This is a genomic window from Peteryoungia wuzhouensis, assembly GCF_003205195.1.
Lineage (GTDB): Bacteria > Pseudomonadota > Alphaproteobacteria > Rhizobiales > Rhizobiaceae > Allorhizobium > Allorhizobium wuzhouense.
In genome coordinates this window covers 279,554-326,962 of the sequence record NZ_QJRY01000008.1, presented here as the reverse complement: position 1 = coordinate 326,962, position 47,409 = coordinate 279,554, and the positions used below count along the sequence as shown (strand labels likewise).

47 protein-coding genes and 1 pseudogene are annotated in these 47,409 nt (G+C 62.2%); 21 read left to right on the top strand and 27 right to left on the bottom strand.

Annotation, left to right across the window (positions count from 1 at the left end; genetic code table 11):
• Window positions 1-82: 82 nt before the first annotated feature.
• From DMY87_RS21030 to DMY87_RS21020, 3 genes are all read left to right on the top strand, one after another.
• Window positions 83-1,063 carry a S8 family serine peptidase gene (locus DMY87_RS21030; RefSeq protein ID WP_110793569.1) on the top strand — a complete coding sequence of 327 codons (981 nt, stop codon included), beginning with the start codon at window positions 83-85 and terminating at the stop codon, window positions 1,061-1,063.
• A 116-nt stretch (window positions 1,064-1,179) separates the two neighbouring features.
• Entirely contained in the window at window positions 1,180-1,656 is a 477-nt protein-coding gene (smpB, locus tag DMY87_RS21025; protein ID WP_110793568.1) for an SsrA-binding protein SmpB, read from the top strand.
• Between the two features lie 5 nt (window positions 1,657-1,661).
• The gene (locus DMY87_RS21020) at window positions 1,662-2,081 is read left to right on the top strand and encodes a DUF3830 family protein (protein ID WP_205908201.1); all 420 of its coding nucleotides are present in this window, start codon (window positions 1,662-1,664) and stop codon (window positions 2,079-2,081) included.
• A gap of 374 nt (window positions 2,082-2,455) precedes the next feature.
• Here the strand turns inward: DMY87_RS21020 and DMY87_RS21015 are convergent, their stop codons facing one another.
• The gene (locus DMY87_RS21015) at window positions 2,456-3,040 is read right to left on the bottom strand and encodes a LabA-like NYN domain-containing protein (RefSeq protein WP_110793600.1); all 585 of its coding nucleotides are present in this window, start codon (window positions 3,038-3,040) and stop codon (window positions 2,456-2,458) included.
• Window positions 3,041-3,337: 297 nt separating this feature from the next.
• Between DMY87_RS21015 and rpoZ the strand changes: the two genes are divergently transcribed.
• The 8 genes from rpoZ (at window position 3,338) to era (ending at window position 10,118) form a co-directional block, all read left to right on the top strand.
• Window positions 3,338-3,739 carry a DNA-directed RNA polymerase subunit omega gene (gene rpoZ / locus DMY87_RS21010; protein WP_062275086.1) on the top strand — a complete coding sequence of 134 codons (402 nt, stop codon included), beginning with the start codon at window positions 3,338-3,340 and terminating at the stop codon, window positions 3,737-3,739.
• A gap of 97 nt (window positions 3,740-3,836) precedes the next feature.
• Window positions 3,837-6,062, top strand: coding sequence for a RelA/SpoT family protein (locus tag DMY87_RS21005; RefSeq protein WP_110793567.1), 2,226 nt, complete (start codon window positions 3,837-3,839; stop codon window positions 6,060-6,062).
• A 216-nt stretch (window positions 6,063-6,278) separates the two neighbouring features.
• Window positions 6,279-6,431 carry a DUF3563 family protein gene (locus DMY87_RS21000; protein WP_110793566.1) on the top strand — a complete coding sequence of 51 codons (153 nt, stop codon included), beginning with the start codon at window positions 6,279-6,281 and terminating at the stop codon, window positions 6,429-6,431.
• A 173-nt stretch (window positions 6,432-6,604) separates the two neighbouring features.
• Complete coding sequence (locus DMY87_RS20995; protein ID WP_110793599.1) at window positions 6,605-7,186, top strand: DUF2062 domain-containing protein; 582 nt, start codon at window positions 6,605-6,607, stop codon at window positions 7,184-7,186.
• Between the two features lies 1 nt (window position 7,187).
• Entirely contained in the window at window positions 7,188-7,592 is a 405-nt protein-coding gene (gene acpS, locus DMY87_RS20990) for a holo-ACP synthase (RefSeq protein WP_110793565.1), read from the top strand.
• Between the two features lie 118 nt (window positions 7,593-7,710).
• On the top strand, window positions 7,711-8,448 hold the full coding sequence (gene lepB, locus DMY87_RS20985; RefSeq protein WP_110793564.1) for a signal peptidase I: 738 nt from the start codon (window positions 7,711-7,713) through the stop codon (window positions 8,446-8,448).
• A complete protein-coding gene (gene rnc, locus DMY87_RS20980) occupies window positions 8,445-9,167 on the top strand; it encodes a ribonuclease III (protein WP_110793563.1) in 723 nt (240 codons plus the stop codon). The genes lepB and rnc overlap by 4 nt, the downstream gene beginning before the upstream one ends.
• A 9-nt stretch (window positions 9,168-9,176) precedes the next feature.
• A complete protein-coding gene (gene era, locus DMY87_RS20975) occupies window positions 9,177-10,118 on the top strand; it encodes a GTPase Era (RefSeq protein ID WP_110793598.1) in 942 nt (313 codons plus the stop codon).
• 18 nt (window positions 10,119-10,136) lie between these two features.
• On the opposite strand, the gene DMY87_RS20970 is transcribed toward era, so the two are convergent.
• A complete protein-coding gene (locus DMY87_RS20970; protein WP_245408998.1) occupies window positions 10,137-11,204 on the bottom strand; it encodes an AbrB family transcriptional regulator in 1,068 nt (355 codons plus the stop codon).
• A gap of 208 nt (window positions 11,205-11,412) precedes the next feature.
• Here DMY87_RS20970 and DMY87_RS20965 point away from each other — a divergent pair, with 208 nt between their 5' ends.
• Window positions 11,413-12,084 carry a TetR/AcrR family transcriptional regulator gene (locus tag DMY87_RS20965; RefSeq protein WP_245408994.1) on the top strand — a complete coding sequence of 224 codons (672 nt, stop codon included), beginning with the start codon at window positions 11,413-11,415 and terminating at the stop codon, window positions 12,082-12,084.
• A gap of 54 nt (window positions 12,085-12,138) precedes the next feature.
• Window positions 12,139-12,912 carry a DNA repair protein RecO gene (gene recO / locus DMY87_RS20960; RefSeq protein ID WP_110793561.1) on the top strand — a complete coding sequence of 258 codons (774 nt, stop codon included), beginning with the start codon at window positions 12,139-12,141 and terminating at the stop codon, window positions 12,910-12,912.
• A gap of 2 nt (window positions 12,913-12,914) precedes the next feature.
• Here the strand turns inward: recO and DMY87_RS20955 are convergent.
• The 5 genes and pseudogenes from DMY87_RS20955 to DMY87_RS20935 form a co-directional block, all read right to left on the bottom strand.
• A pseudogene (locus tag DMY87_RS20955) lies at window positions 12,915-13,094 on the bottom strand (hypothetical protein); the annotation flags it as partial.
• A gap of 400 nt (window positions 13,095-13,494) precedes the next feature.
• Window positions 13,495-14,715, bottom strand: coding sequence for an MFS transporter (locus DMY87_RS20950; protein ID WP_110793559.1), 1,221 nt, complete (start codon window positions 14,713-14,715; stop codon window positions 13,495-13,497).
• Between the two features lie 311 nt (window positions 14,716-15,026).
• A complete protein-coding gene (locus DMY87_RS20945) occupies window positions 15,027-15,872 on the bottom strand; it encodes an MOSC domain-containing protein (RefSeq protein WP_110793558.1) in 846 nt (281 codons plus the stop codon).
• Window positions 15,873-15,882: 10 nt separating this feature from the next.
• A complete protein-coding gene (locus DMY87_RS20940; protein ID WP_245408993.1) occupies window positions 15,883-16,536 on the bottom strand; it encodes an HD domain-containing protein in 654 nt (217 codons plus the stop codon).
• A 79-nt stretch (window positions 16,537-16,615) separates the two neighbouring features.
• Window positions 16,616-20,293 (bottom strand): DUF2339 domain-containing protein, encoded by a 3,678-nt coding sequence (locus DMY87_RS20935; protein WP_165826384.1) that lies wholly within the window; start codon window positions 20,291-20,293, stop codon window positions 16,616-16,618.
• A gap of 228 nt (window positions 20,294-20,521) precedes the next feature.
• Between DMY87_RS20935 and nadA the strand changes: the two genes are divergently transcribed.
• From nadA to DMY87_RS20915, 4 genes are all read left to right on the top strand, one after another.
• Window positions 20,522-21,592 (top strand): quinolinate synthase NadA, encoded by a 1,071-nt coding sequence (nadA, locus tag DMY87_RS20930; protein ID WP_110793556.1) that lies wholly within the window; start codon window positions 20,522-20,524, stop codon window positions 21,590-21,592.
• Between the two features lie 28 nt (window positions 21,593-21,620).
• Entirely contained in the window at window positions 21,621-23,213 is a 1,593-nt protein-coding gene (locus tag DMY87_RS20925; RefSeq protein WP_165826382.1) for an L-aspartate oxidase, read from the top strand.
• Between the two features lie 29 nt (window positions 23,214-23,242).
• Window positions 23,243-24,148, top strand: a complete 906-nt coding sequence (nadC, locus tag DMY87_RS20920) for a carboxylating nicotinate-nucleotide diphosphorylase (RefSeq protein WP_110793555.1) — start codon at window positions 23,243-23,245, stop codon at window positions 24,146-24,148.
• A 235-nt stretch (window positions 24,149-24,383) separates the two neighbouring features.
• Window positions 24,384-24,947, top strand: coding sequence for an EF-hand domain-containing protein (locus DMY87_RS20915; protein ID WP_110793554.1), 564 nt, complete (start codon window positions 24,384-24,386; stop codon window positions 24,945-24,947).
• 129 nt (window positions 24,948-25,076) lie between these two features.
• Here the strand turns inward: DMY87_RS20915 and DMY87_RS20910 are convergent, their stop codons facing one another.
• The 9 genes from DMY87_RS20910 to DMY87_RS20870 form a co-directional block, all read right to left on the bottom strand.
• Window positions 25,077-25,892, bottom strand: a complete 816-nt coding sequence (locus tag DMY87_RS20910) for a mechanosensitive ion channel family protein (RefSeq protein ID WP_110793553.1) — start codon at window positions 25,890-25,892, stop codon at window positions 25,077-25,079.
• A 56-nt stretch (window positions 25,893-25,948) separates the two neighbouring features.
• On the bottom strand, window positions 25,949-26,929 hold the full coding sequence (locus tag DMY87_RS20905; RefSeq protein ID WP_110793552.1) for an NUDIX hydrolase: 981 nt from the start codon (window positions 26,927-26,929) through the stop codon (window positions 25,949-25,951).
• On the bottom strand, window positions 26,926-27,462 hold the full coding sequence (locus tag DMY87_RS20900) for a tyrosine phosphatase family protein (RefSeq protein ID WP_110793551.1): 537 nt from the start codon (window positions 27,460-27,462) through the stop codon (window positions 26,926-26,928). The genes DMY87_RS20905 and DMY87_RS20900 overlap by 4 nt, the downstream gene beginning before the upstream one ends.
• The gene (locus tag DMY87_RS20895; protein WP_110793550.1) at window positions 27,459-28,088 is read right to left on the bottom strand and encodes an HD domain-containing protein; all 630 of its coding nucleotides are present in this window, start codon (window positions 28,086-28,088) and stop codon (window positions 27,459-27,461) included. Before DMY87_RS20895 ends, DMY87_RS20900 begins: the two co-directional genes overlap by 4 nt.
• A gap of 3 nt (window positions 28,089-28,091) precedes the next feature.
• The gene (ygfZ, locus tag DMY87_RS20890; protein ID WP_110793549.1) at window positions 28,092-28,931 is read right to left on the bottom strand and encodes a CAF17-like 4Fe-4S cluster assembly/insertion protein YgfZ; all 840 of its coding nucleotides are present in this window, start codon (window positions 28,929-28,931) and stop codon (window positions 28,092-28,094) included.
• 107 nt (window positions 28,932-29,038) lie between these two features.
• Window positions 29,039-29,788, bottom strand: coding sequence for a hypothetical protein (locus tag DMY87_RS20885; RefSeq protein WP_110793548.1), 750 nt, complete (start codon window positions 29,786-29,788; stop codon window positions 29,039-29,041).
• Between the two features lie 22 nt (window positions 29,789-29,810).
• Window positions 29,811-30,068, bottom strand: a complete 258-nt coding sequence (locus DMY87_RS20880; RefSeq protein ID WP_162750548.1) for a hypothetical protein — start codon at window positions 30,066-30,068, stop codon at window positions 29,811-29,813.
• A 96-nt stretch (window positions 30,069-30,164) separates the two neighbouring features.
• Window positions 30,165-30,590, bottom strand: coding sequence for a TIGR02301 family protein (locus tag DMY87_RS20875; RefSeq protein WP_110793546.1), 426 nt, complete (start codon window positions 30,588-30,590; stop codon window positions 30,165-30,167).
• 1 nt (window position 30,591) lies between these two features.
• Window positions 30,592-31,017 (bottom strand): NUDIX hydrolase, encoded by a 426-nt coding sequence (locus DMY87_RS20870; RefSeq protein WP_110793545.1) that lies wholly within the window; start codon window positions 31,015-31,017, stop codon window positions 30,592-30,594.
• 131 nt (window positions 31,018-31,148) lie between these two features.
• On the opposite strand from DMY87_RS20870, the gene DMY87_RS20865 reads away from it, so the two are divergent.
• Window positions 31,149-31,913, top strand: a complete 765-nt coding sequence (locus tag DMY87_RS20865; RefSeq protein WP_110793544.1) for an SOS response-associated peptidase — start codon at window positions 31,149-31,151, stop codon at window positions 31,911-31,913.
• Between the two features lie 19 nt (window positions 31,914-31,932).
• Here the strand turns inward: DMY87_RS20865 and DMY87_RS24280 are convergent, their stop codons facing one another.
• The 3 genes from DMY87_RS24280 to DMY87_RS20855 form a co-directional block, all read right to left on the bottom strand.
• Entirely contained in the window at window positions 31,933-32,070 is a 138-nt protein-coding gene (locus tag DMY87_RS24280) for a hypothetical protein (RefSeq protein ID WP_165826357.1), read from the bottom strand.
• Window positions 32,071-32,266: 196 nt separating this feature from the next.
• Window positions 32,267-33,127, bottom strand: a complete 861-nt coding sequence (gene pssA, locus DMY87_RS20860; protein ID WP_110793543.1) for a CDP-diacylglycerol--serine O-phosphatidyltransferase — start codon at window positions 33,125-33,127, stop codon at window positions 32,267-32,269.
• A gap of 11 nt (window positions 33,128-33,138) precedes the next feature.
• Complete coding sequence (locus DMY87_RS20855) at window positions 33,139-33,837, bottom strand: phosphatidylserine decarboxylase (protein WP_110793542.1); 699 nt, start codon at window positions 33,835-33,837, stop codon at window positions 33,139-33,141.
• Between the two features lie 335 nt (window positions 33,838-34,172).
• On the opposite strand from DMY87_RS20855, the gene DMY87_RS20850 reads away from it, so the two are divergent.
• Window positions 34,173-35,351: a GGDEF domain-containing protein gene (locus DMY87_RS20850; protein WP_110793541.1), complete on the top strand. Its 1,179-nt coding sequence runs from the start codon at window positions 34,173-34,175 to the stop codon at window positions 35,349-35,351.
• A 16-nt stretch (window positions 35,352-35,367) separates the two neighbouring features.
• Here the strand turns inward: DMY87_RS20850 and DMY87_RS20845 are convergent, their stop codons facing one another.
• Window positions 35,368-37,257 carry an ABCB family ABC transporter ATP-binding protein/permease gene (locus DMY87_RS20845; protein ID WP_110793540.1) on the bottom strand — a complete coding sequence of 630 codons (1,890 nt, stop codon included), beginning with the start codon at window positions 37,255-37,257 and terminating at the stop codon, window positions 35,368-35,370.
• Between the two features lie 115 nt (window positions 37,258-37,372).
• Window positions 37,373-39,517 (bottom strand): LysM peptidoglycan-binding domain-containing protein, encoded by a 2,145-nt coding sequence (locus DMY87_RS20840; RefSeq protein WP_110793539.1) that lies wholly within the window; start codon window positions 39,515-39,517, stop codon window positions 37,373-37,375.
• Window positions 39,518-39,675: 158 nt separating this feature from the next.
• Between DMY87_RS20840 and DMY87_RS20835 the strand changes: the two genes are divergently transcribed.
• On the top strand, window positions 39,676-40,296 hold the full coding sequence (locus DMY87_RS20835) for an LOG family protein (RefSeq protein WP_110793538.1): 621 nt from the start codon (window positions 39,676-39,678) through the stop codon (window positions 40,294-40,296).
• 17 nt (window positions 40,297-40,313) lie between these two features.
• Here the strand turns inward: DMY87_RS20835 and rarD are convergent, their stop codons facing one another.
• Complete coding sequence (rarD, locus tag DMY87_RS20830; RefSeq protein WP_110793537.1) at window positions 40,314-41,210, bottom strand: EamA family transporter RarD; 897 nt, start codon at window positions 41,208-41,210, stop codon at window positions 40,314-40,316.
• Between the two features lie 186 nt (window positions 41,211-41,396).
• A complete protein-coding gene (locus DMY87_RS20825; protein WP_110793536.1) occupies window positions 41,397-42,302 on the bottom strand; it encodes a LysR family transcriptional regulator in 906 nt (301 codons plus the stop codon).
• 100 nt (window positions 42,303-42,402) lie between these two features.
• Here DMY87_RS20825 and DMY87_RS20820 point away from each other — a divergent pair, with 100 nt between their 5' ends.
• Complete coding sequence (locus DMY87_RS20820) at window positions 42,403-43,575, top strand: MFS transporter (RefSeq protein ID WP_110793535.1); 1,173 nt, start codon at window positions 42,403-42,405, stop codon at window positions 43,573-43,575.
• A gap of 147 nt (window positions 43,576-43,722) precedes the next feature.
• Here the strand turns inward: DMY87_RS20820 and cimA are convergent, their stop codons facing one another.
• From cimA to DMY87_RS20795, 4 genes are all read right to left on the bottom strand, one after another.
• A complete protein-coding gene (gene cimA, locus DMY87_RS20810) occupies window positions 43,723-45,339 on the bottom strand; it encodes a citramalate synthase (RefSeq protein ID WP_110793533.1) in 1,617 nt (538 codons plus the stop codon).
• Window positions 45,340-45,490: 151 nt separating this feature from the next.
• Window positions 45,491-46,450 carry a prolyl aminopeptidase gene (gene pip / locus DMY87_RS20805; RefSeq protein WP_110793532.1) on the bottom strand — a complete coding sequence of 320 codons (960 nt, stop codon included), beginning with the start codon at window positions 46,448-46,450 and terminating at the stop codon, window positions 45,491-45,493.
• A 1-nt stretch (window position 46,451) separates the two neighbouring features.
• Window positions 46,452-46,943, bottom strand: coding sequence for a GFA family protein (locus DMY87_RS20800; RefSeq protein ID WP_110793531.1), 492 nt, complete (start codon window positions 46,941-46,943; stop codon window positions 46,452-46,454).
• Window positions 46,940-47,407: a GFA family protein gene (locus DMY87_RS20795; RefSeq protein WP_110793530.1), complete on the bottom strand. Its 468-nt coding sequence runs from the start codon at window positions 47,405-47,407 to the stop codon at window positions 46,940-46,942. The genes DMY87_RS20800 and DMY87_RS20795 overlap by 4 nt, the downstream gene beginning before the upstream one ends.
• Window positions 47,408-47,409: the final 2 nt, after the last annotated feature.

Below are 47,409 nucleotides of genomic sequence, written 5' to 3'. Positions count from 1 at the left end.
GAAGGAATGCGCCAACTACTTCAAATCCTGCGGATATGACCCCGAGTAAAGTGGACGTGCTCTAGCTCATTCCAATGGCCTCATGCCGGGAGAAGAGGGTGACGCAGACATCGTGGCTTTGACAGCCACACATCATCCATCGCCCTTCAGCCGATGCGGACCTGGCTTTGGCAAGAGTATCAAACCTGACTTAGTCGAGTATGGTGGTACTGCCGTGTGGCGGGGAATTTCATCTCGGCTGTCGGCTGATCGCGACAGCTGCGGCGTTCTAACACTCAACCCCAACTATCTGCAAAGTCTGATGGTTTATCGCCATGGAACCTCTTTTGCGGCTCCCGTTGCTGCCTATAAGGCAGCTGCGCTCTTGGAGGAGTTTCCTAAAGCGAGCGCAAATTTCGTCAGGGCCCTGATGGCGTTGAGTGCGGATCACCCAGCAGATTTGAAAGAACGGGTTACCTCTGACGGCGGTCGCGAGCATTTCAGATACGCGGGATACGGCGTGGCAGATGTCAGTCTTGCCGAAGCTTCGGAAGACAATCGCGTGGTTATGGCTATAGAGGATAGCCTCCCGATCGATCGGTTTGCCGTCTACGAGGTGCCTATTCCAACCGATTTCCAAACGGTCAAGGGTGTTCGGCATATCAAGGTTTCGCTAGCCTTTGACCCGCCGGTGCGGAACAGCCGGAAGGAATATTTGGGCGTCAAAATGGGTTATCACTTGGTGCGGGGGAAGTCGGCCGAAGAGGTTTTTGCCCGGTTCCGAAAATGGGAGACCGAAGAAAAAGAAGAAAATGGGGGCGCTGCAGTTTTCGAGAACGGTTCCGCGATTTGCAAAATGACCCCTTTGGCCAGCATGCAGGAGGCTGGAAGCCTTCAAGTCGGAACGTTCGTCCGTAAGCGCGACATCTCCCACCACGGCGACAGCTACTATCTGGTTGTCCGGTGTGAGGGAAAATGGGCTGCCAACATGGTAGAGGAGCAGACATTCTCTGTGGCTGTCGAGTTGTGGCACGAAGCCGAGCTTGAGCTTTATCAGCAGATCGCAGTCGTTCTAAGCGCGTAAGGAGAACACCTTTATTTCCCCCCCATCCTCCATTACATACCTCCCATACTCGCCACGCCCCGCCCGCGTATGGCGAAGACGACCACAAAATCCCGGGCGAAACGGAAGATTTGATCATGGCCCCCAAAGGCTCGCAGCGCACCGTCAACAAGATCGTCGCGGAAAACCGCAAGGCGCGCTTCAATTATGAGATCGTCGACACCTACGAGGCGGGTCTGGTTTTGACCGGCACGGAGGTCAAGTCGCTGCGCGAGGGCAAGGCCAATATCGCCGAATCCTATGCTTCCGATGAGGGCGAGGAGATCTGGCTGATCAATTCGCATCTGCCGGAATATCTGCAGGCGAACCGCTTCAACCACGAGCCGCGCCGCCGCCGCAAGCTGCTTCTGTCCAAGCGCGAGATCAACCGCCTGCGCGTCTCGATCAACCGCGAGGGCATGACGCTGGTGCCGCTCAAGATCTATTTCAACGAGAAGGGCAGGGCGAAGCTGGAGCTGGCGCTCGCCAAGGGCAAGAAGCTGCATGACAAGCGCGAGACCGAGAAGGAACGCGACTGGAACCGCCAGAAGCAGCGCATCATGAAGACGGGCTGAGGCCGATGGCGCTGGAGTTTCTGAAGGTCACCGTCGGCCCCTTCGTCTTCGAGGCGCGGCTGGAGCGCGAAAAGGCGCCCGAGACCTGCCGCATCTTTGAAAGTTTTCTGCCCTTCCGCAACCAGGCGATCCATTCGCGCTGGTCGGGCGAGGCGGTCTGGGTGCCCTTGGGCGATTTCCAGTTCGGCGCGGGCTTCGAGAATCACACTTGCCATCCCTCACGCGGTGATATCCTGCTTTATCCCGGTGGTTTCAGCGAAACGGAGCTGCTGTTTGCCTATGGCTCGTCGCAGTTTGCGAGCAAGATGGGCATGCTTGCGGGCAATCACTTTCTGACGGTCGTGAAGGGGGCTGAGCAGCTGGAGGCTATGGGTAAGATGGTCTTGTGGCAAGGCGCGCAGGATATCGCTTTCGAGGCAATGTAAGGAAGTACTCTGCTTGGTCCTTCACCGACGGGCGGAGCAAGAAGACCCCCCTCTGTCACTTCGTGACATCTCCCCCACAAGGGGGGAGAGTGGGGGCCGGGGGCGGCGGGCTCCCTACCTCCCCCTTGAGGGGGAGGTCGCCGCAAAGCGGCGGGTGGGGGTGAACCCTACCGCGAGTTCGACGTTTCACGATCTTTCTCATCTTCCGGCCGTCACCCCACCCCGGAGCTTCGCTCCGACCCTCCCCCTCAAGGAGAGGGTGGCCCGCGTCTTAGCTGCGAGCCGCTCTCCCCCCTTGTGGGGGAGATGCCCGGCAGGGCAGAGGGGGGTGCTTTCAACCGCAAAGCTTGTCGGGGGCGGGAGCCCCCAATCCCTCAATGCTCTTCTTCGTGGCTCGATACCGGCTCGGCGACACGCGGCGCGCCGCGCTCGGAGGGGTCGCGGCCGATTTCGGCTTTGAGCGTCATCAGGTCGATGAAATGGTCCGACTGGCGGCGGAGATCATCGGCGATCATCGGCGGTTGCGTCGCCATGGTCGAGACGACGGAGACCTTGCGGCCCTTCCGCTGCAGGGCTTCGACCAGCGTGGTGAAATCGCCGTCGCCGGAGAAGAGCACGAGATGGTCGACGGTTTCGGACTGTTCCATCGCGTCGATGGCAAGCTCGATATCCATGTTGCCCTTGACCTTGCGGCGGCCCATGGAGTCGGTGAATTCCTTCGCCGGCTTGGTCACGACCTTGTAGCCGTTATAGTCCAGCCAGTCGATCAGTGGGCGGATCGAGGAATATTCCTGATCCTCGATGAGGGCGGTGTAATAATAGGCGCGCAACAGGTAACCGCGCTTCTGGAACGCCTTCAGAAGCTTGCGATAATCGATATCGAAGCCGAGGCTCTTGGAAGCTGCGTAGAGATTGGCGCCATCGATGAACAGGGCGATTTTTTCGCGCGGATCGAACATCTTCATTATTCCTCAGGTGCAATATGAACTAACGCGGCAATCGGAAATCAAAACAATACCTTGCCCCTCCACATATGACCAGAGCATTAAATTATGATCTGATCATATATAAAAGTATTTAGGATACGGAATTCGATAATCCAAGCACCTCTGGGTTGCATGTAAGCGGAAATCATGGCTTTTCAGATTGTCTTTTGTCGCGGGTCGGGCTCTTGGTGACGAAAAACTTGAAATTGCCGTCCATTGCCTGTATCGCACCCGTCAATCCCTCGCATTCATGACCGTAAAGGACAGGCAATGGCCCGCGTCACCGTTGAAGATTGCATCGACAAAGTCGAGAACCGCTTTGAGCTCGTTTTGCTCGCGAGCCACCGCGCCCGCCAGATCTCCCAGGGCGCGCCGATCACCATCGATCGCGACAAGGACAAGAACCCGGTCGTGGCGCTTCGCGAAATCGCCGACGAGACGCTGTCGCCCGACGACCTCAAGGAAGACCTGATCCACTCGCTGCAGAAGCATGTCGAAGTCGACGAGCCGGAGCAGGATCCGAGCTCGATGCTCGCCAATGTCGGCACGGCCGGCAAGGGTGACGAAGAAGACGAACTGCCGGAAACCCTCACCTTCGACCAGATGTCGGAAGAGGAACTGCTGGCCGGTATCGAAGGTCTCGTTCCCCCGGAAAAGAGCGACGATTACTAATCGTCAATTAGTCGGAATTTAGTCTGTTTCTGACAGTTGGATAATGTGCGCCAGTCATGTCGGCTGGCGCGCTTTTTCGTTTCTAGGAGACGTCTGAATGATGCGGCAATACGAGCTCGTGGAGCGGGTGCAGAAATACAAGCCCGACGCCAACGAAGCTCTTCTGAACAAGGCCTATGTCTATGCCATGCAGAAGCACGGCAAGCAGACGCGCGCCAGCGGAGATCCCTATATCTCCCATCCGCTCGAGGTCGCCGCCATTCTGACCGAAATGCGCCTGGACGAATCGACCATCGCGGTCGCCCTCCTGCACGACACGATCGAAGACACCTCGGCCACCCGCGCCGAAATCGACGAACTCTTCGGCGAGGACATCGGCCGGCTCGTCGAGGGGCTCACCAAGATCAAGAAGCTCGACCTCGTCACCAAGAAGGCGAAGCAGGCGGAAAACCTGCGCAAGCTTCTGCTCGCCATTTCCGACGACGTGCGTGTTCTCCTCGTCAAGCTCGCCGACCGCCTGCACAACATGCGCACGCTCGAGCACATGCGCGATGACAAGCGCGCCCGCATTTCCGAAGAGACGATGGAAATCTATGCGCCGCTCGCCGGCCGCATGGGTATGCAGGACATGCGCGACGAGCTGGAGGACCTGTCCTTCCGCTACATGAATCCGGAAGCCTATGAGACGGTGACCAACCGTCTGGCGGAGCTGTCGACCCGCAACGAGGGCCTGATCACCAAGATCGAGGACGAGCTGCGCGATCTCCTGGTGGCGAACGGCCTCTTGAACGCCGGCGTCAAGGGCCGCCAGAAGCGGCCTTACTCCGTCTTCCGCAAGATGCAGTCGAAGTCGCTGTCCTTCGAGCAGCTCTCCGACGTCTACGGCTTCCGCATCCTGGTCGACGACGTTCAGGGCTGCTACCGGGCGCTCGGCATCGTGCACACCCGCTGGCGCGTGGTGCCGGGCCGCTTCAAGGATTATATCTCGACACCGAAACAGAACGATTACCGCTCGATCCACACCACGATCGTCGGCCCGTCCCGCCAGCGTATCGAACTGCAGATCCGCACGCGCCGCATGCACGAGATCGCCGAATACGGGATCGCCGCCCACAGTCTCTACAAGGATGGCGAAAACGGCGATCCGAACGAGCCGCTGAAGCGTGAAAGCAATGCCTATTCCTGGCTCCGCCACACGATCGAGGCTTTGGCGGAAGGCGACAATCCGGAAGAATTCCTGGAGCATACCAAGCTCGAACTCTTCCAGGACCAGGTCTTCTGCTTCACGCCCAAGGGCAAGCTGATCGCGCTGCCGCGCGGCGCCACCCCGATCGATTTTGCCTATGCCGTCCACACCAATGTCGGCGATACCTGCGTCGGCGCCAAGATCAATGGCTCGATCATGCCGCTGGTCACCCGCCTGTCGAATGGCGACGAGGTCGAGATCATCCGCTCCGGCGTGCAGGTGCCGCCCGCCGCCTGGGAAGAGATCGTCGTCACCGGCAAGGCGCGCGCCGCCATCCGCCGCGCCACCCGTATGGCGATCCGCAAGCAATATGCAGGCCTTGGCCAGCGCATTCTGGAGCGCACCTTCGAGCGCGCCGGCAAGGTCTTTTCGCGCGATACGCTGCGCCCGGTTCTGCACCGGCTCGGCCAGCGCGATGTCGAAGACGCGATCGCCTCGGTCGGCCGCGGCGAAACCTCGTCGCTCGACGTGCTGCGCGCCGTCTATCCCGACTATCAGGACGAGCGCGTCACGACAAAACCGGCGGAAGACGGCTGGTTCGCGATGAACAGCGCCAATGGCATGGTCTTCAAGATCCCCGGTGCCGCCCATCCCAAGGGGGATGTGCCCACCGCCGGCGACGGCCCCGAGCCGCTGCCGATCCGCGGCCTCTCCGGCAATGCCGAGGTGCATTTCGGCCCCGCCGGCGCCGTGCCGGGTGACCGCATCGTCGGCATCATGGAAGACGACAAGGGCATCACCATCTATCCGATCCAGGCCTCGGCCCTGCAGCGGTTCGAAAACGAGCCGGAGCGCTGGATCGATGTGCGCTGGGATCTCGACGAGGCAAACAAGTCGCGCTTCGTCGCCCGCATCCTGATCAATGCGCTGAACGAGCCGGGCACGCTGGCGACCGTTGCCCAGTGTGTCGCCCGCCTCGATATCAATATCCGCGTCTTGAACATGATCCGCATTGCCACCGACTTCACCGAAATGGCGATCGATCTCGAAGTCTGGGATCTGCGTCAGCTCAGCCAGTTGCTCGGCGAGCTGAAGGAGCTCGACTGCATCTCGACCGTGAAGCGTGTCTACGATTGATCCGCTTGCGGGGCAGGTTACGGACCAGCCCCGCAAGTCTGCTTCTCTTGCGGCGAACTGCTTATCTTTTGCCCATCTTCTGCCCAAAACGTAAACCTCGAGCCCCTCGATATGCGTTTGATGCATATCTGGCGTCGCCAATCGGCTCTGGTGGTTTGTGCGGCGCAACATTATCTTCGGATCAACAGATGAAGACAAAGAACCGAGGATAAAACGATGTTTACTCCGATCCGCAAACTGGCCCGTGCACTCCGCGTTCCCACGGCTGCTGAACGTGAAATGAGCTACCTGAACGGTGCTCGCGATCTCGTCGACCTGGAATACCGCCAGCGCGAAATCGACCGTGGCGTGTTCCGTCGCGGTTTCTGAAAACCGGCGGCCCATTGGGGCTGCAGGTCATGTCTGATCCGCAGGTGGCCAGAACGGCCGCCTTTGGCAGACGCCAGGTTCGGCGCCGGTCCTTTCCGGCGCCTCGTGTATTAAGGCGTTCCGTCGACGGGTAACCCTTGCGGGAAGCGCAGCGGATAAACTACATGTTGTCCATGCTGTTTCGACGTCGCCAACCGCTTTCCTATTCGACGAGGCTGCGCGAGCTAGTATGGCCGCGAAAAGGCTTCTCCCGCCCGTTTCAGTACTTCGGCAAACGTGTCCTGCGTCTGTCGGCGACGCCGCATGCGGTGGCCGCCGGTCTTGTCGCGGGCATTGTGTCGTCACTGACGCCGTTCATCGGCTTTCACTTCCTGATTGCCTTTGCGCTCGCCTACCTGATTTCGGGCAACATGCTTGCGGCAGCGCTTGGAACGGCGGTCGGAAATCCGCTGACGTTCCCGTTCATATGGGCGGCCACCTGGGAAGTTGGCCGCTATCTGCTCGGGCAGGATGGCCCCTCCGGTCCCGCCGTCGATCTGCACCATCTCTGGCACGAATTCGGGATTGCCCATATCTGGGAGCCGGTCCTGAAGCCCATGCTTGTCGGTGCCATTCCGCTTGCCGTCATCAGCACCATCGTCGTCTATACCTGCACCTATATCGCAGTCGACCGGTTCCAGCGCCGGCGGCGCGAACGGCTGTCAGAACGGGCAAGGGCGCGCCTGGCCGATGCCTTGGAAGGGACGAGTGTCTGAGATGATCATCGGTATCGGCAGCGACCTCATCGACATCCGCCGGATCGCGAAGTCGATCGAGCGCTTCGGCGAAAAATTCACGGCGCGTTGCTTCACCGACGAGGAGCAGGCGCGCTCGAATGGCCGTAAGGATTCGGCCGCATCGTATGCCAAGCGTTTCGCCGCCAAGGAGGCCATGTCCAAGGCGCTTGGCACGGGGATCGCCGAGGGTGTGTTCTGGAAGGAAATGGGTGTCGTCAATCTGCCGAACGGCAAGCCCGGCCTGGAACTCACCGGCGGCGCGCGCAAATTCCTCGATCGCCTGGTGCCGGAAGGGTACCGCCCCGTCGTGCATCTCACCATCACAGACGAGTTCCCCTATGCCCAGGCCTTCGTCGTCATCGAGGCCCTGCCGCTGAACGTCTGATACATCCGGTCGCACCGGTTTGGCGGCTTCGCCGCTTGCCGGGCCGGCTGACAGCCTTCCATTTGACAATGAATAGCTCTAGAGAGAGCAGGATTTTCGCAAGAAGGAACAGACCCGCGTGAGCGAAGCCAAGAAGCAAAGTGCCCTTTGGGAAAACATCAAGGTCATCATCCAGGCCCTCCTGCTGGCCATGGTGATCCGGACCGTGTTGTTCCAGCCTTTCACGATCCCGTCGGGCTCGATGATGCCGACCCTGCTGGTCGGCGACTATATCTTCGTCAACAAGTTCTCCTACGGCTACTCGAAATACTCGCTGCCCTTCTCGCCGGACCTCTTCGAGGGCCGCATCCTGGCAAGCGAGCCGAAGCGTGGCGACATCGTCGTCTTCCGCTTCCCGCCGAATCCGAGCATCGATTACATCAAGCGCCTCGTCGGCCTGCCGGGTGACCGCATCCAGGTCATCAATGGCGTGCTGAACATCAATGGCCAGCCGGTGCCGAAGGTTGAGGACGGGGTTTTCACCTCGGACTATCGCATGGATCCGGGCACCGACGTGCCGGTCTTCCGCGAAACCATGGACAACGGCGTGACCTATGACACGCTCGACCAGGCGCCGGATACGCGGGGCGACAACACCCGCGAATTCATCGTGCCGGAAGGCCATTATTTCATGATGGGCGACAACCGCGACAACTCGCTCGACAGCCGCTTCGATGTCGGCTTCGTGCCGGCGGAAAACCTGATCGGCAAGGCCTCGCTGATCTTCTTCTCGCTGGGCAACGACACCTCGTTCCGCGAAGTGTGGAAGTGGCCGTCCAACATGCGTTGGGATCGTCTGTTCAAGGTTGTCGAATGAACAGGAAGAAGGGCGTCGCAGAGGAGCATTGGGCGGAGATCGAAACTCTGGTCGGGCATCGTTTTGCCGATCGGGATCGCCTGTCCCGCGCGCTCACGCATTCGAGCGCCCAGCCGTCGAAGGGGGAGGGCGACTATGAGCGCCTCGAATTCCTCGGCGACCGCGTGCTCGGCCTGTGTGTGGCCGAGCTTCTGTTCAGCACCTTTCGCAAGGCGGCGGAGGGAGAGCTCTCCGTCCGCTTCAACCAGCTCGTCAGCGCAGAGACCTGCGCTGCCGTCGCCGACGAGATGGAGCTCCATCGCTTCATCCGCACCGGCGCAGACGTGAAGAAGATCACCGCGAAGAACATGCTCAATGTTCGTGCCGACGTGGTCGAAGCCCTGATCGCGGCCATCTATCTGGATGCCGGTCTGGAAGCCGCGCGCGGCTTCATCCTGAAATACTGGACGGCCCGTGCTGCCCGCGCCGATGGCGCCCGCCGCGATGCCAAGACCGAATTGCAGGAATGGACGCATGCCCGGTATGGCGCGCCGCCGACATACAAGGTTGCGGATCGCTCCGGACCGGATCATGATCCCCGCTTCACGGTGATCGTCGAGATCCCGGGCCTGAAGCCCGAGGTGGGCATCGACCGTTCAAAGCGCGCCGCCGAGCAGGTGGCCGCGACCAAGATTCTCGAACGCGAAGGCGTCTGGGCCAAGGCCTCTGACGCAAACTGATTGGACACCATGACCGAAACAGAAAGCCATGACGGCGGCGAAGCCACCGTCGCCACCCCGACCCGATCCGGCTTCGTCGCCCTTATCGGCCCGACCAATGCCGGCAAGTCGACGCTGGTCAACCGCTTCGTCGGCGCCAAGGTCTCGATCGTCAGCCACAAGGTGCAGACGACCCGCGCCGTGATGCGCGGTATCGCGATCCAAAAGAACGCGCAGATCGTCTTCATGGACACGCCCGGCATCTTCAAGCCGCGCCGCAAGCTCGACCGCGCCATGGTGACCTCGGCCTGGGGCGGTGCCAAGGATGCCGACATCATCCTGCTCCTGATCGACAGCGAACGCGGTCTGCGCGGCGACGCCGAGGCGATCCTGGAAGCCCTGAAGGATGTGCCGCAGCCGAAGATCCTGGTCCTGAACAAGATCGACCGCGTGCGCCACGAGGACCTGTTCAAGCTCGCCGAAACGGCGAACGCGGCCGTCAAGTTCGACCGCACCTTCATGATTTCGGCCACGACCGGCTCCGGCTGCGACGACATCATGGACTATCTGGCCGAAACCTTCCCGGAAGGCCCCTGGTACTATCCGGAAGACCAGATCTCCGACCTGCCGATGCGCCAGCTCGCCGCCGAGATCACCCGCGAAAAGCTCTTCCTGCGCCTGCACCAGGAGCTTCCCTATTCGTCGCATGTCGAGACGGAAAAGTGGGAAGAGCGCAAGGATGGCTCGGTTCGTATCGAACAGGTGATCTATGTCGAGCGCGACAGCCAGAAGAAGATCGTGCTCGGCAAGAACGGTGATGCCATCAAGGCGATCTCGACGGCCTCCCGCAAGGAGATGTCGGAAATCCTCGAGCAGCCCGTGCACCTCTTCCTGTTCGTCAAGGTGCGGGAAAACTGGGGCAACGACCCCGAGCGCTTCCGCGAAATGGGTCTCGAATTCCCCCGCGACTGACGGTCTTTCGTCTGCTTTTTATCCTTTAGCCCCGGCGGGCTTGATCCGCCGGGCGACAAAAGAGGCGATTTGCGGACCGAGCAGGATGATCAGGATCAGCCGCATGGTCTGCAGCGCCATGACGAAGGACATATCGACGGGCGTCGACGCGGCGATGATGGCGATCGAATCGAGGCCGCCAGGGCTGGTTGCCAGATAGGCGGTCAGCGGGTCGATCCCCATGAACCACCAGAGCAAAAAGGCGAGCCCGCCGCAAAACGCCATAAGGACGAGGATCGAACCGACCACCTGGGGAAGGGCGCTGGCCGCATGCCGGAGAATCCGGCGGGTGAAGGTCAGCCCGACCCGCCAGCCGATCACGCCATAGGCGAGCGCCAGCAACCATTGCGGCAGGTGCAGCGAGATCAATCCGGACACATGCAGGATCGTGGTGACCACCAGAGGCAGCAGCATGGTGCCGGCGGGGATCTTGAGCCGAGCACCAACGGAGGCCGCGGTAAGAGCAGCAGCAAGCGTCAGGCCCAGGTCGAGCCAGTCCGTTTCCGGAAACCAAACGGTCTGTGGCGCGGTGCCTCCGCTGATCCGGAAGACCAGCGCTGCCACGATCGAGGCGCCGGTCGCCACGAACACCACCCGCAGATACTGCATGAAGGCGACCAGCCGTGCGTCGGCGCCATGCGCTTCGGCCATCAGCACCATGGCGGATGCCGCCCCGGCCGACGTGCCCCACACGGCCGTTGTCCCCGGCAGGATGTCAGCCTTGGCGATCAGATAACCGAGAAGGCTGCTCGCCGAGATGACCGCCATGACGATCGCCAGAAAAATCGGCCAGTCGAGCGCGACCGCTTTCAGCGTTTCCAGATCGAGCGAGCGCGCGATGATGCAGCCGAGCAGCGAATGGGCGAAGATATAGGGATAGCGATGGACGGAGAGACGCGCCCCGTTCGTGGCGACCAGGATGGCGGCCGCCATCGGCCCGAGCAGCAGGGCGCCTGGAATATGCGTGGCGAAAAGGATGGTCGAGAGCGTCAGAGAGATCGCAAGCAGGATGCCCCAGCGGACCGTGACGGGCAGGGGCGTCAGCATGCCCGGCGGCGGAGCAGGGCCGGTTGCCGCGATCACCGCTGCCGCTTCGGACGCCTTGTCGGGCAGGTCTGCCTGATCACCCATGGGCATCTCCTGATTTCGCCGCGCCGCTGAGTGGGAAAGCACTGGACGCAAGCGCAAATTCGTAAAATAAATGAGGTGAACCTCACAAACGAGTTTTATGAGCATGTCCTCGCAAAAGTCAAGTTTGTCGATTCCGCCGAAGGCCGCAGACGTGGCGGATGTCTCCACGATTCCGCCGTCATCCGCACGGCCGAAGGTGACCGCCATTCCCGTGGCCAAGGAACCGAAGCGCCAGCGTGGCATTGCGCGCGTCGCCCGCCTGCTTGATGCCGGCGCCAGCGTCTTTGCCGAGCAGGGTTACAAGGCAGCGACCATGACCGAGATCGCGGCCCGCGCCGGTGCGCCGATCGGTTCACTGTACCAGTTCTTTCCCAACAAGGATGTCCTGGCAGATGCTCTGGTTGCTCGTTATGGCGAACATGTGACGGCGGCGCTCGACAGGATCTGCGAACAGGCCCCTGAGCTTGACGGCGCCGACCTCGCCGACCGTCTTCTTGACGTGATGGTCGCCCATGCATCCGAGCGCAGCCTGGCGCTGAGCCTTCTCGATGCACGCTGGGAACAGCCGGGCGTGCGCCCCGGCGTGCTGCGCGAAAGCCTGCGCCGCCACATTGCAGACTGCCTTGCCGCCTGGCGGCCACAACTTGGCGACGACGAGCGCCAGGCCATGGCGGTGGTGCTGCTGCAGGCGATGAAGTCGTTGGCGCAACTGCATGAAGAGAAACGTTATACCGGCAAGTCCGAAGCGCTTGCCCAATGGCGCGGCTGGGTTCGACGTTACCTCTCGGATTTCTGAGAGCGGCAGTCGAATCGGTTGTCCCGGGGGAGCGGTCTAGGCTAGACTGTCTCCATGCAATGGACGGACGAGGCAATTCTGCTCGGTGTGCGCAGGCATGGCGAAACCAGCGTCATTGCCGAAATGATGACCCGCAGCCGTGGCCGTCATCTCGGCATGATCAGGTCCGGTCGCTCGCGCAGAATGCAGCCGGTCCTGCAGCCTGGAAACCGGCTGGAAGTCACCTGGCGGGCAAGGCTCGACGAACATCTCGGTGAATACAGGGTGGAGCCGCTGATCTTGCGGGCAGGGCGGTTGATGGAGAGCGCCACCGCCGTCTACGGCGTCCAGGCGCTGGGCTCCCTCTTGCGCCTTCTACCCGAACGCGATCCGCATCCGCATCTCTTCGAAGCCCTCGACGTCATTCTCGATCATCTGGAGGAGCCGGCCACGGCCGGCGAACTCTTCGTCCGCTTCGAGCTGGCACTGCTGAACGATCTCGGCTTCGGTCTGGATCTGGACGAATGCGCGGCGACAGGGCTGCGTGATGATCTTGCTTATGTCTCGCCGAAATCCGGCCGGGCTGTTAGCCGTGCGGCAGGCGCTCCCTGGGCGGACAAGATGTTGTCGCTTCCGGATTTCCTGTCGTCCGGAAGCCGGAAAAGGGCCGATCCCGAAAGCCTGGCAGCGGCCTTTCGGCTGACTGCATATTTCCTGGACCGCCACGTGTACGTGCCGCGCGGGCTTGAAGCGGGCGCGGCACGGGAGGGCTTTTGTCAGGCGGCGTTGAAGACCCTGCGGGCGCTCGAGGCAACCGGGGCATTGGCCGCACCGAGAAACTCGGCCTGATCCTCAGGCGCCGATTTGGCCATGTGATTGTGGATGGCGGCCTGAAGTTCGCTGATATTGCGATAGCTACCGCCATCCAGGTCGATGACCGGATATTTGACGGCGATGAACTTGACCCTGTCGCCGTCGGGAATGGTGATGCCAACCGGGATTCCGGCATATTCAATGACTTGCTTTTTCATAATGAATGTCCCCGCTCGTGCATTCGATGCACGGCGCTGTTTCAATAGTCGTTTGTGGTGATCAGTCTTTGAGCTGCGTCACATTCGACAGGAGCAGGCGTAATGGCGTTTCACCATCACGAGGCACGGGGTCGTCTGCCAGGATCGGATGGCATCAAGAAATACAACTTGCATTTCGCTGACCTCCTTCTTTGGCTGTGGCCTCCAAAGGGAGGCCAGTCATGGTTCGTCGTCAGTGTCCGAACCAGCTCGCACAAGGTAGGTGCTGGCTCCGAATCCGTCAACGGGGGACATGAGAAAAATAAAATAATTTTCTGTGACGGTCCGCGTTAGGCGGAAACACGGGAATTTTGATCCGGCATGGATGAAATGCCGAAATATGATCTCACTTTGGGCAAAATTACGCCGCGACCATGGCGGGCCGGTCGACCGCTTTTTCGCGGATCGGCCAATGCACCACTGCCGCGAAGATGCCAAGCGCCACACCAAGCCACCAGACCTGGTCATAGGTGCCGAAGTGGTCGTACAGATAGCCGCCCATCCACACGCCGAGGAACGAGCCGATCTGGTGCGACAGGAAGACCAGCCCGCCGAGCAGGCCGAGATGGCGTGTGCCGAACATGATGGCGACGAGGCCATTTGTCGGCGGCACGGTGGAGAGCCAGAGCAGCCCCATCACCGAGGCGAAGATCACCACGGAGGTCGGCGTCTGCGGCAGGAGCAGGAAAAGCGTCACGGTGATCGAGCGGCCGATATAGATGAAGGCGAGGAAATAGGGCTTCGAATAGCGTTGGCCGATCCAGCCGGCGGCGAGCGAGCCGATGATGTTGAAGAAGCCGATCAGCGCCATGGCGATCACCGCATAACGCGGCTCGATGCCGATATCGCCGAGGTAGGCGGGGAAATGCGCGGTGATGAAGGCCACCTGGAAGCCGCAGACGAAGAAGCCGGTGGTCAGCAGCAGGTAGCTCCTGTGCGCCAGCGCCTCTTTCAGCGCTTCCGCCACCGTCTGCTGATACTGCATGCCGGACTGGCTGCCTGACTGCGCATTGCCGCGGAGCGGAATGGCAAGCAGCGGCACGACCAGCATCATCACGGCGATGATCACGAGGCTGTCCGACCAGCCGAAGGCGGAGATGAAACCCTGGCTCAAGGGGGCAAACAGGAACATGCCGGCAGAACCCGCCGCAGTCCCGATGCCGAACGCCATGGAGCGCTGCTCGGGCGTGACATTGCGGGCAAAGGCGGAGAGGATGACGCTAAAGGACCCCGCACCGATCGCCGTACCGATCAGCACGCCGCCGCCGATATGCAGCCAGATCGGTGCACTCGCATGGGCCATCATCAGAAGACCCGCAGCATAGAGCACGCCGGACATGACCAGCACGCGTCCGGTGCCGTATTTGTCCGCCAAGGCCCCGAAGAAGGGTTGGCTGACACCCCAGAACAGGTTCTGGAAGGCCATGGCGAGGCCGAAGGTCGAGCGGTCCCAACCCCGATCGGCGAGCATCGGCAACTGGAAGAAGCCCATGGCCGACCGCGGCCCGAAGGTCATGACCGCAATCAGCGATCCGGCAAGAATGATCAGCCAGGGCATCGGGTGGCGCGCAGTCGCGGTCATGGGGGATTCTCCTCTGTCGAGGACTGACTGTAGTTCAGCGGACCCATGACGGGAAACGCCTTTTGATGAATTGCTCATCAAGGGATTTGATGAAAGTCAGCTTTGGGTTGGGTGCGCAAGGCTGGATCCTTCGAGGCCCTCGCTTGGCGAGGGCACCTCAGGATGAGGGCCAGAGGGTGGGCAGGGTCCTTCGAGGCCTTCGCTTTGTGAGGGCGCGTCAAGATGCGGAGCGCAAACGGTCAGCCCTCATCCTGAGGTGGGAGCGCAGCGACCCTCGAAGGACGAGGGCGGGTGGGGCCTGTGATCCGCGATCACCGCTGCTTGATCGCCCAGCCGTCACGCATGCCCAGAACGGTGACCGCGTCCCCAACCGAGACCAGACCTTCACCGCGCGGCACGGTGTTCCAGCCGAACAATGGCCCCGCCACGCGCCGATCGGCCGACATGCGGATCCGCCCCATCGCCGGCATCGGATTGGCGCCCTGGCGTGAGCCGGTCTGCTGATCCTGCGTGGTCATGATGCAGCGCGGGCAGGGTTTGGCGAAATCGAAGCGGATGCCCGCGATTTCGAGACCGGTCCAGGTGTCCTCGGCCCAGGGCTCGTCGCAATCGAGCACGATGTTCGGCCGGAAACGCTCCATGCCAACAGAGCCTTCGCCGTGTTTCTCCATGTCCTCGTTGAGCGCGCGCAGCGACCCCGTGGTGGTCACAAGGATCTGGTAGCCATCGGCAAAAGCCATCGGCGAATTCTCGCCTGCCCATTCGGCACTTGCCATGCGGCGGCTGTCGCCATCGATGAAAACAAGCTTCATCTCCCGTCCGAACCACGCCGACAGCTTCGCATTGACGCTGTCGTCGGCCACGGCGGCGCTGACGATGGATTTCCAGATCGCGACATCCATCCGATGCTCCGGGTGCGGCGGTGCGACCATGACCTCGCGCCCGTCGTCGAGCCGGAGCGTGAGGTAAGCGGCACCCGGAATGGCGGTGAGTCGGGCGAGATCGGGCAATTCGCGCTGGGTGATGAAATGCCCTGACGGATCGACCAGCATCATCCGCCGATCGCCGGCAAGCCCCATGGCCTCGATCCGCGCCTGCGGCAGAGTTATGCCCCGAGCACTCTTGATTGGATAGATGAAAAGCCCGGTGATCTGCATGGCGTGACCTTTAGATTTCGTCGCGGAAGAGGGTGAGAAACTGCTCGAGCCGCTGGTGCCGCTCTTCAGCCAGGACACGGCCTGTCGCCGTCTGGAAACCGTCGGAGAGTTTCAAGAGCTTGGCCGGAAAATGGTCGATCGCATAAAGCCGGTCATCGAGCGGCCGGTGATCTGCGCCGGGATCACCCGGATGATAAAGGCCGGAGCCCAAACGCCCGGCGATGTAGAAGCAGCGCGCCACGCCGACCATGCCGATCGCGTCCAGCCGGTCGGCATCCTGCAGGATTTTGGCTTCCAGCGTCTCGGGCGGAATGTTGGCGGAAAAACTGTGGGTCAGCACGGCATGGGCCACGCGGGCGATCCGGTCCTCAGGCCAGCCGAGATCAGCCAGAATGCTTGACGCCTTCTCCGCCGCGAGCCGCGAGGCTTGCGATCTAAGCGGCGAGTTCTTCTCGACCGCCACGCAATCATGCAGGAGAACGGCCGCCGCCAGCACCTCGGCATCGCCACCTTCGCCGGCCTGGATGCGCATGGCATTGCGAAACACCCGGTGGATATGGGCGAGGTCATGCGAGCCGTCATCGCCTTCGGTCGCATGTGCCAGAAGCTGCGCCGCAAGCGCCTGATGCGGGGCAAAGGCTTCGGCAGTGAGAAGATCGGTCACGTCAAAAAATCCCGGTGATTCCTGGCAGGCGCGGCATCCATCTATCCCGCCTGCCAGCATCGCCGCAATCCGCAAAAACTCAGATCCCCGTCGGTTCCTCCTCGGGCTCGACAGCCGGCGCCGGCTTCGTTTTGGAGCTGAGGATCTTCTGGTAGAACAGGCCGATACCGATCAGCACGAAGCCGAGGCCGATGAAGGACAGCGCGCGCAGGACACCTTCGAGGTTCGCCATGTCGACCAGAAAGACCTTGGCGACCGTCACGATGACGATGACGGCCGAGGCGATCCTGAGGCTGCGGGCATCGAAGCGCGAACCGAGAGCCAGGAGCCCGACGCCGATCGCAAGCCAGGCCACCGAATAGCTGTAGGTCTCGGCCTGCTCGAAACCCTTCCAGTAGGCAATATACTCGCCCTGCCAGAAACGCCGGACGCTGAGCGTCACCCAGGCAAAGCCGAGCACCGCACCGGAGAGCGCGAGCAGCACCACATAGGGCAGGGGCCGTTTGTTACGCGCATAAAAGGCGAGGCCCGCATAGGCGATGCCGGGCAGCAGATAGCCGATCAGCAGCAGATTGAGGAAGGGCCACGAGCCCGTACCCTCGCCACTGAAATAGGGGTTGAGCGCACCGAGATGCAGGCTCACCGTCTGGGCGATGGCGACCCCGCCCGCGACCATCGAGCCATAGCGGAAGACAGGGCTCGGCGATTTGAGATCAAGCGTCATCAGGATGCCCGAGAGCCCGATAACCAGCAGCGTGTAGATCGACTGTTCGCCAAGCGTCGGCGTCGAGGAATCAAGCACACCGCCATTCATCGCGTGGCGGATTAGAACGGCGACGGTGAGCAGGCTCAGAAGGCTGGCGAAGCCCTGGAGGGCGTAGCGGGCGCGAAGGTCCGACCAGTTGCGCATCTCGTATGCCCCATAGATCGCCAAAAGGGCCGGGATGCCGTAGCCGGGCAGCAACTGGTTGAAGACCGGCGTGCGCCACAAGGCTTCCGCCCCGACCAGCGTCGGATCCCAGCCGATGAGGATCAGTATGCCCGCGAGGGATGCGACCGAGATCCATGGCAAGCCCAGCCAGGGGCGCTGATGTCGCGCCTCAAACCGGGAACCGACGACAAGAAGAGCGACGCCGATGGCCAGCCATGCAACCGGATAACTATAGATTTCGGCCTGTCCGAAACCTTTCCAGTAAGAAATGAACTCGCCCTGCCAATAGCGCCGGACTGTGAGTGTCACCCAGGCGAAAGCGAGCGCCGCGCTCGAGAGCGCCAACAGCATCACATAGGGCCGGGGGCGCTTGTCTCTGGCGTAGTAGGCGAGCCCGCCATAACCGCTGGCCGGCAGCAGATATCCAATGAGCAGCAGGTTGATGAACGGCCAGGAACCCGTGCTTTCGCCGCTGAAGTACGGATTGAGCGCACCGAGATGCAGGCTGACTGTCTGCAGGACCGCCAAACCACCCGCCACCATCGAGCCAAGACGGAAGGCCACGCTGGGTGATTTTAGATCCAGCGTCATCAGGATGCCCGAGAGTCCGACAACCAGCAGCGTGTAGATCGACTGCTCGCCAAGTGTCGGCACAGTGGAATCCAGGACGCCGCCATTCATTGCGTGCCGCACCAGGATTGCGACAGTGAGCAGGCCGAGTAGGCTGGCCAGACCCTGCAGGGCATTGCGGACCCGCGCACCCGGCCAGCTGCGCATCTCATAGGCCCCATAGACGGCAAGCAGGGCCGGGATGCCGTAGCCCGGCAGCAACTGGTTGAAGACAGGCGTGCGCCAGAGGGCGTCCGGTCCGACCAGCGTCGGATCCCAGCCGATCCGGAACAGCACGCCGGCAAGCGAAATGACAAGGATCCAGGGGAGGCCGCTCCAACTCCGCTTGCGTGTTGCCATGAGATAGGCAAAGCCGAGGAGAGCGAGCAGGATCGTGGTCACCACGCCGTCGGTTAATGTGTGCAGGGCAAGCGCAAAGGCGGCAAAACTTCCTGTTAGAAGCACGTCGACGCCACGTCGGAAGCGGGGCAAGGCACCTTTGCGCTCGAATATTTCGCAAGCCGCGAGAAGGACGGCGCCCAGCGCGATAGCGAAGAATGCATGCAGCCAGTCGCGGGCATAGACCCCGTAGAAGACGAAGCTGATCGTGGTGAGTGCGATTGGAAGCATGGCCGCAATGATCGCCCAGACCGTCGAGAACAACGGATCGTCGGCAAAGCGTCGGCGAATCTGGGCAAGGCCGATGAGCAGGAAGACGACTGCGAGCCCGAGAAGCAGGTACATCACATTGATGTCGATCGGCGGCAGACTGGTCGCATCGCTCTCCCAGCCGAATACGAGGGTCTGGGCCTGCCCGATCATGCCGGTTGCGATAGTGGCTCCTAGGAGCGCACCCGCACTTGCGATCGCTGTCGGCCAGAAAGTGCCGAAACGCGCGCTGCCTGCGGCGGCCAGTGCTGTGATCAGTGCTGCGAAGCCGAAGAGCGGGAAGAGATCCGTCAGGTTCCGGTTTAGCATGGCGATCGCTGGCAGCATGACGGCGAGAGATAGCGTGACGTCGAGCCCGATCTGACCGGATTCCATACGCCGTCCGAGACTTTCGAGCGACAGCGGTGCGTCAGGATCTGCCGGATCATCACCCGTGGCGCCCGGCCAGATCAGCATCCAGGCTGCGATCATGGCCATCAGCGACAAGGCGACGGGTGTGATGTCGTTGAGATCGATGAGGGCCACCAGCGCCCAGACCCCGAGCAAAGCCTGTGCCAGAGCGGGTACGATGAGCCAGCCCTTGAGGCGCGCGGCCATGGATGTCGTGACCTGTGCGACAGTTAGGTAGATGAACAGCGTCCATAGGTTCGGTGACGTCGTCGAGATGAGCAATGGCGTTACCATCGATCCTGCGAGGCCGAGCCCTGCCAGTGTCTGGCCATGCAAAAGGGAGAGGCCGAGTACGCCAAAGGCGGTAAGCGAGAGCAGAATGAAGGCAAGTGTTGGCCCGATGTAGTCGTAAACTCCATGGGCGGCATAGATCGCGCCGAATAGCGTGACCGCGCCAGCTGCCGTCAGGATGCCTGGCACCATGGCGTTGGAGTAAAGTGCCTCGGCTTTCGGCAGTGCCTTTCGGCGGATCAGTTCTCCGGTGGCGATCAGGGCGAGCCCGAACAGGGCGGCGAGTGTCAGCCGCACGCCGGGGCCGAGTAGGCCGCTCTCGATCGAATACCGCACCAGGAAGACACCGCCGAGCGCCAGCGCCAGACCACCGGCCCACACCGCCCAGCGAGCCCCGAGCAGATTCTCCAAGTTTTCAGAGGGAGGAGCAGCTTTGTCTGAGATGCGCGGCACGACTGTTTCGGTCGGCTTTGCCGCTTCGGGCGGGTTTGCTGCAATTGACGATCCTGTCGGGATTGTCGCATCGGCCAGGTAGTTCGGTTCGGCGGGGCTTCCCCCTTCTTCAGGCGTGTCCGGCACTGGTTGAGCGAGAAGCTGAGCGTTGTTCCGCTCTTCGATCTTGGCTTCGAGCGCCTCCACCTTGCCCCAGGCAGGGGTGGGTGGCGCCGGTTCCATCGGAGCGGCTGCGGCTTCGTCGAGCTTTTGGGTTTCGCTCGCGGCTCGCATGGATGGAGACGGCTGGCCCAGTCGGAGGAGCTTTTCCCGGACGCTCCGCAGCTCGTTTTCAAGCCGATCCATTCTGTCGGCTGATCCCCTTTGCATAAAGAAGAGCACGCCGATCAAGATCAACAGTAGCAGTTCGAACATGCGCGCCCCCGATGCATCTTGCAAAATCAAGGACAACCTAAACCATTTATCGTTTTGGGGAAGCTTCCTGCATCACGTAACGTGACCCTGCCGATCTGTGGCGCAGCGCGTGATATCCGCCCCTTGCATTCGCCCCCGAAACTTTCTAAATCCGATTCACCGGCAACAGCCGGTTTTCTTTGGCTCTTGTTATGCTCATTGTGAGCATAAATACGGGAGGAGGTCGCCATGGAAGCGCAAGCCGAGCGGAACACGGGCAAATCGGCGGCAACGGCGGCCGAGCGTTTTGGCGTCTGGGAGCGCCCGGATCTGAGCTACACGCCCGCAGTCGCCAGGGAGACGGCGCATCTTTACGAGCGCGTGCGCGACTTCATTCCGGAAATCGAATGGCCCGTCTTCGCGCCTTACATTCACGCGATCAACCGCGTGAAAAAAGAGCGTGGCGCGGTCATCCTGGCGCACAATTATCAGACGCCGGAGATCTTTCACTGCGTCGCCGACATCAAGGGCGATTCGCTGCAGCTAGCCCGTGATGCCGTCAGCGTCGATGCCGAGATCATCGTGCAGTGCGGCGTACATTTCATGGCCGAGACCTCGAAACTGCTCAATCCGCAAAAGACGGTGCTGATTCCGGACGGCCGCGCCGGCTGCTCGCTGTCGGAATCGATCACCGGCGCGGATGTCCGCCTGCTGCGCGAGCGTTATCCCGGCGTGCCCGTCGTCACCTATGTGAACACGTCGGCCGACGTGAAGGCCGAAACCGATATCTGCTGCACCTCGGCCAATGCCGTCGACGTGGTCAACAGCTTCGACAGCGACACGGTTCTCTGCATACCCGATGAATATCTGGCGATGAATGTCGCCAACCAGACCTCGAAGAAGATCCTCACCTGGAAGGGCCATTGCGAGGTGCATGAGCGCTTCACGGCCGACGAACTCCTGGAATACAAGCGCGCCGATCCACGCATCGAAATTGTCGCCCATCCCGAATGCCATCCGAGCGTGCTCGCGGTCTCCGATTATGCTGGTTCGACCAAGGGCATGATCGACTACGTCAAGACGAAGCGGCCGCAGCGCGTGCTGCTCGTCACCGAATGCTCGATGGCCTCCAACATCCAGGTCGAAGTGCCCGACGTCGATTTCGTCAAGCCCTGCAATCTCTGTCCGCACATGAAGCGCATCACCCTGCCGAAGATCCTCGACAGCCTGTTGTTCATGACGGAGGAAGTGACGGTTGATCCCACGATTGCCGCCCGCGCACGGCTTGCGGTCGAACGGATGATCAATCTGAAGAATTGAGGCAGTGCTGCCGGCCGGGGAGGGCTGAATGCCGACCAATCTTGAATCCATGCGGCCGCAATCCTGGCAGGGCATCGACGATATCGTCATCGTTGGCGGCGGCCTTGCCGGTCTTTTCTGCGCGCTGAAACTCGCGCCCCGTCCGGTGACCGTGCTGGCCGCCGCCCCGATCGGGCAGGGCGCGTCTTCGGCCTGGGCGCAAGGCGGCATTGCCGCCGCCATGAGCCCAGGCGACAGCTTTGACAAACATCTGGCCGATACCGTCGCAGCCGGTGCCGGTCTGGTCGAGGAGAAGATCGCACGGCTGATGATCTCGGAAGGTCCGGATCGTATTCATGACCTGCTCGCCTATGGCGTGCCCTTCGATCGTGATCTCGAAGGCCATCTGCTGCTGTCGCGCGAGGCGGCCCATTCCGAGCGCCGCATTGTCCGGGTCGCGGGCGATCGCGCCGGCGGCGCCATCATGGAGGCTCTGATTGCGGCGGTGCGCCGCACGCCGTCGATCCGTGTCATGGAAGGTTATGTCGTCGAGGAGCTGATCGCCGAGGGCCGCTTCGTCTCCGGCGTGATTGCCCGTCCCGATGCGGGCCAGTCGACGGCACGGGTCGCCTTTCCCGCGCGCGCCGTCGTGCTCTGCTCCGGTGGCGTCGGCCACCTCTATGCCGTCACCACCAATCCGGCAGAAGCGCGGGGAACCGGCGTCGGCATGGCCGCCAAGGCCGGTGCCGTCATTGCCGATCCGGAATTCGTCCAGTTCCACCCGACCGCCATCGACATCGGCCAGGATCCTGCGCCGCTCGCGACGGAAGCCCTGCGCGGCGATGGCGCTGTTCTCGTCAACCGGGCCGGGCACCGCTTCATGACCGATCTGCATGCTGAAGCGGAACTCGCTCCCCGTGACATCGTCGCCCGCGGCGTCTTCGCCGAAGTGGCCGCCGGTCGCGGCGCCTTCCTCGATTGCACCAAGGCCATCGGCAAGCATTTCGCCGAGCATTTCCCGACCGTCTACGCGTCCTGTAAAGCGGCCGGCATCGATCCGGCGGTCCAACCGATCCCGGTCGTGCCGGCCGTGCATTACCACATGGGCGGCATTGCCGTGGATGCCGATGGGCGCAGCTCGCTCGACGGTCTGTGGGCGGCCGGCGAAGTCACCTCGAGCGGGGTGCATGGCGCCAACCGGCTCGCCTCGAATTCGCTTCTGGAAGCCGTCGTCTTTGCCGGCCGCATTGCAGACAGCATCAAGGGCATGCTGCCGGAATCCACGCTTTACGAGTGGCCGAAGGCCGCCGGCGAGAACGATGATCTCGTCACCCTCGAAGACAGTGCTGAACTCAAGGAATTGCGCCGCCTGATGAGTATGCATGCCGGCGTGATCCGCAACGAGGAAGGGCTGAAGACGCTGATCCGCGACCTCGCCCGGCTCGATCGGGAGCGCCCGCGTGTGCGTTTTTCCAACATCGCGGCCACTGCAAAGCTGATTGCCGTCGGCGCCCTGCAGCGCATGGAAAGTCGGGGAGCACAGATGCGCTCAGACTATCCTGATACCAGCGATGCCTGGCATCGCCGCACCTATCTGACGCTTCGTGAGGCGGATGGTATCGCAGCCGACATCGTCGGCTGATTGGAAAGGACAAGGTCATGCCCCTATCGATGCCACAGAGCTTCCGCCCGCAATTGTCGCCGCTGATGGTCGAAGACCTCGTGCGCAATGCCCTCCTCGAAGATCTTGGCCGGGCGGGCGACATCACCACCTACGCCACGATCGGCCCCGAAAAGACCGCCCACATGACCATCAATGGCCGCGATCCGGGTGTTGTCGCAGGCCTTGTGCTGGCGGAAACCGCCTTCCGGCTGATCGATCCCGCCGTGCGTTTCGAGGCACTGGTTAAGGACGGCGACCGTGTCGCGCCCGGCCAGCCGCTTGCCAGGGTCGAAGGAACCGCTCGATCGGTGCTGTCGGCGGAGCGTGTCGCGCTCAATTTCCTCATGCATCTCTCCGGCGTCGCGAGCTACACGGCCCGTTTTGCCGATGCGATTGCCCATACGAAGGCCCGCGTCACCTGTACGCGGAAGACGTTGCCCGGTCTGCGAGCGGTCGAGAAATACGCGGTCCGGCTCGGCGGTGGCTCGAACCATCGCTACGGCCTTGATGACGCGATCCTGATCAAGGACAACCACATCGCGGTATCAGGCGGCGTCGGCCCCGCGATTGCCGCCGCTCGCGCCTATGCCGGCCATCTGGTCAAGGTGGAAGTGGAAGTGGACAGCCTCGAGCAGATGCGTCAGGCGCTGGAGGCCGGCCCTGATGTGATCCTGCTCGACAACATGACGTCGGAACGTCTGGCTGAGGCGGTTGAGATCAACCGTATCCATCACGGCCAGACGCCGGCCGTTTATGCCGTTGCCCAAGCACGTGTGATTCTCGAAGCATCGGGCAATGTGACGCTGGAGACCATCCGCGCCATTGCCGAGACCGGGGTCGATTACGTCTCGACCTCCAAGATTACGATGGCAGCACCGACAATGGATATCGGATTGGACTCAAGTTTGGTCTGAAGAGAACGGATATTCTGCTTGCACATCGATTGCCGAAACTCGCCGCATGACGCGCGATTCCGAACTTGTTCAGACATCTCAGGCGCTTGACTTTATATAAGCCAAGCCTTCGATAGTTATCGTCTACAATTAATAGTTTTGACCGTTTTTTGAGAATCCCATACCCCAGAAAAGGTGGGCCCGGCACAGTTGAGCGTAAGCAGAATGGGCGTTCGCACGATCTTCGGGGATTTTCATGACGGGCATCATTTTATCAAGCGAGAGCGGCGCAGCAGGCCGTGTTTCCATTTCCAGCCTGGACACCAATGGTGACGGCATCATCAGCGACAAGGAACTGGAGGCCGCAAAATCGGGCCGCACCCAGGACCCGACCGTGTCGAGCGAAAACGCCGCGACCGGCAGCGGATCGCAGGTGCGCGGCAGCATGATTTCCATGCTCCTGCAGATCTCCTCCATGGATACAGAGAGCGAACCCGCGCTCGACACCCGTGATCTCTTCAGCGCCATCGATGCCGATGGCGATGGCCGCATTACCCAGGACGAGTATGTTGCCGCGCGGCCGGAAGACGTCAGTGAGGAAGAGGCGACCGCCGACTTCGTCGAACTCGACACCGAACAGACCGGCTTTCTGACCGAAGAGGCGTTTACCGCCGGGTTCGCGGATGCTCCGCAGTCGCTGGATGATGCCACATACGATGCATCGGCGGAGGATACGGTCAGCATCTTCGACATCCTTGCCGAGATGGAGCGCGTCATTAACGCCTATCGCGAGAATGGCGGCGAGGCGCAACAGGCCTGACCCTGCGGATCGAAGAGCGATCTGTCAGTGTCCCGGACGCAGGCTGTGGCGGCAGCCTGCGTCTTTCGCTTTTGGGTTGCTCACCTTCGAGCAACCGGGTCATGGAAGTGACGCTAGGTCTGCGCGACCTCAGGCAGGCGCTCGGGTAATCCCGCTGCGATCCAGCGTCGTCTTCACGGCCTTCATCAGGTCCTGCGAGGTTCTTCCGAACTCACTGCTGCGGGTCCAGTACCAGAGCGTCAGCACCACCCCACTGCCGGCCAGTTGCTCGACATGCGTCGAGACGCCGAGCTCAGTGAGAACACGGGGATCGGCTTCAGCCTGCGCGCGCAGAATGGCTTCGGCCTCATCGATCTTGTCGGAATTGTCGATGTTGACCTTGAGTTCGGCCCGTCGCGTCTGGTGGCGGCTGAAATTGGTGATCGGCACATTCCACAGGATGGAGTTCGGAGCCAGCCGGTAAAGCCCATCGGGCGTGCGGAGTTCTGTGGCGAATAGACCGATCTCGACCACCGTACCGGTGATGGCACCCGTCTCGATATATTCGCCCACCCGGAAGGGCCGCAGCACCAGGAGCATGATGCCCGCCGCAATATTCTGCAGCGTGCCTTGCAAGGCAAGGCCGATGGCCAGGCCCGCGGCACCAAGTGCTGCGATGATCGAGGCCGTCTGCACGCCGAACTGGCCGAGGACAGTGACGAAGACGAGAATGAGGGCCGCATAACGCACGACATTGGCAAAGAAGCGGGCGAGCGTTTCGTCAAAGCCGCGCAGCCGGAGAAGGCCCGCATGCGTCCACCGGCTCACCAGCGCAGACAGCCACCAGCCGAGCCCGAGCAAAAGCAGGGCGCCGAGGATGGAAAAGGAATAATCGACAGCAAGCCGGCTTGCCTGGGTCAGTGCCGCCTGGGATGCCAGAATGACTTCGCTTGCCTGTTGCTCCATGCTTTCGATCCCGTGTTGTTGATGTCACGGGCTAGATGGGGCGGAAGTGGGGATGGTCAACCGCCGGAGCGGCTGCCGAGTTTCAGTCCGGGCGCGGGACGCTCTTCGAGGATCTGTCGGCGGAAGCGGAAGAGCGCTGCCGGTCTCCCGCCGGTCGCGGCCTCTGTAAGCCCCGTTGCCTCGACGAGTTCGGCCCCTTCCACCAGCCGGCGAAAATTCTGCTTGTGCAGATGCCGGCCCGAGATCGCCTCGACGGTCGACTGCAATGCCGTCAGCGTAAAGTGCGGTGGCATCAGCTCGAAAACGACAGGGCGGTATTTGATCTTGCTGCGCAGCCGCGCCAGCGCCGTGGCCGCGATCCGCCGGTGATCATGCCGCATCGGCCGCCCGAGCGGAACGGTGACCCTTCGGCGGGCAAGACGGCCATCGGACACGGCTTCATCCAGCAGGCCGGCCTCGTAGAGAAGTTCGTAGCGCTCCAGCACACGTTCCTCGTCGAACGGGAAATCGTCCAGACCGAAGGCAAGCTTCAGCCGCGAGCGTCGCGAGATCGCAGGTCCGCCCGTCGACTCGTCCAGCGGTTCCTCGGCCCAGTTCCGCAATGCCGGCAGGATTGACTGATCAATCAGGCCAGGTCGCCCCTGGCGCCAGTCCTCCCAGGGCAGGAAGCCATACCAGTCGCGCCAGGCCGCCCCGGATGTCTCCAGTCGGGCCACACCCTCGGCCTCAAGCCGGGTCAGCGCCAGATAACCGACCGAAACGACATGCGGCCCGCTGTCGCCGGGCATGGTGTGGCGGCCGCGATCGCCGAAGGTGTAGAGCTGCTCGATATAGCCAAGCTGCAGGGCCGTCTGCGCCTCCACAGTCTGGCGCAGCGACATTTCCATGGTCCGGTGCCGGGTCGGATCGAAGGGGCCGAAGGGCAGGGCGTCGAGCGCGCCTGACCCTGCGGGCACGACCAGCAGGCGCGGTTGCCCCTCGGCGATCGCAACGATCGCGGCATTGAGGCCGATCTCGATATCGGCCGCCGCACTCATGGCGCGACCGGCTCGCGCGCCGGAAGCGGCAGCACGAAGGGCTGGTTGCCATCCGTATCCGCGCCCCGGCCAAGCGCCTTCACCGCACGGGCGAACCGTCCTTCCCGCCCGAGCATGGCGTCGCCGATTTCCACGAGGCGCATATTGGGGGTCGCATAGGGCGAGGCCTCCCGCAGGCGCCGTGCCAGGGCATCGTCGTCATCTTCGGGATGCACCGCAAGGCTGGCGATCATCGCGGCCGCCGGCGAACGAGAGACTCCCATCCAGCAATGCACGATGAGCGGTGCCGACTGGTCCCAGCTGCGGGCGAAGTCGATGATCTCAGCCACATGCGCCTCCTGCGGCGCGATCAGGTCGCCGGTGCCGGCAAAGGTGATGTCGTTCATGCCGAGCTTCAGGTGTCGCTCCGCCCGGATCACGGCGGGCCGGTGAAAATCCTGGTTGGCAGCAAGCAGGCTGATCATCTCGGACGCCTTGTGACGCACGGCCATTTCCGCGATCCGGGCGAGCGGGGCAACCACGATGACGCTCATCGGATCACCCTGCTGGCAGCCTGCCGGTCCGCCTCGATCGCCTCGAAGCGTTCGAGAAATTTCGCCTGGGCCTGATAGGCCGGCAGCGGATCGATCAGGATCGTGTCACGGGTGAAGCCCTTCGGCTGGCCGAAGAATTTCCGCGCTTCGGCTTCCGCAAATCCGGCAAGCACGGTGGCCTCGAAATAGGCGGAGATCATGTCGGCCTTCTTGATCTGGTCTTTCAGGGCCGCTTTCGGATGCGCCGGCAGCCCGAAGCGCAGATGAATGGCCGCTTCCAGCCGCTTCTCCACCACCTTGTAGCCGCCGCCGACAACGGCCTTGAACGGTGAGATCATGTCGCCGATGACATATTCCGGCCCGTCATGCAAAAGCGCCACCAAAAGATCGTCGGCGGTCGCCTTGGGACAGGACCGGCGGAAGATATCCTCGACGATCAGGCTGTGCTGGGCAACGGAAAAGGCGTGATCACCCGAGGTCTGCCCGTTCCAGCGGGCAACACGGGCAAGGCCATGGGCGATGTCGGAGATTTCGACGTCGAGCGGCGAGGGATCGAGCAGGTCGAGGCGGCGGCCCGACAGCATGCGCTGCCAGGCCCGTCCCGGGATCGTGGCGGTCTCGATCATGCCTCAGGCGTCCTCAGCCGCAGCCGAAGGGAAGGCGAGGCCGGTCCAGACGGGCAAGGTGAGGCTGAGCGGCACATCGGCCGCAAGCACGGCGGTGCCTTTGCTCATCGCTTCGCCGGCCTTATCGATGCGCACGATCGCAAGCGCACGTGTCCCGGCAACCGTGCCAAGCGCGCCGATCGGCTTGCCGTCGACGGTAATCTCCGTGCCGGTCGCGGGCAATGGCTGCTCTGCCGCGACAATGACCACACGCCGGCGTGCCGTGGAGCGGTGCTGCATGCGCGAGACCACCTCCTGGCCGACATAACACCCCTTGCGGAAGGAAACGCCACCGGACTTGTCGAAAAGGATGTCGTGCGGGAACGCGTCTTGCAGGGCGAAATCGGAACCCGATTCGACGACACCATTGATGATCCGCAATGCGGCATAGCCGGATGCATCGCCGGGTTCTCCGACCTTGCCGACGATCCGCCGCACAGGTGTTCCGGCGAGTGCAAAGCGATGGTCGGCAACGCCACTTTCGTCATCGCTGCCCCAGATGGCCGTGGCACCTGTTTGCGGGCCGGCCGATAGTGTGACGGCTGCGCGCAGCTTGTACATGGTCAGCCGACGGATCAGCGCGTCCTGCTGCTCCAGAGCGGTGTCCAGCACAAAACCGTCGCCATCGCGCCAGATCAGAAAGTCGAAGAGGATCTTGCCCTGGGGAGTGAGCAATGCACCGGGGCGTGCCTCGCCGGCGGCCAGGCTGCCGAGATCGGTCGTGATCAGGTTTTGCAGGAAATGGTCTGCATCTGCACCGCCAACATGGACGAAGGCACGGTCGGGCAGGAAGGCTGAAGGCATGAGGGTCACCGTGATGTTGCGCTGGCGGCAGACTTAAGAGCCCCAAGTCTAGCCGACAAGCGCATGACGTCACAGCCCACAGTTTGGCGAGCGCGGATGTTTGAGCGTCAGTCGCCGACGTTGAAGAATTTCCACCGGCCGTCAGGGCTGATTCCGACGCGGAAGAAATTGTAATTGCCCTGTTCCTGCATCTCCGCCACATCGCCGGCAGTCACGATCCTGAGCAGTTCGACCTTCTCGCGCGGGGTCAAAAGGGCGAGCGACTTGCCGGCGAAATAGGGCCAGACATAGGCTTCGTCAGGCGTGCCCTTGTCGAGTTGCACGAAGCCGGTCGACAGCACATCAAGCAGGATTGCCAAGATCTCCTGTCCCTCGTCATCGCCAGATAGGCCCTTGAGCGCGGCAATCGGATCCTGCTCCGGCGTCTGCAGAGGGATCTGAGTCTGATTCGGTCCGACATCGAACAGCGGCTTCAACGCCTGGATATCACCGCTGGCGGCTGCATCCATGATCAGCTTGCGCATGCGGCGCACCGGCTCGGGCGCCTTTTCGATGTCGTAGATCACTTCCGGTGCCGGCTCCTCCGACGTTGCCGGGTCCGCCTGTTCCGTTTCCGGGTTTTTGATCAGTGGGTCCGGATCGGGAATGACCGGAAAGGCGTCGTCGGCGGGGCTCTCATCCTCGCCGGGCACGGGGCCTGGAGCCGAAGGTGTCTGTTCCTCCGGCGGGTGCGGTGTGATGTCCTTGATGTCGGAGAGCGCGTAGGCCGGCATCGGCCAGGAGAGGGGTAGGCTGGTGACCGATAGTGCCAGCGCGCCTGTCAAGCAGATGAGCCTGACCCGCGAAGAAATCGTCATTATGAGCCTCTGCCGTCGTGTTTTACTGAACCCGGCGCTCGGGCGAGAATTCGCCGGCCAAGAGACGGGTCTTGAGCGCGTCGAGGATGGCCTCGGCGCCGTGTTCGCCATGGATGCGGATGGTTTCGCGCATCGCCAGTGCAAAGGCTGCATCGGCGATGATCTCGGGTTCGATTCCGTCGGCCATGCCGTCGGCCCAGGCCTCGTTCTGATATTCGAGCGCAGCCTGCATCTTCTCGTGAACGATCATGTCGTCGATCTCGTTGCGGCGCGGTTCCATGGGCATTCCTCGAAGCACTCTTACTCAGGTCTTAACGACCGTATCAGCCTTTTGCCAAAACGACACGGGGTGAGGCCAAAAGAGGTGAATTAATCGTTAATTTCCATAGCGGGCGGTAATTTCTGTGGCGAGTGTTGCGCCTTCGATACGGTAATTCTCCTCTGCACGAACTGCGGCCTGGGTGCAAGAGGTATAGACTGCGGCAAATGACCGGTACCCGCGGTTGTAGGCCGCTGTCAGCTTTGCCCGGCGTTTGGGCTCGTCTTTCGTCTCGGTTTCCAGCAGAGCCTGCAGCGATTGCCGCCATTCCGGTTCTCCGGATGCATTGCAAAGGTTGCGCAGGTAATGCACCGCCCCGACGATCTCCGATAGCCGCCCGAGTCGGTCGTCATAGGGTGTCGGCTTCTCCGTTTCGACCGGTGGAGGGGGGCTAACGATCGTGGCGTCCTGCGCCGCCGCACTGATTGCGGTGAGCATGGCGGCTGCCAGAAAGATGGAAGACCGTTTGGTGAAATGCGCCATGTCAGCCTCTCCCCTCGGTGGCGGCTGACGCGACGAGCTTCTGGACGCAGTCTCGCACGCTGGGTGGCACGGGCAGATCCTCGATCTCCTCCGGAAGGAACCAGCCGGCATCGGCGGCGTCGCTGCGCGCCACGGCCACGCTGTCGCTGTCCGCATCCACCCGAAAGACCGAGAGCAGATAATGGCTGCCGGCCACGCCGACTTCGGGCAGGAGTTCATAGGTTTCGAACAGGCGCGGATTTCGCCCGACGACGCCTGTCTCTTCCTCCAGTTCGCGCAGTGCCGTTTCGGCCGGTGTCTCGCCCGGCTCCGCCCGTCCGCCGGGAAAGGCATAGAGATCGGCTGCCGGCGGATTGCTCCGGCGCACGAGGAGAAAGCGCCCGGCCCGTTCGACGATGGCAGAGGAGGCGAGGCGGGGTTGGTTCATGCGGGACGGCTCCAGTCATTGGCGCCGCTCGGAAACGAAGCAGCGACGCGGGCGAATATCGCGGCTTTTCGCCAAGCCCGCAAGCGCGACCGGCGCTTGACCCTCGGGAGATCGGCTGCCATGAAAATCGAATGTGCGGACGTTTTGCTCTGACCGCGAGCCCGGAAGAGGTGCGCGAAATTCTCGGCCTGATGGAACTGGAAGGTTTTCCGGCGCGCTACAATATCGCCCCGACGCAGCCGATCCTCGTGGTGGTGGCTGGGCCGCCGACCGAACCGGGCAGCAACCGGCCAGACCGCCTTGCGGTTCTGGTACGCTGGGGCCTGATTCCGTCCTGGGTGAAAGATCCGGCCGAATTCACGCTGCTGATCAATGCACGCTCCGAGACGGCCATCGAAAAGGCTTCGTTCCGGGCCGCCATGCGTCATCGCCGCATCCTTGTGCCGACGTCTGGCTTTTACGAATGGCACCGGCCGTCGAAGGAAAGCGGCGAAAAACCCCAGGCCTATTGGATCCGGCCGCGTCAGGGCGGGGTGGTGTGTTTTGCCGGATTGATGGAAACCTACATGTCGAAGGATGGGGCCGAACTCGATACCGGCTGCATCCTCACGGTCGGGGCCAACAAGACGATTGGCGCGATCCATGACCGCATGCCCGTGGTCATCGCGCCGGAGGATTTCACCCGCTGGCTGGACTGCCGCAGCGGCGAGCCCCGCGACGTGGTCGATCTGATGAAACCGGCCCAGGAAGACTTGTTCGAGGCCATTCCAGTGTCCGATCTCGTCAACAAGGTCGCCAATGTCGGCCCGGAACTACAGGTGCCGGTCGTTCCGCGCGCACTACTCCAGAAGCCCGTCGCGGCAAAGCCTGACGACGGACAGATGAGCCTGTTTTAGCGACGAGAGGCGAAGCGCCTCAGGCGACCTTGGGGGTCGGCTTGCGCTTCAGCATCAGAGCCGCGGCGACAACGGCCTTGAGGGCGAGTGGTCGGTAGTTGGCGGCGAGATTCTGATTTGCCGGCTTCTGCTGCTCGGCTTCGTTTGCGTTCGACATTGTCATTGTCCTCTGGATGATTCCTGACCCGGCATTTTGTTGTGCGGCTCTCTCTGTGGAGAACATGACAAAAGCGTGACCGAGTCTGTGACTCAAGTCAAATTTCGACAAAAGCGAAACAAAACGAGAGCCCCGCGCAAGCTTTTGGGCTTGGCGGGGCTCGGTTTGTAAAGTTTTCGTTAAGTTTTCGGGGTTTTCACACGCCGCGATCTATTTCCGAGAGCCCCTTTTCGGCGCTTTCTTCACCGATCGTCAGCGTCCCGTAGCGCTTGTGCCAGTTGCGGGCGCCGATCGGCAGCGAGCAGAGGTAAAGCACCACCGTCACCACCAGAACTTCCCAGGTGAAGCTCATCAGCAGGGCAACGTAGAGCACGACACCGAGAATCATCGGGAAGACGAGATCGCGGCGGATATGGCTGGTCTCGGACTTGCCCGACCAGACCGGCAACCGGCTGACCAGGAGATAGGCGATCACGATCGTATAGACCGCGCTCGCATAGGCAAACGGCAGGGTCAGCTCGAACTGGAGGAAGCCGATATAGACAGGCAGCAGCACCAGGGCCGCTCCAGCCGGCGCTGGAACGCCGACGAAGAACTCCGATTGCCAGGGCGCCTTCGTCTCGCGATCGGCCATGACGTTGAAGCGGGCAAGCCGCAGACCGGCAGCGATCGTGTAGATGAGCGCCGCGATCCAACCCAGAGAGCGGGCCTGATCGAGAACATAGACATAGAGCACGAGCGCGGGCGCCACGCCGAAATTGATGATGTCGGCGAGCGAATCCATCTGCGCGCCGAATTTCGACGTTGCCTTCATCATGCGCGCGATCCGGCCGTCGATGCCATCCAGAAAGGCGGCCAGCAGCACCATGGAGACCGCGAGCTCGTAGCGGTTTTCGAAGGCAAGCCGGATACCCGTGAGGCCTGCGCAGATCGCAAGCACCGTAATCAGGTTGGGGATGACGAGGCGAAGCGGAATTTCACGCAGTCGTGGGCCGCGCGCATTCGGAGCCGCAGCCGGTGGGGTGCGTTCGTCGGGCGTGCTGTTCGGTGCGTCCATCTCGCCCTCCATCAAGCGCGGCGGCTTATGACCGGACCCTTGGTCGAGCCGAATTCGGCAAGAACGGTCTCACCGGCGATCGCCGTCTGGCCGACGGAGACGCGCGGCTCGGCGCCAGCCGGCAGGAAGACGTCAAGCCGCGAGCCGAAGCGGATCAGACCGAAGCGCTCACCGGCGTCCAGCGGTTCGTTGGGATTGGTCCAGCAGATGATGCGGCGCGCGACAAGGCCGGCGATCTGCACGACGCCGATGGCGCCGTGGCGGGTTTCGATGACGAGGCCGTTGCGCTCGTTGTCGGTGCTCGCCTTGTCGAGTTCGGCATTCAGGAACTCGCCTTCCTTGTAGGCGATGGTCGTCACCCGGCCGCGCATCGGGGCGCGGTTCACATGGCAGTTGAACACGTTCATGAACACGGTGATGCGCAGCATCGGTTCGCTGCCGAGCTGCAGTTCTTCCGGCGGCAGGCTCATCTGCACGGAGGAGACGCGACCATCGGCCGGGCTGATCACCAGATCGTCGTCCTGCGGCGTCACACGTTCCGGGTCGCGGAAGAAATAGGCGCACCAGAGCGTCAGGATGAGACCGACCCAGAACAAGGGGTCCCAGAGCCAGCCGAGCACCAGCGACGCGACGAAGAAGGCAGCGACGAAAGGATAGCCTTCCTTGTGCACCGGCACGATCGTCTTGCGTATGGTTTCCAGCAGATCCATGAGTTCCTCAATCTTTGAAAAAGGGGTTGCCCGTGACTACCCCGAAAGATCGGCAGGGGCAATGCCGGGACGCAAATCAACTCTCGCCAGCGACGGATTGGCTGCCTTATCCGACGGTCTCGGAAAAAATTGGTGGAAAGAGAGATTGTCGAGACTCTGTCAATAATTACCCCCTAAAAAAAGGGTGACTGCATAAGCGAACTCTGTCGCTGCCGCCCAAGGAATCCAACTTGCGAACTGCTTTGAAGAGCAAAGAACTGACGGACCCAGGTTCCGCTGATGACTTGTGCTGGTTCTGCCTGAAAGGACGACCCGCGCCAGGGATCCTTGAGCCTTTGCGCGCCGTCTTCATCTCCAATCCTGCTGACATTGCGCCGGGTGCCGTCTGTTTCGTTTCGATTGGCACAGGCTCGCGCGGCCACGAACTTGCTCGTCTTCGAGCCATGCATCAGGACACCGTCTATCTGGTTGCGCTGACTGTCCAGGAGGTGGATGCGGTATTGCAGGCCGATCTCTTCGGAGCCGGCGCCGACGACATCCTTTGTGAAATGGACCCGCGACAACTCGTCTCCTGCCTGATGCGCGCCAGGCGGCATCTGCAACTGCGCCAGCGTGAAGAACGCTGGCGTCAGGACATGCAGGCAAAACTGGACATCTGGCAGCATGGGCTCGACCAATTGCCGACGCCGATCTACGTGAAGGATGTGGAGGGACGATATCTCGTCTGCAATGCGGCCTTCGGGAATTTCCTCGGCTTGAGCAGCGACCGCGTCCTCGGACAACGGCTGCAGGATTTCGTCCCGCCCGAGATGGCCGAGGCCTATCACGCCTCCGACCTGCAGCTGTTGCGCCAGGGCGGCGTCATGCGTACGGAAACGGATGTCTGCCTGCCCGAGACCGGTATGCGCCACATCATGGTGCACAAGGCTCGTCTCGATTCGGAAAGAGGCGAGATCCGCGGCGTCACCGGCGTCATCATCGACATTACGGAGCGCAAGGAACTGGAATCCCGGCTGATTGAAGCCGCCGAGCGGGATCCACTCACCAATGCCGCCAACCGTCGCAAATTCTTCCAGGTGGCGTCCGAACAGATCGCGGATGCGAAGCCTGAGACGATCCTCGCGGTTGCCGTGATCGATATCGACCATTTCAAGTCGATCAACGATGAGCTGGGTCACGCGGAAGGAGACGTAACTCTCTGCTCGATCGTCGACACCCTGCGGTCACAGGAGGCAGAGGGCATGCTGGTCGCCCGTGCGGGCGGCGAGGAGTTCTTCGCCTTCTTCCCGGAGCAGGCTGTTCCGACCGCATACGACATGCTGGAAACGGCTCGCCAGGACATTGCCCGCTATTGCCAGGTTCAGACCGGCGCCGGTGCCGCCGGCACGATCAGTGCGGGTCTCGCATACTTCAATCCGTCGGAGGAGACGATCGACCAGGCGCTGCGCCGCGCCGACATCGCGCTCTATCAGGCCAAGCGCGACGGCCGCAATCGGCTCTACCTCGCCGAGTGACGCCGACTGGTCCTTGTCAGACGGCGGGCGGGCGGCGGACCACCACACCGAGTTCGTCGCTTTCGCGGACCTGGCGGAGCCGCTCTTCGGCCTGCGTCGCTTCCCGCTGGCGGTTCCACATCGAGGCGTAAAGCCCGTTCTGTTCGAGAAGCACGGCATGGCTGCCGCGTTCGGCAATCTCGCCGCCCTTCAGCACGATGATCTCGTCGGCATTGACGACGGTGGACAGGCGATGGGCAATCACCAGCGTCGTGCGGTTCTTGGAGACCACGTCGAGTGCTGACTGGATCTCGTGTTCGGTCGTCGTGTCGAGCGCCGAGGTTGCCTCGTCGAGGATCAGGATCGGCGGGGCTTTCAGAACGGTGCGGGCAATTGCCACGCGCTGCTTTTCACCGCCGGAGAGTTTCAGGCCCCGCTCGCCGACCTTGGTATTGTAGCCCTCGGGCAGTTCCTTGATGAAACGGGCGATCTGCGCCACTTCGGTCGCCTGCTCGATCTCGGCGTCGGATGCGGCAGGGCGTCCGTAACGGATATTGTAGGCGATGGTATCGTTGAACAGCACGGTATCCTGCGGAACCATGCCGATCACGGCGCGCAGCGATTTCTGCGTCACATCGCGCACATCCTGGCCGTCGATGGTGATCGAGCCCTCCTGCACATCATAGAAGCGGTAGAGGAGGCGGGAGATCGTCGATTTGCCAGCACCCGACGGACCGACCACGGCAACGGTCTTTCCGGCCGGTACCTCGAAGGACACGCCTTTCAGGATCGGCCGGTCGGGATCGTAATGGAAGTGCACGTCCTTGAAGGCAATCGCGCCCTTGTCGATCGAAAGGGCCGCGGCACCTGGTCTGTCGACCACTTCGGCTTCGACCTCAAGCAGGTCGAACATCTGCTCGATATCGGTGAGGCCCTGGCGGATTTCGCGGTAGACGAAGCCGATGAAGTTGAGCGGCACCGAGAGCTGCATCAGCAGAGCATTCACGAAGACGAAGTCGCCGATCGTCTGGTCGCCGCGCTGGACGGCGAGCGCCGACATGACCATGATCACCGCCGTGCCGATGCCGAAGATGACGCCTTGGCCGAAGTTCAGCCAGCCGAGCGAAGTCCAGACCTGGGTCGCCGACTTCTCGTAACGTGCCATCGACGCATCGAAACGCTTGGCTTCCATCTCCTCGTTGCCGAAATACTTGACGGTCTCGAAGTTCAAGAGCGAGTCGATCGCCTTGGTGTTGGCGTCCGTGTCGCTGTCGTTCATCGCGCGACGTATGCCGATGCGCCAGTCCGACGCCCGGATGGTGAACCAGATATAGGCCCAGACGGTGAAGGCGGTGACGGCGAGATAGGAGAAGCCGTAAGTCCACCAGAAGATCGCAGCCGTCAGCAGGAATTCGATGAGGGTGGGGATCGAGTTGAGGATCGTGAAGCGCACGATCGTTTCGATGCCCTTGGTGCCGCGCTCGATGATGCGCGACAGACCGCCGGTCTTGCGCTCCAGGTGAAAGCGCAGCGACAGCTGGTGCATATGCACGAAGGTCTTGTAGGCGAGCTGGCGGACCGCATGCTGGCCGACACTGGCAAACAGCGCGTCGCGCAGCTGGTTGAGGCCGACCTGGGCGATGCGGGTGACGTTGTAGAACACGACGAGGGCGACGGCACCGAGCAGGAAGGCGGGGAGAATGCCCGCCATGTCGAGCCTGCCGTTCAGCGCATCGGTCGCCCATTTGAAGAAATAGGGGACGAGGATCAGCACGAACTTGGACACGATCAGGAAGACCGTCGCCCAGACCACGCGCATCTTCAAGTCCATCCGGTCCGCCGGCCACATATAGGGCCACAGGTTTACCAGCGTTTCCGTCGGATTGCCGGAGTCGGCCGATACGGTCTTCTTCTTCTTGTCCGCCATTCCAGTCCCCGTCAGTCCGCTGTCCAGATAGATAAAAAGCGGCGACCCTGTGGGATCGCCGCTTCCGTCAATTAGGGTTTTGTCTGCCCCAATACAATGACCGGATCGTGAATGCTCAGTTCACCGGTTCACCGCGCAGGCGTTTGCGGTGAATTTCCTCTGCGTTCGGCAATGCATCCTTCGGCACTGTGAAGATCTGGCCCGGCGCGATCCGGTCCGGATTGCGGATCTGGTTCTCGTTGGCGAGGTAGATCGTCGTGTAGCGAACGCCCTGGCCATAGACGCGCCGCGAAATCTGCCACAGCGTATCGCCACGGCGGATGATGACGCTGTTGTCGCTCTTGGCGAGAGGCGCCTGCTGGATCGTCTTCGGCGCAGCCGCGGTGTCGGCGCCAGTGGACGGGGCTGCGGCAGTTGCGGCAGGTGCCGCCGGGGTCGACGTCTCCGCTGCGGATGCATCGGCAGGCGGCGTCGGCTGATCGAGCAGGTCGCGGATCAGGGCGGCGAGCTTGGGCAGGATGGCACCAAGCCCATCGACGTCACCCGTGTTTACCGACTGCAACAGCGCAAGCGCTTCCTTCGCCTTTGCGCCATGGGCGGCGACGGAGGCCGTGAAATCGGCCGAAGCTGTCGAACCGGCGCGGAAGCCGATGATCGACTGCAGGCCGAATTCGGTGGCGGAGCGCGCCGCAGCCAATTGCTCGAGGGCTGGCTTCTGCCCATTGGCATAAAGGCCTTCGAGGATGGTCAGCGCCTTGGTGAGCGAGATGCGCAGGCGTTCGAACTCGGCCTGTTCGGGGGTGGTTTGGGCAGCAGCGGCGTCAGGGGCCGGTGCCACGACGGAAACCTGCTCGCCTTCCGGCCGCTCGAACGGCACGGATGCGCGCACCACGACCTTGCCGGACGCATCCAGCAGCTCGACTTCGATGATATGACTACCAACCGAGAGAGCCATCGTCCCATCGATCACGAAATGGCCGCTGGCATCGGTCTTGCTCTCGCCGATCGTTGCCTTGTCGGCAAAACCGCGCACGGTCGATCCGATCGGAGCCTTGCCGGCCACGAAGATCCGGTCGCCTTCGATTTCGACGGCCGTCACCTGAATTTCGGCACTGATTACCGCCGGAGACGTGGTTGCAGCGGGCGTCTCGCTCGCCGATGGCGCGGCCGGTGCCGCCGCTACGTCGCTACCGCCGGCGGGGATCGTCGGCGCGGAGCCGGCGAGCTGACTCGACGCGGCGGGCAGGTCAGGCAGACCGCTTGCCGAGGGGGCGGCAGTCTCGGCCGCCGGAGCTGCCGCAACATCGCTGGCTGGCGGCACTGAGGTCGATGCGGCGGGGGCAGCTGACGGGGCAGGGGCGGCAGCATCCGCCGCGCCCGGCAGGGTGATCAGGCGGCTTGCCTTGCCCGGCGTGGAGACCATGGCGAGAAGTTCACCCTTGCCACCCTCCGGAACGGAAATGGTGGCCACTTCCTCCGAGGTCACGGTCTTGCCATCGACGCCGGTGGCGCGGATCTGCAGCGAATGGTCGCCAGGCGGCAGAGGATTGTCGAGGACGGCGGCGAAATCGCCCGTGCCGTCAACCGTCTGGGACGAGATGACGTCATTGCCGTTGATGATCTCGACCTTCGCTCCCGGCGCGGCATTGCCGGCAATCACGGTGGAGCCATCGGGCTCGACACGCAGCACGTCGAAGCGCGGAAGATCCGATGCGGCGGCGTCGGCAGCCGGTGCAGCGGCAGTCTCGACTGGTTTGCCGAGCAATGCGTCCTTGATCGAGGCGACGAGGCCCGCGGCCTTGGCCGGATCGTCCGGCAACTGCTGGATCATCGAGAGCGCCTTGGCGGCATCGGCCTGCAGGGCCTTGATCGTTTCGGCAAGCTTGGCGTCGAGCCCTTCCGGCACGTCGATGGCGGCGAGCGCCGAAACAGCACCCTGTGCCAGCGTCTTGGCCGCGCTATAGGCTTCCACGCCCGGCGTGCGGCCATCGGCGAAGAGTGCGTTGATGCCATCCACGGCCTTGACGGCCTCAGCCTTCAGGCGGTCCATCTTCTGGGCGGCCGCATCGGCGATGTTGGCGGTTGCTGTCTCGGCGGTCGCTGCGGCCTGATCGGCGGCAGACTTGACTGCGTCGGTCGCCGCGCTGATGGCAGGTGCCGTCTCGCTCGACGGGTTCAGCCGTGGCATGATGACAAAGACCATCAGCAGGCTGACGATGGCAAGTACAAGCAGGACCACCCAGAGGGCACGGTTCTTCATATCTCAAGTCTCCCGGCGGAACAGCCGCCATATCCCTTCGAATTGCTAGCCTTAACCGCTTGTTTCGACAAGCGTCTGGACCTGATTCCGCCCCGCTTGCCTCGGGTTTTCAGCCAATTTTGTTGACCTTGCTGCCGCCAGACTGTTTTTTGGCCCGCATGAGCGAAGAAAACACCCCGATTCGATCCGTCTGCGTCTATTGCGGCTCCCAGCCCGGACGCGATCCTGCTTTCATGGATGCAGGCCGTGCCTTCGGCCGGTCGCTCGCCAAAAACGGGCTGCGGCTGGTCTATGGCGGCGGCACCAAGGGCATCATGGGGGCGGTCGCCTCGGGCGTTCTGTCTGCCGGCGGTCATGTCACCGGCATCATCCCGGAATTCCTCGTCGACATGGAAGCGACGCGCCATTCGCTGGGACAGCTCAACGAGCTGATCATCACCAGGGACATGCACGAGCGCAAGCATGCGATGTTCGAGCGCTCGGACGCTTTCGTGACCTTGCCCGGCGGCATCGGCACGCTCGAGGAGATCGTCGAGATCATGACCTGGGGCCAGCTCGGCCGTCATGAAAAGCCGATGGTCTTCGCCAATGTGAATGATTTCTGGAAGCCGATGCTGGAGCTGATCGACCACATGTCGACTTCGGGCTTCATCCATACAGCGCATCGCGTGCGGCCGATGGTGATCGACCGCATCGAGGATATCGTCCCGGCGATTGAGGGTCGATGGGCCGAAGCTGGAGCGCCCGAAGGCGATCCGGCAACCATTGCCAGGCTTTGAGGCCGCAGACGCGCGCCTCAGCGGCGCTTCAGCATCGGCAAGGTGTAGATGATCAGCGCCACCCAGATCAGCGGGAAGGCGATTGCCTTGGCCGGGCTAAAGGGTTCCTTGAACACGAAGACGGCGGTGATGAAGATCATCGACGGCGCGATATACTGCATGATGCCGATGGTCGAGAGGCGGAGAAGCTTCGCGCCGTTGGCATAGAGGATCAGCGGCACTGCGGTGACGAAACCGGCCGAAGCGAGCAGCACCGTGTCCATCGTGTTGCCCGTCATGAAATGCCCGCCGCCCTGAATGTTCAGGTAGACGAGATAGCCGAGGGCGAAGGGCGAAAGCAGCAGCACCTCCAGAAGGAAGCCCTGGTTCGGACCGATCGGCAGGGTCTTGCGGAAGAAGGCGTAGAAGCCCCAGGAGAAGGTCAGCGCGAGCGCCACGATCGGAAGGCGGCCGGCTTCGACCGTCAGGATGACCACCGCCAGAACGACCAGCGCAAGGGCCGCGATCTGGGCGCGCTGCAGCTTCTCCTTGAGGAGGATCGCACCGAGCAGGATCGAGAACAGCGGGTTGATGAAATAACCGATGGCCGTGTCAAGCGCATGGCCCGCGCCGATCGCCCAGACATAGATCCCCCAGTTGACGCTGATCAGCGTCGCCGTCACCGCCGCCATGCCGAGCATCCGGGGATTGCGGATCGCCCGCTTCAGGTCGTCGGTGCGTTTGAGGACGATCAGCAACAGGCCGGCGACGGGGATCGACCACAGGATTCGATGCGCGATGACCTCGGCCGGCGAGATATGCGCCAGAGCCTTCATGTAGATCGGCAGGAAGCCCCACAGCAGATAGGCGGAGAGGGCGAACAGGAAGCCGTTCAGGCTGTCCTTGTTCTCTGCAGGGAGGGAGGCGTCGGCCATGGTGTTTCCTGACTTTTGTTATGCTTGGAAACGGAATTACGCCTCAAGGGTTGCAGGCACCAATTCATTTCTGTGAAGAATCGTTCAGGCAGGCCGATCATTTGAGCCCTAGCAAATCGCTAAAGCTGACGCTGTCAGTCGGTGCCACGGGACTTTGACCGGTTTCGAGCGGCGATAGCTTGATGGCTAGAACACCCGGCCGTGCTCGGCAAGATAGTCGAGCATGGTGCGGATTCGGGCAGGCAGGTGTCCACCTTGGCCCACATAAACGGCGTGAAATGGTTCCTTGCGTCGAGTGAGAGCGCTGTCGAGAACTGTGACCAGCCGACCTGCCTTGAGATCCTCCGCCACCGTGAAATGCGCCAGTTGTGCAAGTCCCACGCCACCGATTGCGAAGTGACGCAAAGCCTCGCCGTCACTTGCGCTGAGCCGGCCGGCAACCGGGACCTCCACGATCACATCTCCTTCCGCCACTGGCCACTCCCTGACAGCGCGGACGTAGCCGAAGCCCAGCCGACAATGCTGCTCCAGATCAGCGGCAGTTTTCGGGACACCGTGTTTCTCGAGATAAGTGGGTGAGGCGACAATCACCAGCGGAGTCTCGCCAAGTTTGCGAGCTCGCAGGCTGGAACTCGGCATGGCGCCCGCGCGCACCGCGATATCCGCCTTCTCGGCCAAGAGATCAACGACGAGGTCCGTTTGAATAACCTCGACCGAGATGCCGGGGTATGTTTCGAGGAAACGGCCGAGGATCCGGGCAAGCACGTGGGTGCCGTAGGCGGCGCTGGTATTGATCCGGATCACACCCCGCGGATCGTCGTGTGACGAGGCGCGACGTTCGGCCTCATCCATGTCTGCAAGTATGCGTACTGAATGCTCGTAGAACGTCTGGCCTTCCGGGGTGAGAAGCAGTTTGCGCGTGGTACGGTTCACCAACCGCGTCCCGAGACGCCCTTCAAGACGCGCGACCAGCTTGCTGATGGCGGACGGCGTCATGCGCAACTGGCGCGCCGCGGCGGAAAAACCGCCACGCTCGACAACCTGTACGAACACCTCCATCTCGCCCGATCTGTTGATGTCTGCTCTGGCCATTGTGAATTCATTTCATGAATGTTGTGAGATTTCGCATACTATTTCATCGAGGGCTTGCCGTCTATCTCAAGTGCATCCAACCATCACAGGGATGTTCTCAATGCCTCTCGCACTCTATGCTCTCACCGTCGGTGCCTTCGGCATCGGCGTCACAGAATTTGTCATCATGGGCCTGCTGATCGAAGTGGGCGCTGATCTCGGCGTATCGATCGCCGCGGCCGGGCTCTTGATCTCTGGTTACGCACTCGGTGTCGTATTCGGCGCTCCGATCCTCACTGCCATTTCCAGCCGCTGGCGACGCAAGACTGTTTTGATCGCGCTCATGGTCATTTTCACCATCGGCAATGCGGCCTGTGCGCTGGCTCCCACTTACGAGACCTTGATGCTCGCCCGACTCGTTGCCGCACTCGCCCATGGCACCTTCTTCGGCGTTGGGTCGGTCGTTGCGACAAGCCTCGTCGCTCCTGAACGACGCGCATCAGCGATCGCCGTCATGTTCACCGGTCTCACCGTCGCCAACATCGCGGGCGTCCCCTTCGGAACCTGGCTCGGACAGGAATACGGCTGGCGCATGACCTTCTGGGCGGTTGCCGTCGTGGGGCTCATCGCCCTTGCCGTGCTTGCAATCTTCCTCCCACCAGACGAACAGAACCCCGAGCCGCAGGACTGGCGCTCCGATCTGGCGACCATGGGGCGCCCGCAGGTGCTCATCGGTCTCGCCGTCACGGTCCTCGGCTATGCTGGTGTCTTCACGGTCTTTACCTACATCGCCCCTATCCTGACGCAAGTGACGGGATTCTCCGACGCGGCCGTTTCGCCCATCCTTCTGGTCTTCGGCGGCGGGCTTATCCTTGGCAACCTCGTGGGCGGCAGGCTCGCTGATCACAATCTCGACCGTTCGATCCTGCTCACGCTTCTGGCGCTTGGCCTTTCGCTGGTCCTCATGTTCTTCCTGCTCGGCGACAAGTCTCTCACCGTAGCCTTGGTCGGACTGGTGGGCGCGGCAGGCTTTGCGACAGTTGCGCCCCTGCAGATGCGTGTCCTGGAAAAGGCGGAAGGCGCGGGGCAGGCTCTGGCGTCGAGCTTCAACATCGCGGCCTTCAACCTGGGCAATGCCGTCGGCGCCTGGATCGGCGGGGTCGCCATCGATCGGGGACCGGGCCTAGCGGCCCTGCCGCTGGTGGCGGCAGTCTTCCCGCTGGCTGCACTTGCGCTCAGCGTGGTCGCACAGCGCCGTGAACGCAAGGCCGTTGCCCACGCCGGTGCCTGCTGAGCCCCAGAGCATTTCCGGCGAAAATGGAGTCGCCTTCAATGCTCTAGGTCTTTGTTTTCACGTAATTCCGGACGCAAAACCGCTTCGCACTTTTGCGGGAATTGCCCAAAGTCTGCTCGACTGGCAGGCAGATCGCGTCGGGAGGTCTTACTCCGCCGCGATCTGGCCGGCCAGTTCGCGGTTCTTCATCAGCTTGTAGACGATCGAATCCATCAGCGCCTGGAAGGAGGCGTCGATGATGTTTTCGGACACACCGACCGTCCACCAGCGGGCGCCTGACGCATCGGTCGATTCGATCAGCACGCGGGTGATGGCTTCGGTGCCGCCGTTCAGGATACGAACCTTGTAGTCCGCAAGTTCGAGATCGACGATCTCGCTCTGGTATTTGCCGAGATCCTTTCGGAGCGCGATGTCGAGTGCATTGACCGGGCCGTCGCCTTCGGCAACCGACATCACCATTTCGCCATCGACGAGCACTTTGACCACGGCCTCGGAGACGGTCTTCAGCTGGCCATGGCTGTCGAAGCGGCGCTCGACCATCACGCGAAAGCTCTCGACCGCAAAGAAGTCCGGCACGGTCCCGAGTGTCTTCAGGGCAAGCAGTTCGAAGCTCGCGTCGGCCCCCTCATAGGCATAACCCGAAGCCTCGCGGTCCTTGACGACCGAGATCAGCGTGTCGAGCTTCGGATCATCCTTGGCAACCGTGATGCCGCGACGCTTCAACTCGTTGAGGAAGTTTGCCTTGCCGCCCTGATCCGACACCATGACCTTGCGGAAATTGCCGACACTTTCCGGCTCGACATGTTCGTAGGTCTTCGGATCCTTGAGCAATGCCGAGGCATGGATGCCGGCCTTGGTGGCAAAGGCCGAGCCGCCGACATAAGGCGACTGGTGGTTCGGTGATCGGTTGAGCAGCTCGTCGAAGGCACGCGACAGGCGGGTGAGGCCAACAAGCTTCTCGCGGTCGATCGCGGTCTCGAAGCGCGACGCATAGGTATCCTTCAGACAGAGCGTCGGGATGATCGTGACGAGATCGGCATTGCCGCACCGCTCGCCGATCCCGTTGAGCGTGCCCTGGATCTGCCGCACGCCGGCTTCGACGGCGGCGAGCGAATTGGCGACCGCCTGGCCGGTGTCGTTATGGGCATGAATGCCGAGCGAGGAGCCGGGGATGCCGGCTGCAATGACTGCCTGGACGATCTCGCGGATCTCCGGCGGTTGCGTGCCGCCATTGGTGTCGCAAAGCACCACCCAGCGCGCCCCGGCGTCGTAAGCCTCTTTCGCGCAGGCGATCGCATAGTCCGGATTGGCCTTGTAGCCGTCGAAGAAATGCTCGCAATCGACCATGGCCGTCTTGGCCGAGGCCACCACCGCCTTGACGCTGTCGCGGATGCTTTCGAGGTTTTCCTCGTTGGTGCAGCCGAGCGCGACCTTGACGTGATAGTCCCAGCTCTTGGCGACGAGGCAGATCGCATCGGCCTTCGCCTGCAAGAGCTGGGTCAGACCCGGATCGTTGGAGGCCGATACACCGGCGCGTTTGGTCATGCCGAAGGCGACGAAACCGGCCTGTTTCGTCCGCTTCTTCGCAAAGAAACTCGTATCCGTCGGGTTCGCACCGGGATAGCCGCCCTCGACATAGTCGAAGCCGAATTCGTCCAGCATGGCCGCGATTGCAATCTTGTCCTCGACCGAAAAATCCACGCCCGGCGTCTGCTGGCCGTCGCGCAGTGTCGTGTCGAACAGGGTGATCTTTTCGCGTGTCATGCTGTTGTCCTCAGGCAACTTGGTAATGCTAGCCCCTCATCCGGCTGCCGCCACCTTCTCCCCGCAGGCGGGGAGAAGGACGATGCGGCACCGCTTGCGCCCCCTCTCCCCGCTTGCGGGGAGAGGGTAGGGTGAGGGGCAATTCTCAAATTTAACTCTTCCCCGCAAACCGATCCGTCGCCCGGATCAGCTGGTCGAGGATGCCGGGTTCGAGATAGGCATGCCCCGCCCCCTCGATCAGGTGGAAATCCGCCTTGGGCCATGCCTTGTGCAACTGCCACGCATATTTCGCCGGGCAGGGCATGTCATAGCGGCCGTGGATGATCACGCCGGGAATGTCGGCGAGCTTGTAGGCATCGCGCAGCAATTGCCCGTCTTCCATCCAGCCGTCATGGACGAAGAAATGGTTCTCGATGCGGGCGAAGGCGAGGGCGAATTCGGCTTCGCCGAAATGCGCCGAATAGTCGGGATTGGGCAGCAGCGTGATCGTCTCACCTTCCCAGTTGCTCCAGGCAATCGCGCAACGCAACTGCTCCTCTCGATCGGTTCCGGTGAGCCGGCGGCGATAAGCCGCCATCATCTCGTGACGCTCATCTTCCGGAATGGGGGCGATGAAGCGCTCCCACTTGTCCGGGAACATTTCGGACACGCCGAACTGGTAGTACCAGTCGAGCTCGGGCCGGGTCAGCGTATATATGCCGCGAAGCACGAGTTCCGACACCCGCTCCGGATGCGTCTCGGCATAGGCAAGCGCCAGCGTCGAGCCCCAGGAGCCGCCGAAGACCAGCCATTGCTCGACGCCCATCATCTCACGCAGCCGCTCGATGTCGGCGACGAGATGCCAGGTGGTGTTGGCTTCGATCGAGGCATGCGGGATAGACTTGCCACAGCCACGCTGGTCGAACATCAGAACGTCATAGAGAGCAGGGTCGAACAGGCGGCGATTGCCGGGACCCGTCGCACCGCCCGGTCCGCCATGCAGGAAGACAGCGGGCTTGGCGCCCCGGGTACCGACACGTTCCCAATAGACGGTGTGGCCGTCGCCGACATCGAGCATGCCGGTCTCATAGGGCTCGATCTCGGGATAAAAGCCGCGCAATTCTGTCGTCATGTCAAATGTCCTTCTTCGGCGGCCAGGCCACCGTATCGTGATCGGGATGCTGGCGCGAGGTCGCCGCAATCCCGGCCGTGCCCGCCGGCAGGTCCGAGCGGTCGGTTTCGTTTTGCGGAAGTTGGAAGAGCTTGTCGAAATAGGAAACGCGGCTCTCGACCCCGTCCTGCGAGACGGGCTCAACGAGATCAGGCTTGTCGAGGCTGCCGATCGTCACGCTGATATAGGGCGAGCCCTTGGTGCGGAAGAAGAGTGGCGTGCCGCAGTCCTTGCAGAAGCCGCGCCCGCACGGGTCGGATGACTGGAACCAGCTGGGTTCGCCCCGCATCAGGAGGAAATCCTCCTGGCGCGAGCCGGCCAGCGCCATGAAGAAATTGCCGCTCGCCTTCTGGCACATGCGGCAGTGACAGATATGCGGATATCCGAGCTCGCCCGCTATTCTGTAGCGGATCGCGCCGCACTGGCAGCCGCCGGAATGCACCTGACGGGTCATTGATCATCCTCCGGTGGCCATTGAGCCGTGTCGTGGTCCGGGTGCTGGAAGCTTTCGATCGAGGCGAAGAAGGCCTCATACTCGGGGCTGGTATAGACAGGCTTCTCGAAGAGCTGATCGATCCAGGGCAGGCGCCGGTGATGGTTCACCTGGATCTGCGGCTCGAAACGCTCCGGATGATCGAAGGCGCCGATCGCGAGTTCGACGCCGCCGGGATGCTGATAGGTGAGCGGCGTGCCGCATTTCGCGCAGAAGCCACGCTTCACCTTGGCCGAGGAACGGAAAAGCATCGGCTGTCCGCGCGTCCAGGTCAGGTGTGCCTGGTCGGCGGTGACGAAGGCGCCGAAGAAGGAGCCGAACTGCTTCTGGCACATGCGGCAATGGCAGATCGACGGCCGGCCCAGCTTGGAAGCCTGGAACCGCACCGCACCACACTGGCAGCCGCCGGAATGAACGTCGCTCATGC

What these genes read in the sequence shown, in the direction of transcription:
- DMY87_RS21015 (WP_110793600.1), bottom strand. Translation starts at nt 3,040, where the DNA reads ATGTTCGATCCGCGCGAAAAAATCGCCCTGTTCATCGATGGCGCCAAT.
- DMY87_RS20900 (WP_110793551.1), bottom strand. Translation starts at nt 27,462, where the DNA reads ATGAGCGTCATCGTGGTTGCCCCGCTCGCCCGGATCGCGGAAATGGCC.
- pip (WP_110793532.1), bottom strand. Translation starts at nt 46,450, where the DNA reads ATGACGACAGAATTGCGCGGCTTTTATCCCGAGATCGAGCCCTATGAG.
- pssA (WP_110793543.1), bottom strand. Translation starts at nt 33,127, where the DNA reads ATGGACGCACCGAACAGCACGCCCGACGAACGCACCCCACCGGCTGCG.
- DMY87_RS20915 (WP_110793554.1), top strand. Translation starts at nt 24,384, where the DNA reads ATGACGGGCATCATTTTATCAAGCGAGAGCGGCGCAGCAGGCCGTGTT.
- DMY87_RS20895 (WP_110793550.1), bottom strand. Translation starts at nt 28,088, where the DNA reads ATGATCGAGACCGCCACGATCCCGGGACGGGCCTGGCAGCGCATGCTG.
- DMY87_RS20800 (WP_110793531.1), bottom strand. Translation starts at nt 46,943, where the DNA reads ATGACCCGTCAGGTGCATTCCGGCGGCTGCCAGTGCGGCGCGATCCGC.
- DMY87_RS20840 (WP_110793539.1), bottom strand. Translation starts at nt 39,517, where the DNA reads ATGAAGAACCGTGCCCTCTGGGTGGTCCTGCTTGTACTTGCCATCGTC.
- rarD (WP_110793537.1), bottom strand. Translation starts at nt 41,210, where the DNA reads ATGGCCGACGCCTCCCTCCCTGCAGAGAACAAGGACAGCCTGAACGGC.
- DMY87_RS20945 (WP_110793558.1), bottom strand. Translation starts at nt 15,872, where the DNA reads ATGCAGATCACCGGGCTTTTCATCTATCCAATCAAGAGTGCTCGGGGC.
- DMY87_RS20845 (WP_110793540.1), bottom strand. Translation starts at nt 37,257, where the DNA reads ATGGCGGACAAGAAGAAGAAGACCGTATCGGCCGACTCCGGCAATCCG.
- DMY87_RS20970 (WP_245408998.1), bottom strand. Translation starts at nt 11,204, where the DNA reads ATGCTGACGCCCCTGCCCGTCACGGTCCGCTGGGGCATCCTGCTTGCG.
- smpB (WP_110793568.1), top strand. Translation starts at nt 1,180, where the DNA reads ATGGCCCCCAAAGGCTCGCAGCGCACCGTCAACAAGATCGTCGCGGAA.
- DMY87_RS20820 (WP_110793535.1), top strand. Translation starts at nt 42,403, where the DNA reads ATGCCTCTCGCACTCTATGCTCTCACCGTCGGTGCCTTCGGCATCGGC.
- recO (WP_110793561.1), top strand. Translation starts at nt 12,139, where the DNA reads ATGCAATGGACGGACGAGGCAATTCTGCTCGGTGTGCGCAGGCATGGC.
- DMY87_RS20935 (WP_165826384.1), bottom strand. Translation starts at nt 20,293, where the DNA reads ATGTTCGAACTGCTACTGTTGATCTTGATCGGCGTGCTCTTCTTTATG.
- DMY87_RS20865 (WP_110793544.1), top strand. Translation starts at nt 31,149, where the DNA reads ATGTGCGGACGTTTTGCTCTGACCGCGAGCCCGGAAGAGGTGCGCGAA.
- DMY87_RS20995 (WP_110793599.1), top strand. Translation starts at nt 6,605, where the DNA reads ATGCTGTTTCGACGTCGCCAACCGCTTTCCTATTCGACGAGGCTGCGC.
- DMY87_RS20835 (WP_110793538.1), top strand. Translation starts at nt 39,676, where the DNA reads ATGAGCGAAGAAAACACCCCGATTCGATCCGTCTGCGTCTATTGCGGC.
- DMY87_RS20870 (WP_110793545.1), bottom strand. Translation starts at nt 31,017, where the DNA reads ATGAACCAACCCCGCCTCGCCTCCTCTGCCATCGTCGAACGGGCCGGG.
- DMY87_RS20925 (WP_165826382.1), top strand. Translation starts at nt 21,621, where the DNA reads ATGCCGACCAATCTTGAATCCATGCGGCCGCAATCCTGGCAGGGCATC.
- era (WP_110793598.1), top strand. Translation starts at nt 9,177, where the DNA reads ATGACCGAAACAGAAAGCCATGACGGCGGCGAAGCCACCGTCGCCACC.
- DMY87_RS20875 (WP_110793546.1), bottom strand. Translation starts at nt 30,590, where the DNA reads ATGGCGCATTTCACCAAACGGTCTTCCATCTTTCTGGCAGCCGCCATG.
- DMY87_RS20885 (WP_110793548.1), bottom strand. Translation starts at nt 29,788, where the DNA reads ATGACGATTTCTTCGCGGGTCAGGCTCATCTGCTTGACAGGCGCGCTG.
- DMY87_RS20855 (WP_110793542.1), bottom strand. Translation starts at nt 33,837, where the DNA reads ATGGATCTGCTGGAAACCATACGCAAGACGATCGTGCCGGTGCACAAG.
- DMY87_RS24280 (WP_165826357.1), bottom strand. Translation starts at nt 32,070, where the DNA reads ATGTCGAACGCAAACGAAGCCGAGCAGCAGAAGCCGGCAAATCAGAAT.
- DMY87_RS21005 (WP_110793567.1), top strand. Translation starts at nt 3,837, where the DNA reads ATGATGCGGCAATACGAGCTCGTGGAGCGGGTGCAGAAATACAAGCCC.
- acpS (WP_110793565.1), top strand. Translation starts at nt 7,188, where the DNA reads ATGATCATCGGTATCGGCAGCGACCTCATCGACATCCGCCGGATCGCG.
- DMY87_RS20880 (WP_162750548.1), bottom strand. Translation starts at nt 30,068, where the DNA reads ATGGAACCGCGCCGCAACGAGATCGACGACATGATCGTTCACGAGAAG.
- rnc (WP_110793563.1), top strand. Translation starts at nt 8,445, where the DNA reads ATGAACAGGAAGAAGGGCGTCGCAGAGGAGCATTGGGCGGAGATCGAA.
- ygfZ (WP_110793549.1), bottom strand. Translation starts at nt 28,931, where the DNA reads ATGCCTTCAGCCTTCCTGCCCGACCGTGCCTTCGTCCATGTTGGCGGT.
- DMY87_RS20795 (WP_110793530.1), bottom strand. Translation starts at nt 47,407, where the DNA reads ATGAGCGACGTTCATTCCGGCGGCTGCCAGTGTGGTGCGGTGCGGTTC.
- nadC (WP_110793555.1), top strand. Translation starts at nt 23,243, where the DNA reads ATGCCACAGAGCTTCCGCCCGCAATTGTCGCCGCTGATGGTCGAAGAC.
- nadA (WP_110793556.1), top strand. Translation starts at nt 20,522, where the DNA reads ATGGAAGCGCAAGCCGAGCGGAACACGGGCAAATCGGCGGCAACGGCG.
- DMY87_RS21020 (WP_205908201.1), top strand. Translation starts at nt 1,662, where the DNA reads ATGGCGCTGGAGTTTCTGAAGGTCACCGTCGGCCCCTTCGTCTTCGAG.
- DMY87_RS20905 (WP_110793552.1), bottom strand. Translation starts at nt 26,929, where the DNA reads ATGAGTGCGGCGGCCGATATCGAGATCGGCCTCAATGCCGCGATCGTT.
- cimA (WP_110793533.1), bottom strand. Translation starts at nt 45,339, where the DNA reads ATGACACGCGAAAAGATCACCCTGTTCGACACGACACTGCGCGACGGC.
- DMY87_RS20910 (WP_110793553.1), bottom strand. Translation starts at nt 25,892, where the DNA reads ATGGAGCAACAGGCAAGCGAAGTCATTCTGGCATCCCAGGCGGCACTG.
- DMY87_RS20825 (WP_110793536.1), bottom strand. Translation starts at nt 42,302, where the DNA reads ATGGCCAGAGCAGACATCAACAGATCGGGCGAGATGGAGGTGTTCGTA.
- DMY87_RS20950 (WP_110793559.1), bottom strand. Translation starts at nt 14,715, where the DNA reads ATGACCGCGACTGCGCGCCACCCGATGCCCTGGCTGATCATTCTTGCC.
- rpoZ (WP_062275086.1), top strand. Translation starts at nt 3,338, where the DNA reads ATGGCCCGCGTCACCGTTGAAGATTGCATCGACAAAGTCGAGAACCGC.
- DMY87_RS21030 (WP_110793569.1), top strand. Translation starts at nt 83, where the DNA reads ATGCCGGGAGAAGAGGGTGACGCAGACATCGTGGCTTTGACAGCCACA.
- DMY87_RS21000 (WP_110793566.1), top strand. Translation starts at nt 6,279, where the DNA reads ATGTTTACTCCGATCCGCAAACTGGCCCGTGCACTCCGCGTTCCCACG.